This is a genomic window from Pseudactinotalea sp. Z1748, assembly GCF_049725185.1.
Lineage (GTDB): Bacteria > Actinomycetota > Actinomycetes > Actinomycetales > Beutenbergiaceae > CALKWS01.
Genome location: NZ_JBMPQB010000002.1, coordinates 56,252 through 113,575, shown reverse-complemented (window position 1 = coordinate 113,575; position 57,324 = coordinate 56,252). Strand labels below are relative to the sequence as shown.

The following is a 57,324-nucleotide window of genomic DNA, read 5'->3' as shown; positions in this document are numbered from 1 at the left end:
ACCCCCGCGCGACCGCCGGCCATCAGCCCGTACAGGTAGGCCCGGCCCACCATCGTGAAGTCCGCACCCAGGGCGACCGAAGCCACGATGTCGGCCCCGGACATGATCCCGGTGTCCAGGATGATCTCGGCGTCCTGCCCCAGTTCGGCGGCGACCTGGGGCAACAGGTGGAAGGGCACCGGAGCACGGTCGAGCTGACGCCCGCCATGGTTGGACAGCATGATCGCGTCCGCGCCGGCCTCGACCACCTTGTGGGCGTCAGCCAGGGTCTGTACGCCCTTGACCACGGTCTTGCCGGGCCACTGCTGGGCGATCCAGCGTAGGTCCTCGAAGTCGACGGTGGGATCGAACATGGTGTCCAGGAGCTGCGCCACGGTGCCGGACCAGCGGTCCAGCGAGGCGAACGCCAGCGGCTCGGTGGTGAGCAGATCGAACCACCACTGCGGGCGCGGGATCGCGTTCACCACCGTGCGCGCGGTCAGCGAGGGCGGGATGGTCAGACCGTTGCGCACGTCCCGCAGGCGGTTCCCGGCCACCGGTACATCCACGGTGACCAACAACGTGTCGAACCCGGCTGCGGCGGCCCGGTCCACCAGGGCCATCGAACGCTCCCGGTCCTTCCACATGTAGAGTTGGAACCAGTTGCGCCCGGATGGATTGGCCAGTGCGACGTCCTCGATCGAGGTGGTGCCCATCGTGGACAGGGCGAACGGGATCCCCGCCGCCCCAGCGGCACCAGCCCCGGCGATCTCTCCCTCGGTCTGCATCATCCGGGTGAAGCCGGTGGGGGCGATGCCGAACGGCAACGCCGAGTGCCCGCCCAGGATCGTCGTGGCGGTGTTCACCTCGGCCACGTTGCGCAGGATCGAGGGGTGGAACTCCACGTCCTCGAAGGCTTGGCGGGCCCGGGTCAGGGACAGTTCCTGCTCGGCCGCCCCCTCGGTGTAATCGAAAGCCGCGCGCGGGGTGCGGCGCTGGGCGACGGCGCGTAGGTCGGCGATGGTCTGCGCTGCTTCCAACCGACGACGGCGACCGTCCAGTACCGGCGGCTTGAACCGCAGCAGGGGGGCCAGGTCACGAACCCGGGGAACTCGCCGCTTGACCATCGAAGCACTCCTCACGTTGGCGCCGGCCGGGGTACCTGCACCCGCGGCTGGTTGAGGATGAGCCTAACGCCGCTGGCAGGGGGGCGCGGTCCGGTGCGCCGCCGGCAAGGGCGATAATCTGACCCATGCCCTTCGCCCGTGGCGCCGATTCCGATCCGGCACTGTTCGATCTGCCCAGCGGTAGCCGGCGTGCACCCCGCCGGGTGGTGCTGATCACCGGGGCCTCGGGTTCGGGAAAGAGTTCCCTGGTGCGCCGGCTCGGCCTGCCCGCACTGCAACTGGACGACTTCTACCGCGACATCGACCACCCCGGTCTCCCGCAACGCTTCGGCAGCGTGGACTGGGACTCCCCACTGGCCTGGGACGGCGCCGCGGCAGTGCAGTCGCTGGAGGAGTTGTGCCTGAACGGAGAGGCCGAACTGCCGATCTATGACATCCCCACCTCCCGGCGCACCGGCACCACCCGGCTGGTGATCTCGGACCACCCCGTAGTCCTGGCCGAAGGCATCTTCGCCACCGAACTCATCAACGAGTTGCGCTCACGCGATCTGCTCGCCGAGGCGTTGTGCCTGGTGCGCCCGCGGGTGCAGACCTTCTGGTTGCGCTTGCTGCGCGACATCGCCGAAGCCCGCAAGCCCATGCCGACGCTGGTGCGCCGGGGGCTGGCACACACCCGCGCCGAGCCGGCCCTGATCCGCCACTGGACCGGCAAGGGCGCCCGCGCGGTCTCGGTGAGCGAGGCTGAGAGCCTCATCCAAGGGCTCGCGGCACACTAGCGGTACCGGCAGCGCCGAGGCAGACCGGGCGGGGGTGGCCGCATTTGTTCGGCCCGGCCGGACCAACTTGACCTGCGCCGACGCCCGCTCTACGGTCGCCATGTATCGGAGAAATTCCCGAAGCTTTCGAGAGAGTGGTGGCCCGATGGCGGCTGATCCGGTGTTCGACGCTGACCCGTGGGTCCTGAACCGCAACGGCGCCTGGTGCTGGTATCAGGACGAACGTGCCCTGGTGGATCCCGAGTCCAATGTTCTGGTGGTCGGTTCGGTGGCGGCGCCCGAGGGTGAGGATGGCGCGACCCGAGCCGGGAACGTGGAACTGACCGTCACCGACCTGAGCACGGGAGCGTCCACGATCGTGGTGCTGCACGAGAACCTGGAGGCCGATGACCACAACGTCCCCGGCCTGTGGCGCCGGCGCGACGGTCGCTGGCTGGCGGTCTACGCCAAGCACAAGAGCGACAACTACACCCGGTGGCGCGTCAGCGAGCCGGGGGACCCGACCACCTGGGGCCCGGAGCAGACCTTCGACTGGACCGAACTGACCGGGGGCCGCGGCGTCACCTACTCCAACCTGCACGAACTGGACGGGCGCCTGTACTGCTTCGCACGGGCGATCAACGACGACGCCTGTGCCCTGGTCTCCGATGACGAGGGCGACACCTGGACCTTCGCCGGCAAACTCTTCGACCGGCCCAAGGTCGGTTACGTCAACGGATACTGCCGCTACGCCGGCACCGACCGGATCGACGTACTCACCACCGACCACCACCCGCGTGACTACAACAACTCGATCTACCACGGGTACCTGAGCGCAGGTGCGCTGCACGCCTCCGATGGCACCGTCGTCGACCCCCACGCGCTGTCCGGACGGGCCCCGGACCAGGCGAACCTGACCACGGTCTTCGCCGCCGACTCGGTCTGGGACGGGGAGCGGATGACGCGGGGGTGGACGACCGACATCCGCCGCATCGAGGGCACCGTGGTGGCCACCTTCACCGCCCGCGCCAACGACGAGCCGGAGAACTCCAACTTCGCCGATCACCGCTTCTTCTACGGGCGCACCAACGACGACGGAACCTGGGGCGTGTTCCAGGTCGCCAAGGCCGGGCGTGCGCTGTTCGCCCGCGAGGAGGACTACACCGGCCTGATCGCGATCGACCCCTACGACGCGGACTCGGTCTACGCCTCGACCCACATCGACCCGCGCGACGGGTCCGAGTTGGCCCACCACGAGATCTTCCACGGCCGTACCGCTGACGGCGGCGCCACCTGGTCCTGGACCCCGGTGACGCAGGACTCCTCGGTGGACAATCTGCGCCCGATCGTGGCGCCCGGCGATCCCGGCACCCTGGTGTTGTTGTGGTTCCGTGGCGAGATGACCGCCTCGCAGCACTATGACTGCGAGATTGCCGCGCACGTACTCCCCCGCCGTTGAGGGTGTCCACCTGAGCCACTCCTCACGCGGGCACCGCGAGGCGGGACAGTTCCGAAGCGGATCCCCGGTCGCGCAGGCGCCGGCGCCGCCGCCGGTCGTGTCAGTGCGGTTCCGTGCGACAGGAGTGAGGCGGGCCACATCGGAAAAGCGCGGCGCGTGGCATAATCGAGGCAGAACTGAACATGCCACTTCAGCCGTGGCGGGAGAGCCCGCACGAGCGGGCGCCGACGGAGCAACCTCCCCGGGAATCTCTCAGGCACCCAGACCGCCGCCGGCCAGGCTCCTCTGAAAAGTAACCCTGCGGGGTTCACCGATGGTGCAGGCGGGTGTGTGCCCGCGAAATCTCTCAGGTCCGATGACAGAGCGGGGAACCACCCGACCGCTTGGCGTGCCTGCGCCCGTCCCGAGGAGTTCCTTGGCAACGTTCATCGATACACCGGCCCGTTCCGTCCCGGCCGCGGTCACTCCTGCTACGCCGCCTCCGCGCCCGCCCGCTGCCTCGCGCCGTCCGAACCGTGCGCTGGGCCTGATCGCGATCTTCGTCTCGACCACCGCAATGGGTACCGCCGGGGTTTTCGGGCGATTGTCCAGCCCTCCGGGTGCGGTGATGGGTGAGGCACTGACCATGGGCCGGATGCTGGTGGGCGCCCTGGGCATCCTGGTGCTGCTCAGTATCACCGGACGCCGGCACCTGCTGCGGCAGACCAGGTTGTCGCCCGCGGTCGTGCTGGGCGGGGCCTTCCTCGGCCTGTCCTTCGCGCTGATGCTCTCGGCCACGGTGCTGACCGACCTGGCCCTGGCCGTTGCGCTGCTCTATCTGGGCCCGGTGCTCGCAACCGTCCTGGCCAGGGTGATCCTGAAGGAGTCCCCCACCCGCGCCGAGACGTTGACGCTGGCGGCTGCATTCACCGGCATGATGCTGGTGGCCGGGTTGATCGAGGGTCCGACCACCTCCTCGCAGAGCCACCTGCTCGGGATCCTGCTCGGGGTGGCCTCCGGCGTGCTGTACGGAGCCGCGCTCTTGTGCTACCGGTTCCGCACCGACATGCCGGCTGACGTGCGGAGCTTCTGGAACTTCACCTTCGGCACCCTGGCCACCGGGGCCTTGGTGGCCCTCACCCGCCCGGACCTGAGCGCGATGACCCCGGCGAACTGGGCCTGGGCCCTGACGTTCTTCGCCGTTTGCGGCCTGCTGGCCCTGGGCCTGCTGGTGCTGGCCGGTAAGCATCTGCGCACCGCCGAGTTGTCCAGGGCCTCCTACTGGGAGGTGGTGGTGGCCCTGCTGCTGGGCGCGGCACTGTTCGGCGAGGCGATCTCGGCGCTGAACTGGGTGGGTGTGGCGATCATCGTCGCTGCCGCCGGACTGCCGCTGCTGCGCCTGCGCCGGGGAGTACGCTGAGCGCGCCGTTCCGCCCTCCTCAGACCGGGACGGCGATCCGCTCCAGCGCCCGGGCGGCCACCCGGTCCGCGCCCGCCAGGAGCGGCGAGGGGACCCCGGGGGTCGCCCCGATAGCCGAGCCCGGCTGGACCGCCTCGGCCGGGATCCCCAACACCAGCACGTCCGGATCCGCCCGGCCCGCGGCATCGATCAGTGCGAACCCCTCAGGGGTGACATCCACGGAGGTGGTCGCCGCCCATCCACCGGCACTGCTGGCGTCCGGTACCCGGTGCAGCCGGGCTCGGGCGCTGCCCATCAACGCGGACAGCAGCGGGTCGGATGTGCCCGGCAACTGTCCCCGGGACATCCGGGTCTCCAGGAGCGCCCGGGCGACCACCCCCCCGGGGTGAACGCGCGTGCGGGCCCGGAAGCCGTCGTCGTCGGGATCGATGACCAGGCCCTCCCCCAGGAGTTGCACCACTCCGGCGCGCACCAGGGCCAGGAGCTGAGCGGTACGCCGCGGCGGCGGGCCGGATGCCAGGGTCAGGCCCAACGGCACGAACCAGTCCTCGTACTGGACCAGCCGGGCGCGCCCGTCCAGTGCCCCGGCGGCCACATGGCGCCCGAGGAGGACTCGCAAGGTAGCCATCGCCCGGTTCACCGCGTTGCGCGGGGAGGTGAGCGGGTTGGCGATCGAGGCCTGTTCCTGGTCCAACCACGTGCGCACCCAGTCGTCCCACTGCTGCGGGCCCGACACCGGAGCGGGCCGGTCCAGCCGGTCCAGGTCCAGGGCGTAACCGGGTGCGGTAACCAGATCGGCGACGACGGCGGTGGGATTAGCGCCGCGGCTGAGCGCGGCGACGATCGCGGCCTCGTCCACCCCCTCGACCACGGCGTGGCGGTGGTGGGCAGCCAAGGTGATCAGGTGCGCGGCGGCGAACTCGGCGGCCAACAGCGGCCAGACCAGGGCGCGCAGGTCCGCAACGCCGCCCCGGCACGCGTCCGCGAGGGCCCCGGCGGTGGCGATCCGGGGCCGCCACGGCGGGGGCATCCCGGTTGGGTAGGCCCCCTTGCCCCGGTAGGGCAGACCGCGCCGAGATCCCACCAGCAGCCGCGGTTCCGCGCCGGAGGGCTCGTAGTGCAGCGGTGCGCCGGCAGCAGCGCCACCTGCACCGCCGTCAACGGCGGCGAACCCGGCGGCATCAACCTGTGCGCCGGTGTCCGCCAGCGTGAAGCGGCCCCCGCGGCCTGCGGTGAGGATCCCGATGACGTCGAAGAAGTTCGCACCCATGCCCGCCACCAGCACGTCCTGGCCGTCGCCGGGCACCTCGGTCCAGTCCCGCTCAGATGGCATCCCCGGGGGCATGTAGAGCAGGCGCCGCTTGCGCGCCCGGTCGGTGCGGGCGCGGGTCTGATCCGACGGCTCGGCCTGGATCATGCCCTGGGCAAGGACCACCATGGGGGCGCTGATCGCGGCGACCGGCTCGGGGTGCTGGGCGCGGTGTCCGCGGGGTCCATCGACGGCCACCCGGTGGGCGCCAGCGAGCCGGACGAGGCGGCGCCTTTCCACTGTGCCGTTGCCGGTGGGGTCAGCCGTTTCGTGGGCGCGCGTGGCCAGCCCGGTGCCGGCCGCGGCGATGTCGGTCGCGGTGCCCTCGATGTGCCACACCTCGATTCCCCCGCGGCGGGCGGCCTCGGCGAGCTGGTCGCGGTAGTAGACCCCCTGCAGCCGCCGGGTCGGGTAGGACTCCGGGCGCAATGCGGCGAGTTCGGCGCCGAGCCATGCCGGTCGCTCCGGGCCGATACCGAGGTAGCGCTGCGTCGGGGCGTGCGAGCAGGCGGCCGCCCACTGCACCAGGTCCGGCCCCGGCACCAACGGGCCGTCCTGGTCGGTGCTGGCGTCGGCGTGCGCGGTGGTCTGGGCGCTGTAGGTGTTGTTCAGCAGCAGCGGGTGCTGGTCGGTCCGCCAGGTGGCGCCGGCGCCCACCTGGACCGCGTCGATGATCGCGACCCGCAGCGCCGGATCACCGGGGGGCGCGGGAGCGCCGAACGGCTCGTCCGGGCGCAACCGCGCGGCCAGGCGGGCCACGGTGGCCACGGCCCGCGGCCCTCCGCCCACGATCACCAGGTCCACCTCGGGGGTCGGCGGGTCGACCTCGACCGGCAAACCGGGGGCAGCCGAGGTGGCAGCGCCGTGCGAATCCCTCACATCAGGCACGCTAACCAGCCCCTCGGCATCGTTCCAGCGGCAGCGCGGCCATCTCACCATCCGGCCGGCAGCCGCCGGACCGGCGCTCGGTACCACGGAAGGGCGGCTGCGGCGCAGGTGAGGCCGGTCGGTCGCCCGTGCGGCCGATCGATCGCGTGACCGGTCTCAGCGCCCCGACCGGTCTCAGCGGGATTGGGGGTGCGGGGTGCCGCGGGTGGGGCACGCGAACGCCCCGTGCACGGGGTGCACGGGGCGTTCGCCGGTTGTGGCCCAGGGGCGGGCGGGGCTCAGTCCTCGTCGGCGGGGGCGTCCTCAGCGTTGCTGTTGGGCGAACCGGCGCCCACCGCCGCGGCGACCGGCTCTGCGGCCTCGAGTTCCTTGGCGGGCTCGTCGCCGTCCACACCGGTGAACGTGAACTCGGCGAGCAGCCCCTCTCCGGTGGCGTCCACGTAGACCTTCTGGCCCGCGGTGAGTTCACCGTAGAGGATCTTCTCGGAGAGTTGGTCCTCGATCTCGCGCTGCACCGCGCGGCGCAGCGGCCGGGCACCGAGCACCGGGTCGTAGCCACGATCGGCCAGCAGTTCCTTGGCAGCGGGGCTGAGTTCGATCGTCATGTCCTTGTCCGCCAAGCGAGTGGCCAGCGCACCGACCATGTGGTCCACGATCTGGTGGATCTCCTCGCGGGAGAGCTGGGGGAAGACGATCACGTCGTCGACGCGGTTGAGGAACTCAGGACGGAAGTGCTGCTTGAGTTCGTCGTTGACCTTGATCTTCATCCGCTCGTAGTTGGTGGACAGATCCCCTCCGGCCTGGAAGCCGGTGAGCAGGCCCTTGGCGATATCACGGGTACCCAGGTTGGTGGTCATGATGATCACGGTGTTCTTGAAGTCCACCATGCGGCCCTGGGAGTCGGTCAATCGGCCGTCCTCGAGGATCTGCAGCAGCGAGTTGAAGATGTCCGCGTGGGCCTTCTCCACCTCATCGAAGAGGACCACGGAGAACGGCTTGCGCCGCACCTTCTCGGTCAACTGTCCACCCTCTTCGTAACCGACGTACCCGGGCGGAGAACCGAACAGGCGCGAGACGGTGTGCTTCTCGGAGAACTCGCTCATGTCCAACTGGATGAGCGCGTCGTCATCACCGAACAGGAACTCCGCGAGCGCCTTGGCCAGTTCGGTCTTCCCCACACCGGTGGGGCCGGCGAAGATGAACGAACCACCCGGACGCTTGGGGTCCTTCAGTCCGGCTCGGGTGCGCCGGATCGCCTGGGACAGCGCCTTCACGGCGGCGTCCTGGCCCACGATCCGCTTGTGCAGTTCGGCCTCCATGTTCAGCAGGCGCGAGGACTCCTCCTCGGTGAGCTTGAACACCGGGATACCGGTGGACATCGCCAGCACCTCGGCGATGAGCTCCTCGTCCACCTCGGCCACGGTGTCCAGGTCGCCGGACTTCCAGGCCTTCTCCTTGTCCGCGCGGGTGGCGGTGAGGTTCTTCTCCTCATCGCGCAGCCGGGCGGCGCGCTCGAAGTCCTGATCGTCGATCGCCGACTCCTTGCTGCGGCGTGCCTCGGCGATCTGGTCGTCGAGCTCCTTCAGTTCCGGCGGGGCGGTCATCCGGCGGATCCGCAACCGGGCGCCGGCCTCATCGATCAGGTCGATCGCCTTGTCCGGCAGGAACCGGTCGTTGACGTACCGGTCGGCCAGTTGCACGGCGGAGACCAGGGCCGGGTCGGTGATGGTGACCCGGTGGTGTGCCTCGTACCGGTCGCGCAGACCCTTGAGGATCTCGATCGCGTGCGCCAGGGTGGGCTCATCGACCTGGATCGGCTGGAAGCGGCGCTCCAGCGCGGCGTCCTTCTCGATGTGCTTGCGGTACTCCTCCAGGGTGGTGGCCCCGATTGTCTGCAGTTCACCGCGGGCCAGCATCGGCTTGAGGATGGAGGCGGCGTCGATCGCGCCCTCCGCCGCACCGGCGCCGACCAGGGTGTGGATCTCGTCGATGAACAGGATGATGTCGCCGCGGGTACGGATCTCCTTCAGCACCTTCTTCAGGCGTTCCTCGAAGTCCCCGCGGTAACGGCTGCCGGCCACCAGCGCACCCAGGTCAAGGGTGTAGAGCTGCTTGTCCTTCAGGGTCTCGGGCACGTCGCCGCGCACGATGTCCTGGGCCAGGCCCTCCACCACGGCGGTCTTTCCGACGCCGGGCTCACCGATCAGCACGGGGTTGTTCTTGGTGCGGCGAGAGAGCACCTGCATCACCCGCTCGATCTCCTTGCCCCGCCCGATCACCGGGTCGAGCTTGGAGTCGCGGGCGGCCTGGGTGAGGTTCCGGCCGAACTGGTCCAGGACGGCCGAACCGGACGGGGTGCCCTCGCTGGGCCCACCGGTGGAGACGGCTTCCTTGCCCTGGTATCCCGAGAGCAACTGGATCACCTGTTGCCGGACCCGGTTCAGGTCCGCGCCGAGCTTGGTCAGCACCTGGGCGGCCACGCCCTCGCCCTCACGGATGAGGCCGAGCAGGATGTGCTCGGTGCCGATGTAGTTGTGTCCGAGTTGCAGGGCCTCACGCAGGGAGAGCTCCAGCACCTTCTTGGCGCGCGGGGTGAAGGGGATGTGCCCCGAGGGAGCCTGCTGGCCCTCCCCGATGATCTCCTGCACCTGCTGACGCACGGCCTCCAGGGAGATGCTCAGCGACTCCAGGGCCTTGGCGGCGACACCCTCACCCTCGTGGATGAGACCGAGCAGGATGTGCTCGGTACCGATGTAGTTGTGGTTCAGCATCCGCGCCTCTTCTTGGGCGAGGACGACGACGCGACGGGCTCGGTCGGTGAATCTTTCGAACATGTACAGCTCCCAAGGGCCGGGACCAGGGCAAGACTGGTCGTGGCAGATACATTGATGCTAACCGTGGGCACAGGGGTTTCCTGCCCGTGTTCGCCAGCGGCGTGATCGGCGGGTCGGCCCGGACCGGGCCGGTCAGCTCTCCAGCACCAGCGTGACCGGGCCGTCGTTGACCAGCGACACGGCCATGTCCGCGCCGAATACCCCGGTCCGGGTGGTCAGGCCGCGCCCGCGCAGGTCCTCGATCACGGCGCCCACCAAGGGCTCTGCCACCTCACCCGGCGCCGCCTCGGACCAGGTGGGCCGGCGGCCCTTGCGGGCCTGCCCGTACAGCGTGAACTGGCTGATCACCAGCACCCCGGCGTCGGGGTTCTCGGTCAGGGAGGTCTCACCGCGCAGAATCCGCAGGTCGGCGATCTTGCGGGCGATGAACTGCGCGTCCGCCGCGGTGTCGGTGTGGGTCACCCCGATCAGGGCGAGCAGGCCGGTACCGATCTGCCCGACCACCTGCCCCTCCACCTCCACCGCAGCGGAACTGACTCGTTGCAGGACGGCTCGCACCGCTCAGTTCCCCCCGCCGGTGGACCCGAAGGCGGGGACCACCTGCCCCACCGGCCGGCCGTGGCCCAGCACCGCCACCTGCGCCCAGCTCCACCCCTCGGCGGGCGTTTGCTCGCCCAGAACACCCAGCGCCGCCGCGAGCACCGCAGGGCGGGGCCGGGAGCCGCCGTCGGCGATCTTGAAGGCCAGGGCGCGCCCATCGGGCAGGGCGGCGGCGTAGACACCCTCGGCGCCGTCCTTGGCGATCAGACCGGGCACCTGCCGCATCGCCTCGGTGACGTCCCGGCCCTGTCCCCCGACCAGATGCGGGTGTGCCCGCATGGCGGCGGCGACACGACCCTCCGGTGACTCCGGTGGCGCGGTGGCCAGGGTCGCGAAGGCCCGGGCGAGCCCCTCGGTGGTGGTCGAGGGCAATGGCGCTCCGCACCCGTCGACGGCCAGGTGGCCCACCTCGACGCCGGTCAGTTCGGCGATCGTGGCCACGACCGCCTGCTGTAGCGGGTGCGCCGGGTCGAGGTAGGTGTCGGTGGGCCAGCCGTTGTGCACGCAGGTCGCCAGCATCACCGCGTGCTTGCCCGAGCAGTTCTGGGTGAGCGAGGATGGCTCATGGCCCGCCTCGCGCCAGGCGCGCGCCGCCTGGGCCGACAACGGCGGATCCGGGGTGTTGCCCAGATCGGCCTCGCTCAACCCGGCGCCGGCCAGGATCGCTCGGACCACCTCCAGGTGTGCCGCCTCCCCGCTGTGGGAGGCGCATGCCAGGGCGATCTGTTCCGGTTCCAGCACCACCCCGGTACGCAGCGCCACGAGCGCCTGCACCGGCTTCACCGACGAGCGCGGGAACATGGTCTGCGCCGGCGCGCCCACGCTCAGGCCGGTGCTGCCGTCGGCGTGCAGGGTGCTCAGATGGCCGGTGTGCACCGATTCGGTGAGGTCGCCGCGCACCACCCAGGCCAGGGGCGCGCCCGGGTTGATCGGGTGCGGCACGGACGGGGCGGGAACGACGGTGTGGGGCTGACCCGGATTCACCAAGGCGATCCTCCACCGCCACGGTTGTCCCGGTAGTGACGAACCGCCGGGCGCACATCGGCCAGATAGATCCCGGCCGGCACCGCCGCCAGTACCAGGAAGATGATCAGGCCCGAACGGCCCAGTGGCGGCGGGATGCCGAGGAAGGCCAACAGCAGGGCGAGGGCCAGGATGCCGGCCCAGAAGCCTTTGGTGCGCTTCTCCGCGTAGCTGAATGCCTCCCCGGGGCGTCGCAGCGCATCGAACAGCGCGAGTGCGCACATGCCCACCACCACCAGGGACAGCGCGAGGAACAGATAGTTCTGAATGGTGCCGACGACGATCACCCCATGACTCTAGTTCAGCCCACGCGATCAGCCCACGCGCAGGCGGAGCCGGGCCCACCTCCGTCGAGGATTACGGTTGCGGGAGCACGCGCAGGCCCAAGGCGGTGGCCACGCCCGCGAGGCGGGCGTCGGTGAGGGCCACGATCGGGTTGGCCGGGGCGAGCAACTCCACCGAGGCCATCTGAATTCCGTCCCCGGCACGAAGCCCGTGCTCCTCGGCCAGGTCCGCCGCCCGTTCGGCGATCGCCGCGGTGACCTCGATCTTGCGCAGCGCGGGCCACATCCGGTGCCAGCGCTCCAGCGCCTGCCCCGCTACTTCCTTGCTCACCCTGCCACTGCGCTCCCCGGCGCGCAGCACCGCACGCACCTCGGCGTCGGCCAGCCGGGAGGCGAAGACCGCGTCGGCCCGGTCCCACAGAGCGCGCACCAGGACCGAGGTGGTCTCGTGGTGCACCAGCGCCAGCAGCGCACTGGAGTCGAAGTAGACCAGGCTCATCGTCGCAACCGGCGAACCAACTCCGAGACGGAGGAGTGCTTGCCCTCCACCGCGGGTGCGCTGGGCCGGTCCGTCTCAGGGGCGGACAACAGGCCATCGCGTTCCAGGGAGGCGATCAGGTCCGCTCCATCGACGCCGGTGAGCCGGGCCACCGGCACCCCTCGTTCGGTGATGATGAGTTCTTCGCCCGCCCCCACGCGCTCGATCCAGTGCTTGAGTTGGGACCGGAATGTACTGACGGGGACGTCCATGCTGTACACCCTAGCCGCGGCGTACCGGCCGCGGTACCGATATCCGGGCAGGTGGCCTCACTCCCCGAGTGAACCGGGCTCGGCCAGTGCCGCCCGCGACTCCTCCCCGGTCCAGCCGGTGATCCCCAGCAGATCCACCAGCAGGGAGCGCAGCAGCGCCACCTCGGTCTGGGCCCGCCAGCCGGAGAAGGCCTGCGGGTCCAACTGTCCGGCGATCCGCACCAGTTGCGGGCGCACCTTCGCGGGGTCGTCGTTATTGCCCAGTTCGGTGCCCAACGCCTCGGCGGCGGCGGAGGTCTGTTCCAGCAGATCGGCGAGCAGCGCACCGTCGTCGGGATCCATCGCGACCGCGCTGGCCCGCCTGGTCAGCACCCGGGTGTTGCGCATCGCCCGGTCACACAGCATCGCGGCCCGGTCCAGCCGCGTCATCTCGTCATCGTGCCGCAGCCACGGCGGGGTGAACCGGGTAGCGGCCAAGGAGCCGCGTACCACCTCATGCCACTCATCCAGCACCGCCTGGGAACCCCTGGCCTGCACGAGGGCATCACCCACCGCGGTGGGATCCTGGGCGGCCAGGCCCCGCGCCACCCCGCCCAGTGTCCGGGAAACCTCCAGCAGCGCCGCCCTGGCCAGCGAGCGCACCTGCTTGCGCACATCGATCGGCAGCAGCGCCGCCACCGCCAGGGCCACCGCGCCACCGACCACCGCGTCCAACCACCGGTCCATGGCCCCGGTGACCCCGAACAGGTAGCCCGGAAGGGCCACCACCACCACCGACTGCACCCCGGCCTGGATCGCCAGCATCTGCCCGGCATCGATCAGCCGCGCCACGAGCACGGCCAGTACCAGCACCACACCGATCTGGATCGGCCCGGACCCGAACAGGGCGGAGAAGGCCTCCCCGAAGAACACCCCGATCGCCACGCCGAAGGCGAGTTCAGCGACCTTGCGGGGGCGGCGGTCGTGGCTGAACCCCAGGCTGATCCACGCCGCGATGGCGGCGAAGAGCGGGTAGCGGTGCCCGAGCCCGTACAACGCGATGGCGTAGGCGACACCCGCGGCTGCCGCTGCGGTCAGGATCGGCCACAAGTCGCTACGGGTGCGCCGCAGCCCGCGACGGGCCCGGGCCAGTGCCGAGACCCGGACCTGGCGCAGTGTGGGGCGTTCCACCGAGGGCACCGGGGGTGTCCCCCCGGGGTCCGGTTCGGACCGGCCCCACGCCCGTCGCTTCACGGCCCACTCGATCAGGGACGACGACGCAGCGCCGGGTTCGGTCGCGGCCTGTCCTGGGGAGGTGGTCGCCCGGTGCCGAAACCTTCCGGGGTCACAATCGTCTCCTGCCCGGCGGCGAGACCCTCCACGCTCAGCGTGGCCTCCGGATCCACCGACCGCTTCAGCACCGCCAGGGCCACCGGACCCAGTTCGTGGTGGCGGACCACGCTTGTGACCCTGCCGACCTCGCGCTCACCGTGCATGATCGTGGCACCCGGGTCGGGGGTGATGTGCTCGGAGCCATCCAGGTGCAGCATCGTCAGCCGGCGCGGGGGCCGGCCCATGGTGAACACCCGGGCGATCGTCTCTTGGCCCCGGTAACACCCCTTCTCCAGGTGCACGGCGGTGCGGAGCCAGTCCAACTCGTGCGGGATCGTGCGCTCATCGCACTCCCGGGCGTGCCGTGGCCGCCAGGTGGCCACCCGCAATGCCTCCCAGGCCCACACTCCGGCCAGGCGCGCACCTGCCCCCTCGGCCGCGCTCGCCGCGGCCGGCAGATCCTCGCGCTGCACCAGCCACAACGTCCCCTGCCACTGGGCGCCGGGGTGCTCGTGATCGTCCGGCCCGTAGCGCGTCGATCCCGGGGCGGTCACCGGCCACGGGTCGCGCCACTGGATCAGCGCACCGTCGATGGTGGGCCCGTGCGCGCTGGTGCCGAGCACGGCCAGGTCGGTGCGAGTTCCGACCTCCACCCGCATCGCGAACTTCATCGACTCCAGGTACGCCACCAGTCCTGCTGCGGTGCCGGACTCGGTGATCAGCCACGTCGTGGCGCCGTCGTCGATGACGGCGGCGGCGTGCTCGACCCGGCCGTGGGGGTCCAGCACCAGCATCTCGGTGCTCACCCCCGGCTCCAGGGCGTTGAGGTGCTGGGAGGTGATCGAGTGCAGCCAGGTGAGCCGGTCGGCACCGGTCACGGTGACCACACCCCGGTGGGACAGGTCCACTACGGCCCGGCCCTGCTCGAGGGCGCGCTGTTCGTGCATGGGCTCGCCGTAGTGCGCGGCTACACCCTCATCCGGGTCCGCAGCGGCTACGGCGCCCTGCCTGCTCATCAACGCACTGGCACTCATCGCGCTCTCCTTCACTCGTGTCGTTGCAGCCGGCCCGAGGAGTAGGACTGCAACTCGTGGCCGAACGCGGCAAGGTCGGTCGCCCACATGAGTTCCCCCCGCACCAGGCCGTACATCCGGGCCGCGGCCGCGATGTCGGCGCCGGTCGAGGTGCGGGCGATCAGGTCGGTGCTCAATTCCACCCGGGGCCCCTGGACCTGGCCCAGGTAGACGTTCACGTGCCCGCTGGGTTCGGCCAGCAGCACCTCCAGCGCGTGCGCCGGGGCGCCGCCGTCGGGCGTTCCGTTCCCTCCGCCGGCGGTGCCTGCGTCGGTCGGAGCAACCCGCCAGTAGCCGGATTCGGCGCTCCAGACCTGCCCGGCCTGCAGCGCCGCGACGTCGATGTCCCCCTCCAGGGACTCCAGCGGGCTCTCCAGCAGGTGGGTGGTGGAGCGGTAGGTCAGGTACGGGCCGCCGTCGTGACCGAACTCCACGTCGACGAGAATCCCGCGCTGGGGGATGTCGGGGTAGGCCACGAAGCCGGGACCGCGCCAGCGGCCGATCAGCCAGGCGAGCGGGTACGCCTCCGGGGCCAGGTCGTCAGGAAGTTGGAATGCCACACCTGCGATGCTATCGCGCCCTCACAGCAGGAGCAGGATGCGTCCCAGCACGTACACCGGCGCACCGCAGACCAACACCGGGAGCACGGCCGCCGATAACGCCGGCCACGCCCGCACCGACGCGGGGAACTGACCCAGCAGGTGATGCACGGCCGCACTCAGAACGCCGGCCACGAGGCCGACCAGCACCCCGGTGACCGGGCCCACCGCGATGATCACGGTTCCCACCCCCAGGCCCACCCCTGCCGCGACCGCAGTGGTGACCAGCCACCCCCAGGTGGCCGGCAGCGGGATCGCGGTGACGATCGCCGCAGCCGCCAGGGTCACCGCCCCTACCAGCAGCAGCCCAACCGACGTCGGACCGGTGCCCACCGCCAGCCACCCCACGCCGGAGGTCAGCACGGCCGCACCCGTGACCGCCCCGGCGACGGACTCCACCAACCGGGGGCGGCCGTCGCGGCGCAGCAGTTGCAGGACGAAGGCGGCCACGACGACGATCCCGAACCCGAGGGCGGCATAGGCCAGGTCACCGGTGAGCCATTGCAGCGACACCCCTGCGGCCACCGTGGCCAGCAACAGCACCGAGGTGCCCTGACGGGCGGGCAGTCCGAGCAGTCCCGGCCAGCCGAGTGCGTAGATGGCGCCCATCCCGGCCACCGTGGTGATCAGCAGCGGCCGGTCCCCGAATGCCGTCAGCCCCACCCCGGCCGAAGCGGTGGCGGTGACCACGGCGCGGAAGGACTTGCTCAGCACGTGCGCTCACCCCCCTCTCTCCGGTGTGGCTGCTGCCGGGCAGGAGACCGCGGCTCCTGGGGCGAACGCTACCGGCATACCCCGGAGGGGGTGAACACGGGTGCCCGGCATGACCCGATGTCAGGTGCGGCGCACACCGGCTCGGATTCCGCCGTCGTGCGCACCCGGCAGGTGCCTTTACACTGGATGCGACGCCGGGTCGCGCTAGCCCCGGGCTCCAACATCAGCCGCTACGAGCGGCCTTCGCGCCGTCAGGCGCTGGGCGGCCCGGTGTCATCAACCTCACCTCCGGGTGCGACCCCTGCCTGGGATGTGCATCTCTGGCCTACGCTGCTGGGCGAAGACCTGTACAGATCGGAAAAGATGAGTGCGACTCACCCTGACCCCCCGCAGGGTCTACTTCGACCTGCTCACCGAGTTGGGCGACCACCTGGTCACCGGTGCGGACATCCTCGCCCAGTTGATCGGCTCCGAACCGGCTGAGCGTCCGGCACTGGCCAACCGGATGCGCGACGTGGAGCACCTGGCGGATGAGTCCACCCACGCCATCATCCGGCACCTGAACCGCTCCTCGGCCACCCCGTTCGACCGGGACGACCTGTATGACCTCACATCCTCGATGGACGACTGCATGGACTCCATGGAGGAGGCCACCGACGCAGTGGTGCTCTACCGCATCGGCGAACTGCCCGAGGCGGTGACCGATCAGGTCGCCACGCTGCAGCGGGCCGCGGAACTGACCGCTGCGGCGATGCCCCAGTTGCGGAAGATGAACGGGCTGGAGGCGTACTGGATCGAGGTGAACAGGCTGGAGAACCAAGCCGACCGGATCTACCGCGGGCTCACCGCGGACCTGTTCACCGACCCGCAGTACCTGGACAGCCCGGCCGGGGTGGTGCACCTGATCAAGATCCGTACGGTGGTCGACTCCCTGGAAGCCGCCGCCGACCACTTCGAGAAGGTGGCCAACATCGTGGAGTCGATCTACCTCAAGGAGTCCTGATGCGCGCCCGCCGCACGCCACTGGTGCCGGCCCTGGCGACGGTGGCCCTGCTGGCGGGAGCGCTGGCCGGATGCAGCACCGAATCGGTGCAGGTGGGCGCATGCGCCCAATGGGACCAGCTCCAGGAGGCCCCGCGTGCGGGCGTGGAGGTGGTGGACTGCGAGCAGGAGCACAGCGCCCAGTTCGTGGGTACCTTCGAGGTGGACTTCGAGACCTTCCCCGGCCAGGAGGCGATCGACGACGTCGCCGAACCCGGGTGTCTGGAGGCCTTCACCGAGTTCATCGGGATCGACTACGCCGACTCACAGTTGCGTCTGGACTGGTTCCGGCCGACGCAGGAGAGCTGGCAGAACACCGGCGGGCGGGACGTCTGGTGCGTGGCCTACCTCCCCGAGGGCACCACCACCGGCGGCTTCCAGGACAGCGGGCGGTAGGTTCCCCGGGCGAGGACCGACGGTGGGCGCAGGAGGCCTCGTGCTCAGCCGAACCGACCGGAGATGTAGTCCTCGGTGGCCTGGACCGAGGGGGCGGAGAACATCGTGGCGGTGTCATCCATCTCGATCAGCCGGCCCGGCTTGCCGGTTCCGGCGATGTTGAAGAAGCCGGTGCGGTCCGAGACCCGGGCGGCCTGCTGCATGTTGTGGGTCACGATCACGATCGTGTAGTCGTTCTTCAACTCGTGGATCAGGTCCTCGATGGCCAGGGTGGAGATCGGGTCCAGCGCCGAGCACGGCTCATCCATCAGGAGCACCTCCGGTTGGACGGCGATCGCCCGGGCGATGCACAGGCGCTGCTGCTGGCCACCGGACAGGGATGACCCGGGCCGGTCGAGACGGTCCTTGACCTCGTTCCACAGGTTCGCCCCGGTCAGCGCCGACTCGGCAAGGTCGTCGGCGTCGGACTTCTTCATCCGCCGGTTGTTCAGTTTCACCCCGGCCAGCACGTTGTCGTAGATGGACATCGTAGGGAAGGGGTTGGGCCGCTGGAACACCATGCCGACCTGGCGGCGTACCACCACCGGGTCCATCCCCGGTGCGTACAGGTCCTGGCCGTCCATGACGGCCCTCCCGGTGACGTAGGCCCCGGGAATCACCTCGTGCATCCGGTTCATGGTGCGGAGGAAGGTGGACTTGCCACAGCCGGAGGGCCCGATCAGTGCGGTCACCGATCGGGCCTCGATCGCCATCGTGACGTCCTCCACGGCCTTGAAGTCACCGTAGAAGACGTTCAGGTCAGTGACATCGATGCGCTTGGACACCGCTCATACCTCCTGCTGGAACATGCGTGCGCGAGTGGGAACGGGGCGGGTCATGAGATGCCCCTCGGGGAGAAGTAGCGGCTGACCAGCCTGGCGATCAGGTTCAGCAGCATCACGATGGCGATCAGCGTCAGCGCCGCGCCCCAGGCACGATCCACGCTGGCCCCGCCCTGGGCGTACTGGCGGTAGACATACACCGGGAGGGTGGCGATCCGTCCGTCGAACGCGTCGTAGTTGACGTTGTTGGCCAGCCCGACGGTGATCAGCAGCGGGGCAGTCTCCCCGGTGACCCGGGCGATCGCGATCATCACACCGGTCGTGATCCCGGCCACCGCGGTGCGCAACACGACCTTGACGATGGTGAGCCACTTCGGCACCCCGAGCGCGTAGGCAGCCTCGCGCAGTTCGTTGGGCACCAACCGCAGCATCTCCTCCACCGAACGCACCACCACCGGGGTCATCAGCACCGCAAGGGCGATCCCGCCGACCAGCGCCGAGCGGTAGGCGGGCCCGAGGATCAGCAGGAACAGGGAGTAGGCGAACAGCCCCGCCACGATCGAGGGGATTCCGGTCATGACGTCCACCAGCAAGGTGATGGCGCGCTTGATCCGCCCACCGCCGTACTCGACCAGGTAGATCGCGGTGAAGATTCCCAACGGGATCGAGATGGCCGCGGCGATGCCGGTGACGTACAGGGTGCCGATCATGGCGTGGTAGATGCCGCCGCCGCTGTCTTGACCGAAGACCCCGACCATGTCGGTGGTGAAGAACTCCGCCGACAGCGCGCCGATGCCGTTGGCCAGCACCGTCCACACCACCGAGACCAGCGGAACCAGCGCGAGCAGAAAGGCCACGGTCACCAACGTGGTGGCCAGGCGGTCCTTCGCGTACCGCTCACCTTCCACGATCAGGGACGTCGCGGTGAGGGCGACGACGAAGATCAAGGTCCCGACCAGCAGTACCCCGGCGACACTCGGGCCGGTCTCGCCGAGCATCCCCACACCGAGGGAGGCCACCAGGCTGGCCCCCAGCACGGCCCAGGGCGCCCATCCAGGGAGCCTGCGGGAGCCCACGGCGCCACTCGCCTGCGCAGTCGTGGTCATGATCAGTTCGCTCCGGAGAACTCGGCGCGGCGGGCGATCACGGCGCGGGCCGCCATGTTCACCCCGAAGGTGAGCACGAAGAGCATCAGACCGGACGCGATCAGCACGTCCACACCCAACCCGGAGGCCTCGGGGAATTGGCTGGCGATGTTCGCGGCGATCGACTGGTGCTGGCCCGGCTGCAGCAGATAGAAGTTGATCATGAACCCTGGTGAGATGACCATCAGGATGGCCATCGTCTCGCCCAAGGCCCGGCCCAGCCCGAGCATGGCGGCAGAGATAATGCCCGAGCGTCCGAACGGCAGCACCGCCTGACGGATCATTTCCCAACGCGTGGCACCCAGGGCGAGGGAGGCCTCCTCGTGCAACCGGGGTGTCTGCAGGAAGACCTCCCGGATGGTCGCGGTGATGATCGGCAGGATCATCACCGCCAGCACGATGCCGCCGGTCATGATGTTGCGCGCCGGTGCCTGATAGTCGGCGAACAGCGGGATCCAGCCCAGGTTGCTCGTGAGCCAGTCGAACAGTGGATGCAGCACCGGCTGCAGGAACTGGATACCCCAGAGCCCGAAGATGATCGACGGCACCGCGGCCAGCAGGTCCACCAGGTACCCCAGGCCCTGGGCGAGGCGGCGGGGGGCGTAGTGGGAGATGAACAGGGCGATGCCGATGCTCAGCGGCACCGCGATCAGCAGCGCGATCACCGATGACAGGACGGTGCCGAACAGCAACGGTGCGACATAGCCGGCGAGGCTGCGCCCGCGCATGATGTTGACGGTGTCGTAGTCCGCCTGGCTGGCGATCAGCGCCGGCCAGGACCGCCAGAGGAGGAACGCCGCGACGGCCGCGAGGATCACCAGGATCGCGACACCGGCGCCGGTGGAGATCCCGGCGAAGATCCGGTTGCCGAGCCGGCCCGGTGCCCTGCCCGGTCGTACCGCGAGCTCGCGGTCGTTGGCGCCCGTCCGTCGCGGCTTGGTGGGGGTGCTCACGAACGCTCCTTACGGCACACCGGGATGCCACTACGCGCAGGCAGGTTGGTGCCGCAGCAAACCTGCGGCACCAACCTGTGCGCTGTCAACCTGGGCAAATGATCAGGCTACCGAGATCTGGTCGAGGATTTCCTCGACCCGCTCACGCATCTCCGGAGAGATCGGAGCCGAGCCGGCCACGCCGGGATCCGAGGCCCGGTTCTGGCCGTCCTCGCTGGCGACATACCGGAAGAACTCGGCCACGTTCGCCGCGTCCTGCTCGCTGTCGTACACCGAGCACAGGCTGGAGTAGGCGATCTGGACGATCGGGTAGGAACCGGACTCATCGGTGTCGCGCGCCAGGTCCACGGTCAAGCGCCACTCGTTGGCGGTCTCGGCCGCCGGAGAGTTGGCGACCACCTGGGCAGCGGCCTCCGGGGAGAACGGCACGTACTCATCGCCCACACCCACGGCCACGGTGCCCAGGTCACCGGCACGCGAGGCGTCGGCGTAGCCGATCGCGCCCTCGGCTCCGCTGACCACGTCGATCACGCCCTGGGTCTGGGCACCGGACTGGGTGCCGTCGATGGGCCAGACGCCGTCCGGCTCGTGCTGCCAGACGTCCGGGGCAGCTTTGGACAGATAATCGGTGAAGTTGTCCGTGGTGCCGGAGTCGTCCGAACGGTTCACCGGGATGACGTCCAGGTCGGGCAGGTCCACATCGGGGTTGGCCTCAGCGATGGCCGCGTCGGACCAGTTGGTGATATCGCCGTTGAAGAGCCCGGCGATGGTGTCCGCGTCGAGGTTGAGGTGCTCGGCTTCCACGCCGGGCAGGTTATAGATGACCGCGATCGGGCTGATGTACAGCGGCAGTTCGATCACGTCACCACCGAAACAGCGTTCCGCACCGGCGTCGATCTCCTCCTGGGAGAACATCGCGTCGGAACCGGCGAACAGGGTGGCTCCGTTCAGGAACTGCTCCCGCCCCGTGCCCGACCCCACCGAGTCGTAGTTGACGTCCACTCCGGTGAGTTCGGTGAAACCGGCTTGCCAACCCACCATCGCGTTCTCCTGCGAGCTCGCGCCGGCGCCGGCAATACTGCCGGACAGTTCCATGTCGTTGCCGGCGCCGGTGTCGGTGCCGGTGTCGTCCGTGCCGTTGTCGCCCCCACAGGCGGCGAGTACCAGTGCCATCGCACCGATCGAGGCGATGCCCGCCACTCGGCGGCTCAGTCCAGCCTTCACGTTGGTCCCGTTCTGATCGAGGTCTCCGCACGGATCTCCGCGCGGCACAGACGTGACGCTAGGCAGCCCCGGTGACGGACCGGGGCCGCGGAGGTGAACGCAGGATGAACGTACCGTCGCAATGCGTGTGATGTCGACCACGTGGCCCCGGCCGTCGTAGTGCGGCCGCAAAGTCAGGCGCGGGAGCGGCCGGGCGCGGTGACCGGTCAGGCGTTGGCGCTGGCGGGGCGGTGCATTTCCATCGAGACCACCCGGACCTTGCGCTTGCCCGGCCTGGCCAGATGCAGCACCAGCACCTCCCCGGTGCGCAGGTAGGGATCGGCCTCGGGCAGCACCCGCAGCACCCGGTGCGGGCTCTTGCGTTCCACCGCGTCCAGGATCGCCGGCATCACCGGGCGGTGAGTGCAGATCAGCACCGGGGCATCCCTGCGGCCGAGCAACTCCGCCACCAGTTCACGGACGCTGCGTGGGTCCTCCTTCGCGGCGTGCTCGGTGATCTGCGGCGCCAGGAACAACTCGATGCCGGAGGCCTGCGAGTACGGCACCACGGTGTCGTGGCAGCGTGCCCACGGGCTGGTGATGATCTCCTCGGCACCGTAGGCGGCCAGCAACGGCACCAGTGCCCGCGCCTGGGCATGTCCGGGTTTGGTCAACGGCCTGGTGTCCTCACCCTTCTGCCAGGCCGAGCGCTTTTTGGCGCGCCCGTGCCGGGCGATCAGCACCGTCCAGGTGTCCAGGAAACCATCCTCATGCAGATCGATCAGGGCACCCAACGGCTCCCGGTCGGCCTTGCGGGTGAGCTTCTTCCAGGCCTTGGCGGCGTCCACCCAGCGGGCCTCGTCCACCTCACCCTCGGCGGGCTCGATCCGGCCGCGCGCCCGCACGGCCCCACGATTGCCGTCGATCACCCGGGCCGCCCAGTACACGCACACCTTGGTCTTGGTGGAGTTCAACGGGTACTGCACCACCGGCAGAGGCAACCCGAGTTCCACGTGGTACCCGGTCTCCTCCGCCACCTCCCGCGCCGCGCACGCGGGCAGGCACTCCCCCACGTCCACCTTGCCCTTGGGCCAGGACCAGTCGTCATACCGGGGCCGATGGATCAGCAGCACCTGCAGGCTGCGCTTCTTCACCCGCCACACCAGAGCGCCGCCGGCGTAGACGCGCTCGCGCTTCTTGCCCACCTGATCAGCGGTCCGAGCCGGTGCGACGGCGGATCGCCATGAGATGCTCCTGCAGGTCCAGCAACGGTTCGTCGTGCTCGTCCTGGTGGACCCGCCGCCAGTGCGGCTCGCCCTGCTCGCCGGTCTCCAGCCACCACGAGGCGGTGCCGTCGTCGACGGAGAGGTCCAGCAACGAGACCAGGTCGTTGACCTGACCGGGATCGACCACCCGGACCAACACCTCCACCCGTCGGTCCAGGTTGCGGTGCATCAGATCGGCACTGCCGATGTAGACCTCGGGGTCGCCGTCATTGGCGAAAGCATAGATGCGGGAGTGTTCCAGGAAGCGGCCCAGGATGGACCGGACCCGGATGTTCTCGCTCATCCCCGGCACCCCGGCCTTGAGCCCGCAGATGCCACGCACCACCAGGTCCACCGGCACCCCGGCCGCCGAGGCCCGGTAGAGCGCATCGATCGAGGCCTCATCCACGATGGAGTTCATCTTGAACCGGATCCAGGCCGGCTTGCCGGCCTTCTTGTTGGCGATCTCCCGTTCGATCCGCTCCAGCAGGCCGGCGCGGATGGAGCGGGGGGCCACCAGCAGCCGATGGAACTTGGACTTGGGTGCGTACCCGGACAGCTGGTTGAACAGCCGCGTCAGGTCCTGGCCCACGTCGCTGCTGCAGGTGAGCAACCCGTGGTCCTCATAGTGCCGGGCGGTCTTGGGGTTGTAGTTGCCGGTGCCCACGTGGCAGTACCGGCGCAGGCCGTCGGCCTCCTGGCGCACCACCAGGGAGAGTTTGCAGTGCGTCTTCAGGCCCACGATGCCGTACACCACGTGCACCCCGGCCTGCTCCAACTTCCGCGCCCAGGAGATGTTGGCCTGCTCATCGAACCGAGCCTTGATCTCCACGATCGCCAGCACCTGCTTGCCCGCCTCGGCGGCGTCGATGAGGGAGTCCACGATCGGGGAGTCCCCGGAGGTGCGGTACAAGGTCTGCTTGATGGCCAGGACGTTCGGGTCGGCGGCGGCCTGGGACAGGAATTGCTGCACGGAGGTGGAGAAGGAGTCGTAGGGGTGGTGCAGCAGGATGTCGCGGTTGCGGATCGCCTCGAAGAAGTCGGTCGGGTTGGCCGACTCCACCTCGGCCAGCCCACGGGCGGTGGTGGCCACATGCTTGGGGTAGCTCAGTTCGGGCCGGTCCAGGTCCGCCACCAGGTTCATCCCGGTCAGGTCCAGCGGGGCGGGAACGTCGTAGACGTCGGACTCCGAGACCGACAACTCCCGGATCAGCATCTCCCGCAGCCGCGGGGCGAACCCGGCGGCCAGTTCAAGCCGCACCGGCGGACCGAAGCGGCGGCGCAACAACTCCTTCTCCAGCGCCTTGAGCAGGTTCTCCGCGTCGTCCTCCTCCACCTCCAGGTCCTCGTTGCGGGTGACCCGGAAGGCGTGGTGCTCCATCACGTCCATCCCGGGGAAGAGGTAGTAGAGGAAGGAGGAGATCACCTCCTCGATCGGGACCAGCGAGGTCACGCCATGATCGTCCGGGGCATCCTGCACCCGGTGCGGGCGGCCCCGGTGGTCCACTGCGATGAAGCGGGGCAGCAAGGGTGGCACCTTGACGCGGGCGAAGTGTTCCTTGCCGGTGGCCGGGTTGCGCACGATCACGGCCAGGTTCAGCGACAGACCGGAGATGTAGGGGAAGGGATGGGCCGGGTCCACCGCCAGGGGGGTCAGCACCGGGAAGATGTTCTTGCGGAAGTACTTGTGCAGCCGCTCCTGCTCGGCCTCGTGCAGTTCCTCGAAACGCACCGAGGTGATGCCATGCTCATCCAGCGCCGGGCGCAGGACGTCGGCGAACAGGGCGGCATGGCGGGCGGTGAGTTCATGGGCCCTGGCCGAGATCATCTCCAGCACCTGCCTGGGCAGCAGACCGGAGGCGGCGGTGACGGCCATCCCGGTGGCCATCCGCCGTTTCAGTCCAGCCACCCGCACCATGAAGAACTCATCGAGGTTGGAGGCGAAGATCGCCAGGAACCGGACCCGCTCCAGCAGCGGAATATCTGGGTCCTCGGCCAGTTCCAGCACCCGCTCGTTGAACTGCAGCCAACTCAGTTCCCGGTCGGCGAACCGGTCCGGGGGCAGTTCGACTTCGGCCCCGCCGGCGTGCTCCGGGGCACCGTCGGTCGAGACCGGCACCTGCGGTGCCTCCGGTGCTTGTGCCAGGGTGGTGGTCACCGCACCCTCACGGCTGCCTACGGACTCGCTCATGGCCCTATCGTGGCAGGTCGCTCGCGGTCTGGGGAGGTCGTCGCGGTGTATTGCACGTGAAGGGCGTCCCGCTCGAACCCCACGCGCCGGTAGGTACTGATGGCGGCGGCATTGTCACCCTCGACGTACAACTCGAGTCGGTCCGGGCCCGTCCGGGCGAAGTGGTCCATCGCCACCGCGGTCAGCACGGTCCCCACCCCGCGGCCCTGCGCGGCCGGATCGACGCCGAGGGCGTAGATTTCCCCGGTGCGCGCACCGCCGTCGTCGGTGATCTTGACCCACATGCTGCCCAGCAGTTCCCCGCTGCCGGCGTCCTCGGCGAGCCAGAAGGTGGTCGGGTCGAACCAGTCCTGCTGCTGCCGGGCCCGCAGGTCGGCGTGGTCCAGGCGGCCCTGTTCGGGGTGGTCGGCGAACGCCCGGGCGTTCACGTGCAGCCAGGCGTCCTCATCGGCGCCGACCTCGAAGGTGCGGATCCGGAGGTCCTCAGGCACCACCACGGGCTCGATCTGCGCCGGCTGCGGCGACGAACGGCCCATCCGCCAGAGCTCGCGCACCACCACTAGCTCGTGCGCGGCCGCGGTCGCCCTGGCGCCCGGGAGGTTCCCGTGGGCCCAGAGACGCGCCATGGGGTGGTCGGCCAGGACCGTGCGCACCAGCGCACTCCCGTAGCCCCGACGGCGAAACTGCGGATGAACGGCGATCTCGGCCGAGTTCTGACTCACCTGGGCGAAGCCTGCCAGCACACCGTCCGCGTCGTCAGGCTCATCGTCGCGGTCCTGTGCGGCGCCGGCGCCGCCGGGAATCAGGTACCGGGTCCGGCCCGGGCGAGTCAGCGTGAGCAGGGTGTCCTCGTCGAAGGCGGCCACGCCGTCGTCGGTCTCGACGTCCCGGGCCAGGTTCCGCACCGCCTCCACCTGGGCAGGGCTCAACTCCTGCGTGCGCACCGGCTCCATCAGGTGAGCCGCCCGGCTCCGTGCAGCGACGCGGCCTCCTCCAGTTCCGCCGCCGTGTCCAGCAGCGACCCGGCGCGCCGGGTGAGGATCTGGGCGGTGTCGGCGTCGTGGGTCTCCACCCAGTCCGCATCCAGGGCCGAACCTGTGGCCAGCACCCGCAGGAAGGACCCGGCCCGCTCCAGTGCCACACCGAGGTCGCCGCGGTAGACCCCGGACAGCACGGCGTCGAGCATGCGCCGGATCTCCTCGGGTCCCACCGGATCGGCCACACCGGCGACCACGCCGGCCACCTCGGCGCGGTTGGCACCGAGCCGGAACCGCTCAGCGATCGTGTCCGGGTCCCGCCGGCCCCACTCCCGCAGCAGGTACAGCCGCCAGAGTGCCCCGGGCAGCGTGTCCGGGGGGCTCTGGGACCATATCTCGGCCACTGCCTCCAGGCCCTCGGTGTCGACCAGGGCGATCAGGCGCTCCACCAGTTCGGGGTCCTCGGCGCCCTCCCGTCCACCGGAGACCATCGCTTGGGCGGTGGTGTGGGCGATCTCGGAACGCGCGGCCGGATCCTCCTCCCCGACAATCGCCTCAGCCTGCTCGGGGGTGAGCATCGCCGGGCGGCGGAACCGATGCTGCTCCACGGGATCCTCCCAGGGTCACGGTGCGGTTGGTCTGGACGTCACGATACGCCGCAGCGTGATGAGGGCGCAGCCCGGCACCCTCCGGTGGCTTCCGGTGACGGCCCGGCCTACGCTGGCCGCGCCCCCTAACTCGAGAGGTACCTCGCGTGCACCGGACGATCCGCGCCGACATCGCCTTCACCATGTCCCCAGGTCACACCAGGGTGGCCTTCATGGTGGCCGTGGCCAAGGTGCCCGGGCTACAGGTCAGCGATGACTTCACGGTGAGCATGGACGGCAGCCCGGTCGAGGTGACCGAGGCCCCAGCCCCCCACCATGGACGCATCCACCTGCTCGACGTCGATGCCGGCGCGGACGCTCCGGGCAAGGTTCAGATGGCTTACCGCGCCGAGGTGACCGGGGATCCCCGGGCGGGTGCGGAGCAGGCAGAGGAGCCCTGCGCCACCGAGTTGCTCACCTACGTGCGCCCCAGCCGTTACGCCGAGTCCGACCGGCTGCTGCCCACCGCACGCCAGGAGTTCAACGGTCTGCAGGGTCCGGAGTTGCTGGAGGCGGTCGCCGCGTTCGTCCACGAGCGCCTCTCCTACGTGCGCGGATCCTCCCACTTCACCGACGGAGCCGTGGACACCCTGCTGGCCCGGCGCGGGGTGTGCCGGGACTATGCCCACCTGGTGGTGGCATTGCTGCGGGGCCTGGATGTGCCGGCCCGGTGCGCGGCCGTGTACGCCCCGGGGCTGTCCCCGATGGACTTCCACGCCGTGGCCGAGGCGTGGGTGCAGGGGCACTGGCACGTGGTCGATGCCACCCGGCTCGCCCCCCGGCAGTCGCTGGTGCGGATCGCCACCGGACGCGACGCGGCCGATACCGCGTTCATGTCCTCCTACGGCGCCGGGGTGCGGCTCGGCCCACAGTCGGTGATGGCCACCCTGGAGGGGGATCTGCCGATCGATGATCACGCCGCCGCGGTGCGGTTGCCCTGACGCGCAGTGGTATCGGGGGCGTCGCGGGCGCGGCGCCCACCTGTGCCGTCGCCGACGCCTCCGACGCCGCATCCGGCGGGCCGTGTTACGACCGGTGCACCGACGGCGATACCCTGGATCCCACGCACGGTGGGAGCATCGCCTGCGCGGGCCTCTAGCTCAATGGGTAGAGCAACGGACTTTTAATCCGTGGGTTCCGGGTTCGAGCCCCGGGGGGCCTACCCAACACCCCGCTGACCTGCATCAACGCCCAGCGCGCGGTGGCGCGAGCGCCACGTCCATGTGCCGCCGAGATCAGGACCATGTGAGCGGGCACGTTCCGGCGGGCCGGCTGGCCGACGGGCGAACGCATGCTGCGCGCTGGGTCAGGACAACACGTCCTTGGTAGCGAACCGTCCGTAGGCCAGGGCGCCGAACACCGCCATGTAACCCGCCTGCAGCAGTGCACTGTCGGCGAAGGAGCCCCAGGCGATCGGTTGGCGCAGGAGGTCGGCGAAGTCCATCCAGTAGTAGTTCAGCAGCCACGGGTGCAGCCATGCCAACTGGTCGAGCGCGCCGAGCACCTGCATCACGATCGCCACCACGACCGTGGCCGCCATCGCTCCCACTGGCACCACGGTCAGGGTGGAGATGAACAGTCCGACGGCCCCCAGCCCCAGCATCGACACACTCACGAATGCGCCGACGAGAAGTGCTCGCCCTAGCGCCTCCCAGGCGCCGATGGTGTCCCCGGACAGCAACGGCACCGGGCCGACCGGGAAGAGCAGTGCCCCGATCACCGACCCAGCCGCGACGATCACCGCCGTGGCGAGCACGCAGAACATCGCAATGCCCGCGAACTTGATCAGCAGCAGCCGGCCCCGCCGCACCGGCGCCACCAGCAGGTACCGCAAGGTGCCCAGCCCGGCTTCACCGGCGACCGCATCCCCGGCGACCACACCGACGGTCAGCGGCAGGAACAACGGGATCGTCACGACCAGCGCGGTGATCGAGACGAACAGCCCGTTCTGGGTGACCCGGTCCAGGAACGGCGGCCCCTGGCCGGGCTGCACCGGGTCGGCAGAGACCTTGACCACTACGGCGAGGAGCACCGGGATCGCGGCGAGCGCCACGAGCATCGCCCAGGTGCGGCGCCGCCGCAGCAGAAGCGTCAGTTCTGATGCCCACATCGACCGACCGCTCCCGCCCGCTCCGGCCGCGGGACCGGTAGGCCGGGCGTCCTCGGCCTTCGCGGTGATCGGCGCGCTCTGCCCGTCCATCGTCTCACCCGGCAACGTCGAACCCCTCCCCGGTCAGTGCGACGAACCGCTCCTCGAGCGTTTCGCGCACGACGCCGAAGCCCCGGAGCCGCACCCCGCCGGCCACGAGTTCGGCCGCGATGGTCTCCGGTAGGTAACGCTCCTCCGCCAGAACGGCGGTGACGACGGCGACGCGTTCCGGCGTCGAGGAGGCCGGGGGCGTCGCAAGGTCGGTCGCCGGGTCCGTGGCGTTTCCCGTTCCCGGTTGGTCGTCGTCGGAGGTGCGCAGCCCGATCCGGGCTAGCATCGCGCGTGCCCGCTGCGGGTCGGGTGTCACCACCCGTACCCGCGCCTGCCCCAGATCCTGCAATTCGGTCAGGCTGCCCTGGGCGACCAAACGGCCTCGGCTCATCACTCCGACATGGCTGCAGGTCTGCTCCACCTCGGCCAGCAGGTGGCTGGAGACCAGCACGGTCACCCCCTCCCCGGTGAGGGACCGCACCAGCGTGCGCACCTCCCGGGTGCCCTGCGGGTCCAGCCCGTTGGTCGGTTCATCGAGCACGAGCAGTTCCCGTGGCATCAGGAGGGCGCCTGCGATCCCGAGTCGCTGCTTCATGCCCAGGGAGTAGGCGCGCACCCGCTTGGTTCCGGCGTGACTCAGACCGACCTTCTCCAGTGCCGCCGCTACGCGGGTCTGCCGGGTGCGGGGCGGGGCGGCAGGGTTGGCCGCATCCAGGCGGCGCAGGTTCGCCGCACCGGAGAGGTAGGGATAGTGGGCGGGTCCTTCCACAAGGGCGCCGACTCGTGGCAGCACCTCACCCAGGTCCTGCGGCATGTGGTGCCCGAGCACGTGCGCGGTTCCGGCCGTCGCCGAGGCCAGACCGAGCAGCAGTCGGATCGTGGTGGTCTTGCCCGAGCCGTTGGGGCCGAGGAACCCGAACACACTGCCGCGCGGGACCACGAGGTCGAGGTCGTCGACGGCCGTGTGCGTACCGAACGTCTTGGTCAGGCCCTCGGTGCGGACGGCGAGTTCGGTCACGACCCGGCGAGGGACTGCAGGTACTCCGGGGTGACGGCACCGATCAGGGCCCGCCCGTCGTCGGTCACCAGCACGGACAGCAGGTTCGTGGACAGCAGACGCCCGGCGCCGGTGTCCTGGGTGAGTTCGCGCACGAGTGGATCATCCAGTGCGCCGGATTCGTCCACCGCCAGCACCAGGACCGCGTCCCAACCCTGCCCGATCACCTCGTGGCCGTCCGGCTTCTCGGGTGCACCGGTCCCGGCCCCCTCCGGGCACGGCGGGAGTTCCACCTCCTCCACGCTCGCCCCGGCGGGCGGGGTGAAGTCGAAGAGCGTGGCATCGGGGGTCTCGAACGTGATCTCGCTGTACTGGGCCTGAACCGCCGGTTCGTCCTGGCCGCGGGCGAGCACGGTGACGCCCAGCGCGAAGCCGGTCTCTGCGTCGACGGCCAGGACCACCTGCTCCACCAGGGAGTGTTCGCTGCCGGGCGCCAGCACCAGGGTGTAGGCAGAACGCCCGGCCACGCGTTCGTCCGCACCGACGGTAACGTCGGTATCGGTCTCCAGGGCCTGCAGGACGTCGGCGGCGACCTCATCCGGTGTGGGGACCGGCCCGGGGCCAGACGGCTGGCCGCCGTGGTCGAACCAGGAACCGTGTGGCCCCGGGCCGGGGCGGCACACCTCGTCGCCGGGTGCCGGCAATGCCAGGTGGGTGGCGGCATTCTCACGGGAGTCGTAGAACCACACCTCCTCCTCGGTGCGGATCACGTTCCGTTCGGCCAGATCGTCCAGCACCTGGATGCGCGCCTGCTGCCCGTCGGTATAGACCCGTGCGGTGTGCTCGCCGGTCAGCAGCTCCAGGGCCTCGCCCACTCCGGAGCCGCCGCGCCGCCCGGCGTTCTCATCACCGGCGTCCTGGGTCTGCTCCGGAGCGGCATCCTCAGCGAGATCCGGCGCCGGCATGCCACCGCGGTGCCCGTGGCCGAAGGCTCCATCCAGGCCGGACAGATCGGGCAGTCCGAGTTCGGTGCTCGTCTGGAACTCCCCGGAGAATGCCTCCACCGAGTGCTCGGCCATCATGGCCAGGACGTCCTCGGGTGACTTCTCGGGCAGATCGGCCGAGCCGGCCTGCGCCGTGAGCCCGACCCCGCCCGCGATCACGACGCCGACCACTGCGGCCGGTAGCCAGCGGTGCCATCTGCGGGTCATCGTGACCTCCTTGCGTGCTGGTTCGACCATACGCCTCACCACGGCCGTCGACCAGTACTCACCATTCCCGGTGCGATGAGGCGCCCTCGGCGGGTACGGCCCTCGGCTGAGCGCCGGCGGTGCTCAGAGTTTGGAGAACATCGCCTCGAAGGAGGGGACGTCGTCGTACAGGTCGGCCGGGCGGGCCTCGTCCCGGGCCGCCACGAGTTCGGCGAATTCGCGACCCGCCCGGCGGATCCGGGCCGGGAGCGGATTGACGTCGTCGGCCCGACCGGACCAGTCGTCGGTGGCGGCGAATACCGCGGTGGTGACCACATCGGTCCGCAGGTAGGTGAACATCGGCCGGATCGCGTACTCCAGCGCCAGGGAGTGTCGCGCCGTACCACCGGTGGCTCCCAGCAGTACCGGCATCCCGGTCAGGGCGTCCTTCTCGATGATGTCCACGAAGGACTTGAACAACCCGGACGCTCCGGTGGTGTAGATCGGGCTGACGGCGATGACGCCGTCGGCGCCGGCTAGGCGCTCCAGCACTCCCTTGAGGTCACCGGAGGGGAACCCGGACAGCATCGCGTTGACGGTGTCGTGGGCGTGGTCGCGCAGTTCCACGACCTCCACCTGCGCCTGGACGCCGCGGGCCTTGAGTTCACTCACGGCGGCCTCGACCAGCCGGTCCGTGAGCAGCCGGGTCGAGGAGGGCTTGTTCAGGCCACCGGAGACGGCAACGATTGTGCGGGCAGTCATCAGAGATGAGTCCTTTCTTCAGAGTCCGAATGCGGCACCACGCTGGGCGGCGCCGGCGGCGGCAGTAGCGACGTCGTCCTCGGCTCGGCGGCCGGTCCAGTGGTCCTGCCCGGCCACGTGCTGGCCCTGGGACTTGCCGGCCTCGGCGACCTGGGCCACCCGGTCGGCGTGGCTGGGCGGGTTCGAGGGGACATGCGCGGGACGGGCTGCCTCGTTGATCTCGCGCAGCGCCGGCACGATCTCCTCGGCCAGGATGTCGATCTGCTCCAGCACCGTCTTCACCGGCAACCCGGCGTGATCGATGAGGAACAACTGCCGCTGGTAGTCGCCCACGTGCTCGCGCATCGTGGCGTAGCGGTCGATGATCTGCTGCGGTGAACCCACGGTCAGGGGGGTCTCGCGGGTGAAGTCCTCCATCGAGGGTCCGTGACCGTAGACCGGGGCGTTGTCGAAGTAGGGCCGGAACTCGTTCCACGCGTCCTGGGAATTCTTCCGGGCGAAGAACTGTCCGCCCAGGCCAACGATCGCCTGGTCGGCCTTGCCGTGGCCGTAGTGCTCGAAGCGCTTCCGGTAGAAACTGACCATCTTCTTGGTGTGGTCGATCGGCCAGAAGATGTTGTTGTGCAGAAACCCGTCGCCGTAGAAGGCGGCCTGCTCGGCGATCTCGGGGGTACGGATGGAGCCGTGCCACACGAACGGGGGCACCCCGTCCAGCGGGCGGGGTGTGGCGGTGAAGCCCTGCAGCGGAGTGCGGAACTTCCCGTCCCAGTCCACCACGTCCTCGGTCCACAGTCGGCGCAGCAGCGCGTAGTTCTCGATCGCGAGGTTCACGCCCTGGCGGATGTCCTGGCCGAACCAGGGGTAGACCGGGCCGGTGTTACCGCGGCCCATCATCAGGTCCATCCGGCCGTCTGCGAGCACCTGCAGCATGGCGTAGTCCTCGGCGATCTTCACCGGGTCGTTGGTGGTGATCAGGGTGGTCGCGGTGGACAGCGTGATGTTCTTGGTGGTCCCGGCCAGGTAGCCCAGCATCGTGGTCGGCGAGGAGGCCACGAACGGGGGGTTGTGGTGCTCACCGGTGGCGAAGACTTCCAGCCCGGCCTGGTCGGCGTGCTGGGCGATGGTCATCATCGCCCGTACCCGCTCGGTGTCATTCGGCGTGTGACCGGTGGTGGGGTCAGTGGTGACGTCACTGACGCTGAAGATTCCGAACTGCATGGTGCAGGCCCCTCAAGAAACTCGATGCATTTGCATATACACCCTGGCAAACATCACCGCCACCCGTTCTATTCCACCCACCGCCCTTCCCGCACCCCACCCCCTTCCCGCACCCCACCCCCTTTCCCGCACCCCACCCCCGCTTTCCACACACCACCGCCGAGAACGAGGGTTGTGGTCGACGGCGACGTTCCTGCCACTCGTCCTCGACCACCAGGGTCGCTCTCGGCGGGTGTGGGGGGTGGGGGCGGTGGGGGGTGTGGGGGGTGTGGGGGGTGTGGGGGCGACCCGACCTTCTGCGGGGTGGGGTTGTTAGACTCGAAGGCCACGACACGGGGTGCCGCCCACCGCGCGGCTGAGATGACACCCGTCGAACCTGCACTAGTTCGTACTAGCGAAGGGAATGTCCATGACTGATGTTTACGGTCACACCGAATCGGCGGGCCTTCCGGAGGCGGTCCACGTGACAGAGCAGGCCGCACACCTGCTGCGAGCCCTGCGGGAGCACAGCCCGTTGGTGCATAACATCATCAACCACGTGGCCACGAACTTCTCCGCCAACGCGTTATTGGCGATCGGGGCGGCACCGGCCATGGTGGACACGGCCGAGGAGGCGGGGGTGTTCGCCCCGATGGCGTCCGGACTGCTGATCAACCTGGGCACGTTGTCCCATCAGCAGCGCGACGCCGGCCGGGCGGCGGTGAGCGCCGCGAGCGAAGCCGGCACCCCGTGGGTGCTTGACCCGGTGGCGATCGGAGCGCTGCCGTTGCGCACCGGTTTCGCCGCCGAACTACTCGCCGCCGGGCCCACGGCAGTGCGCGGCAACGCCTCGGAGATCATGGCACTGGCAGGCGCCGGGGCTGGTGGGCGCGGGGTGGACTCTGCCGACGACACCGATACAGCCGCCCCGGTCGCCGCAGCCCTGGCCCGCGAGACCTCGATGGTGGTGGCGGTCTCCGGTGCGCGTGACCTCATCACCGACGGGTCAGCGGCCATCAGGGTCGATAACGGCCACGCGTTGCTCACCCGGATCACCGGCGCCGGCTGCGCACTCGGCTCGATCATCGCCGCGATGCTCGGTGCCCGTGGGACCACCAGCGCGCTGACCGCTGTCTCCGCCGCGCACGTGGTCTACGGCATCGCCGCCGAAGTGGCTGCCACCGACGCTCACGGCCCGGGCACGTTCCTGCCCGCGTTCCTGGACGCACTGGCCGGCATCACCCCGGAGCAGGTGATCGAGCAGGCTCGGGTCGAGGTGCTGGCGGCACCTGCGCCGGACCCGCAGGAGGCCTGAATGCAGCCCGGCATCTACCTGGTCACCGACCGCGAGTTGTGCGCACCACGCGGGGTGCCGGCCACGGTGGCAGCCGCGGTGGCCGGCGGGGTGCACACCGTGCAACTGCGGGACAAGGAGGCCGACCTGGACGATCACCTGCGTCAGTTGACGCACCTCACCGAGGTGATCGATGGCCGGGCGCACCTGATCGTCAACGACCGGCTCGACGTCGTCGTCGCCGCGCACAGTCGCGGCCTGCCGGTGCACGGGGTGCACCTGGGGCAACTCGATGACACAGCGGTGGCGGCCCGTGCGGAGTTGGGACCGGAGGCGATCGTCGGTCTCACTGCCAATACGGTCGCGCACCTGCAAGCCGTCGCCGCCCTGCCGGGGGGCACCGTCGACTACCTGGGGGTGGGGGTGATCCGGCCGACGACGACGAAGACCGACCATCCGGACGCGCTCGGTATCGAGGGGTTCGGCCGGTTCGCCGCCCGGACGCCGCTGCCGTGCGTGGCGATCGGCGGCGTGCGGCCCGAGGACGCCGGGCCGCTGCGGCGCGCCGGTGCCGGCGGGGTGGCAGTGGTCTCGGCGTTGTGTGCGGCGCCGGATCCCGAGGCGGTGGCCCGGGGGCTGCGTACCGACTGGGACGCCGCAGGATCCGGCCCGGGCAAGGCCGGCGCATGAGTATTCCGCGCGTCCTGTCCATCGCCGGATCCGACCCCTCCGGGGGCGCGGGGATCCAGGCGGACATCAAGTCGATCGCGGCCAACGGCGGATACGGCATGGCGGCGGTCACTGCGCTGACCGCACAGAACACCCGCGGGGTCCGGGGTGTGCACATCCCCCCGCCGCAGTTCCTGATCGACCAACTCGAGGCGATCAGCGAGGACATCCAGGTCGATGCGGTCAAGATCGGGATGCTGGCCAACACGGCCACCATCGAGGTGGTCACCGGGTGGCTGGAGCGCAGCACGGCAGCCCACGTGGTGCTCGATCCGGTGATGGTGGCCACCAGCGGCGACCGACTGCTGGACGCCGATACCTCCGAGGCGCTGTCCGGACTCATCACTCGCGCCGGGTTGATCACCCCGAACATCCCCGAACTGGCTGTGCTCGCCGGAACAGAGACCGCCGGGGACTGGGAGGAGGCAACGGCGCAGGCGCGCCACGTGGCCAAGGAGTATGGGGTGAGCGTGCTGGCCAAGGGCGGGCACCTGCCCGGCGAACGCGCCACCGATCTGCTGGTCTGGCCCGGCGGTAGCGTCACCCAGGTGTCCTCGGCGTGGATCGACACACCCAACACCCACGGCACCGGATGCTCGCTCTCCTCGGCGATCGCTACCCGGGTGGTCGAGCGCGAGGGCGACTGGGAGTCCGCCGTGCGCGTTGCCAAGACCTGGCTCACCACCGCCCTGGCCGCTGCCGATGACCTTCAGGTCGGCTCCGGCCACGGCCCACTGCACCACTTCGCGGGCCAACCCGGGGCCGGTCGTCGCGCCCGGCGCGCGTGAAACCTCAGGCGGGTCGGAACCCGGTGGTTTCCGGGGGCACCTGGTGCCGGATCATCACGTGCCGCGTCACCGAGTAGTCCAGCAACGGCTCGATGCTCAGGTCCTTGCCGAAGCCCGACCCCTTCACTCCCCCGTGCGGGGCCTCCGAAGCGATCGGCAGGTGGTCGTTGATCCAGGTCACCCCCACCTCCAACCGGTGGCTGACCCGGATCGCCCGGGCCACATCGGACGTCCACACCGAGGAGGCCAGGCCGTAGGCACTGTCATTGGCCAGAGCCACCGCCTGCTCCTCATCGTCGAAGGGCAGCGCCACCAGCACCGGTCCGAACACCTCACCCTGGACCAGTTCGGAGTCCTGCGCGGCACCGACCACCAGTGTGGGCGGGTAGAAGAACCCCGGCCCTTCCAGCGGCTCCCCGCCGGTGAGCACCTCGCCTCCGTGGTTCACCGCACGAGTGACGAAGCCGTGCACCCGTTCCCGGTGGGCAGCGGAGATCAGTGGTCCGATGTGTGTCGCTGGGTCGTGGGGGTCCCCGGCCACCACGGTCTCCATGGTGGCTCGCAGGGCATCGACCCCCTGATCGAAGATCTCCCGCTGCAGGTAGACCCGGGTGGCGGCGGTGCAGTCCTGACCGGTGGAGTAGGTGGCCCCCATCGCCACCGCGTGGGCCATCTGGGCGATGTCGGCGTCGGGGAAGACCACCGCCGGGGCCTTGCCGCCCAGTTCCAGGTGCACCCGTTTGACGCCCTCGACCGCCCCGCGCATCACGGCCTTACCGGTCTGGGTGGACCCGGTCACGCTGACCATGTCCACCCCGGCGTGCCCGGCCAGCGCTGCGCCCACATCACCGTCGCCGGTGACCACCCCGAGCGCCCCCTCGGGCAGCCCGCACTCGGCGGCCAGGTCGGCGATCCGAGCGGTGCTGCTCGGCGTCAACGGGGCCGGTTTGATCACCACCGAGTTGCCCGCAGCCAGTGCGGGCCCGATCTTCCACACCGCCATCACCAGCGGGAAGTTCCACGGGGCGATACTGGCCACCACCCCCACCGGGCGGCGCACCATCATCGAGGTGTACCCATCGGAGAACACCCCGGCCCCGGTGCCGTCGGTGGAACGGGCCGCCCCGGCGAAGAAGCGTAGGTTGTCCGCGGCGAAGGGAATCTCCCCCTCGGCCACCACCGTCCACGGCTTACCGGTCTCGGCCACCTCCAAGGCCGCCAGTTCGTCGGTGTGCGCCTCCAGCGCATCGGCGAGCCGCAACAGCACCCGCGCGCGTTCGGAGGGGGTCCGCCCGGCCCATCCCGGCGCCGCCGCACCCGCTCGCGCCACGGCGGCATCGACGTCGTCGATCGTGGACAGGTGCACCGTGCGGGTGACCTCCCCCGTGGCGGGGTTGATCAGGTCCAGGGGTGTGCCCGCGACGGCCGAGGGCCGTTCGGTGGAGACGGAGTCAGTCATGGGGCCGAGCCTCTCACGAACCCCGTGGCTGGGTTCGCGCACGTCATGAGCCGGCTCGCTCCGCCACACCCTGCCGCCCGATCTCGACCAGCAGGTCCGCCGCCCTGTGCAAGCCGCGCCGGGCCCGGATCCGCTCCCCGATGCGCTCGGCCTCGGCCCGCATCCCGGTGTCGGCCAGCAGGTCGGCGACCGCTTGGCGCAGTTCGGTGGCACTCACCCGGTAGGTGTCCACGCGCCGCCCCAGGCCCTTCTCGTGCACGCGCTGGGCGTTGTCGTACTGGTCCCAGAACAGCGGCATCAGCACCATCGGCTTCCCGAAGTGCAGCGACTCGGTGACAGTGTTGTTGCCGCCGTGGGTGATCACCAGGTCCACCTTCGGGATGATCGTGGTCTGCGGGAGGAACTCCGCGCCCCACATGTTGTCGGCGAGTTCGATCTCGGCGTGCAGCGGGCCCTTGGAGACGATGATGTGATAGTCGGTCTCGGCCAGGGCGGCGATCACGCTGCGCATCAGCCCCACGTCGGCGCCACCGAGGGAGCCGAGGCTGAAGTAGATCAGCGGTTTGGATCCGTCCAGGAAGTGCGCGGGGATGTCCGCCTCGGTCTCGGTCTCGCGCACCGCCGAGTCGATCCGGTACCAGGTCGAATCCAGCGGGCGGGCGTCGGTGTAGTCGATCTCGGCGGGGTACAGGTACAGGTTGCGGTCGCCGGCGTGGCTGAACTCCAAATAGGGCAGCGGCGGAGCCCCTTGTTCCTGCACCCAGGCATTGAAGTCCTCCCACACCTGCCGGTGGGAGCGCTCGTAGGCCTCGCGGAAGGTGGCCCAGCCTTCCCGGTCGTCCTGCCCCAACCCGGAGAGCACCGGGGCGATGTTCTCCCCGGGGACCTCCAGCGGGTTGCAGGAGACGACCCGTACGTACTTCGCCGGTGAGGTCATCAGGGCGGGGAAGGTGAGCACGTTGTCCAGGATCGTCACGTCGGGCTGGTTGCGCTCGACCACCTCTCGCAGCGCCGGCGCGGAGTACTTCACCCCCTCGATCAGCGCCTCCAGGATCGGGCGACTCACGGTGGTCAGTTGCTCCTGGGTGCTCTTGAGGAACTCCGGGGAGATCTCCTGGATGTAGTTCTTCCAGAACGCTCCCGCGTCCTGCTCGGTCTCGTCCTGCGCTGGTGGCTCCAGGTCCACCAGGTCCTCGACGAACCCGTGCGGACTGAGTTGGCCCGCCCAGGAGGATTCCGACGCGAAGACCACCCGGTGCCCGCGGCGCACCAGTTCCTTACCGACCCCGATGCAGTTGTTCGTCGGCCCGTAGGCACTCTCCGGTAGGAACAGGAAGGTCAGGGATTCTCTTGTCACGGCCGTCTCCTCATCGATGTGCGCCTGGCCGCGCAAGCCTAGCCGGAGCGTGAGCATCGGCGCTGCCCCCGCGCGTGTCAACGCCTGCTCGCGTCCGACAGCGGGCGGGACCTGAGAGGCTGTGGCCCATGGACGTGGTGAGGACCCAGCACGGGCGCCTGGCGCTGGACGAGGACGGGCGGGTGCAGGTGCTCAGCGCCCGTGGTGTGCCGGCCCGCGCCGGCGACGGACTGGCTGCCGACCTGGTGAATGCCACCACGACGGGCCCGGCCGACGACGACGCGCCCGCGCCGTATGCAGGCGCCGCCTCCGTAGCACCCACCCCGCCAGCCCAGGCCCGCGCAGCCGGTCTGCGGGCCAGCCCGGGGCATGTGGAGATCACCCGGCCCGGCCGGTACGCGAGCGGACCGTCCGCAGCCGGTCCTGCGTCCTCGGCCGGTCCTGCGCCGCTGCCCGCCGACCGGCCACGGCCTCTCACCGGCGCGGACGAAAGCGACTTCGGTGTGGATATGACCAACTGGTCGGTCGCCGTGGGGCAGTCGGTGGTCAAGGTGATCCACGCCTGGGGCAGCGCCGACCGGGCCGGGGTGATCCTGGACCACCTGGCCTCGATCGGATCGGGCGTCACACCGGCGCTGCTGGGCCGGCTGGACTGGGTGCACCCGAGGGGCCGGGCCACTGTGGCGATGGTCACCGAGCTCATTCCCGGCGCCACCGACGGGTGGACCTGGGCGGTCGATGACGTGCTGGCCCACCTAGACGGCGGACCCGAACCCACCTGGCCACGACAGTTGGGAGCGCTCGCGGCCCGGCTGCATACCGACCTGGCCCGGATGGGTCAGGGGCCACCGGCCCATGGCGGGCGCGTGCGCGCCGATGCATACGACGCGCTCACCGAGGCGTTGACGGTCACCGACGGCGACGCCGGGCGGCGCCTGCGCGATCGCCGCGGCGCCCTGGAGCAGGTGCTGGACACTATCCCCGATCACCTGACCGCGCCCACCATCCACCTGCACGGCGACCTGCACGTCGGACAGGTGCTGCGTGCGAACGAGCGCTACTGGGTGATCGACTTCGACGGTGACCCGCAACAGCCCGCGGCGCAGCAGCACCGTCGCGACCTGGCGGCGCGGGACGTGGCCCACCTACTCACCTCGGTGGAGTTGGTGGCCTCGGTGTGTGCGCGACGGCGCGACGGCGCGGAGCAGACCCTGCGCACCTGGGCCGGCGCCGGGCGCGCACAGGTGTTGGCCGCCTACCGGGCCGAGTTGGCGGCGAGACAGTCCTGCGAACTCCTCGACGCCGCAGCGCTGGAAGGGCTGATCGTGGCGCAACTGCTGCGCGAACTGACCTATGCCGCCACGTACCTGCCCCGCTGGCAGTACGCCGCCGACACCGCGCTGACCTTCCGCTACGGGGGATGATGGGGCCATGGACGTCACCCGCTTTCACGAAGACCTTGCCCTCCTCCCGCACCATCTGGAATCACTTGCCGGGGCACTCGAGGCGGGCCTGCCCGGTGTGGACCTGCTTCCGCCGGCCAGCCGGGTCCTGGTGCTGGGGATGGGATCCAGCGCCTACGCCGCCGGCGTGGTGGCTCAGGCCGCCCGCGCGCAGGGGGTCGCGGTGGAGGTATCCCTGGCCAGCGCCGAGCTGCTCCCACCCCCGGCGCCGGACCTGGTGGTGATCGCGGTCTCGGCCACCGGCGGCAGCGCCGAGGTACTGCACGCCGTCACCCGTTACACCGGGACCGGCCGGCTCGTGGCGGTGACCAACAAGGCCGACTCCCCCCTCGCCGAGGTGGCGGACGTCCTCGTCCCCCTGACCGCAGGGGTGGAGGCCTCCGGCGTTGCCTGCCGCACCTTCCGGCACACGGTCGTGGTGCTCTCGGAGGTGTTGCGAACCTACGGGTTCACCCCGGCCGTGGCGCCGGCGGCGAGCGCTCGCCGGGCAGCCGGCGCCAACGCCGAGTTGCTCGAGGGCGCACCGGCCTGGCTGCCGCAGGTGAGCAGCACGCTGCTGGGACCCCACGGCACGTTCCTGCTGGCCCCGCTGGAGCGGCTGGCCAGTGCCCAGCAGGGCGCGTTGATGATGCGGGAGGTACCACGCCGGCCGGCGTGGGCCAGTGAGACCGGCGACTGGGCACACGTGGACCTGTACCTGGCCCGCACCCTGGACTACCGGGTGCTGCTGTTCGCCGGTTCGCGCTGGGATGGCCAGGCCCTGGACTGGTTGGAGCACCGCGGTGCCACGTTCGTCTCCGTGGGTGCGGACTTGCCCGGCGCCGCGCATGTGGTGCGCTACGCCGGGGATGAGGACCCGCTGGTGGCGGTGCTCAGCGAGGTGCTGGTGGCCGAACTCGTGGCGGCACGGTGGCACGAGGCGGACCCGGACTTCACGTGGAGCGGCCGGTAGGTCAGCGCGCTGACCGCTACGGGTTGGCCCTGCCGGCGAGGTGGTTCAGGAATCGAATCCCACGCCGAAGCGGTCGGCCAGGCGCAGCAGGAAGGTGTCCCGGCCGTCGTGGCGGGCGTCGGACTTGGCCACCGCCCGGCGCATCAGCTGGACCAGCGGATAGGCCAGCGGCTCCGGTGGCACCGGCATCGGTTTGGAGCCCACCATGGCCAGCCGGGTCCGCGGGGTCTCATCGCCCTCGAGCAGGTCGAGCATGGTCTCGGCACCGAACCGGGTGGCGCCCACGCCCAGCCCGGTGAAGCCGGCGCTGTAGGCCACATGCCCGCCCATGGCGGTGCCGTGGAATGCCACCAGGTTCGTGGACATGTCGATCATCCCGCCCCAGGCGTGGGTGAAGGTGATGTCCTGCAGTTGCGGGAAGGTGCTGAGGAAATGATCGGCCAGGCGCAGGAAGGTCTCGGGTCGTTGCTCCTGCGCGCCGCGCACCTTGCCGCCGCGGTGGTAGATCGCGTCGTAGCCGCCGAAGAGGATCCGGTTGTCGGCGCTCTTGCGGTAGTAGTGGAACTCGCGGGAGGAGTCGGTGATCCCGTGCCGGCCGGTCCAGCCGATCGCCTCCAGTTGGGCCTCGGTGAGCGGCTGGGTCATCAACGCGTAGTCGTAGATCGGCACCGAGAACCACTCGTTCCGGGCCAACAGCGCGGGGAAGCCGTTGGTGGCCAGCGTCACCTTCCGCGCCCGGATGGTCCCGCCGTCGGTACGCACCTGAACGTCGCGGCTGGACCGGACCAGGCCCCGCACGGGGGTGTGCTCATAGATCTGCACGCCGAGGTCCAGACAGGCCCGGCGCAACCCCCAGGCCAGTTTGGCCGGATGGACGAAGGAGTACCCATCCTTCTTGAACCGGCCGGCCAGGTACAGCGGTGAGTTGACCTGCTCGCGCACCTGGTCGCGGTCGAAGAATCGCGAGTCCGGGTCCGGCGAGGCCTGAGCGGCGGCGCGCAGCGAGTCCACCTGGTGCTCCTCGGTGGCCACCACCAGGACGCCGGTGTTCTCGTACTCGGCATCGATGCCGTACCGCTCGATGGCCTGTTCCAGGCCGCGGAAGTTCGCCCGGGCCACCTGCTCGATCGCGGGCAGCTCCTCGGCGAAGTGGCGGGCGCCGTTGACCTCGCCATGGGTCAGGCTCATCTCGCAGAAGCCCCCGTTGCGGCCGCTGGCCGCCCAGCCCGCCTGGCGCGCCTCCAGCACGATCACCGACCGGCCGGGGTCACGTTCCTTGGCGATCAGGGCCGCCCACAAACCGCAGTATCCGGCACCGACCACCACCAGGTCCGCGCGGGCGTCACCGCTCAGGGCCGGGCGTGGAGCCGGCCGCGCCGGGGAGTCGAGCCAGAACGGGGTGCGGTTGGCGCCGGTGATCTTGCTCTGCAGCCACGCGGCGTCGTGCTGCAGGTCGTGGCCATACCCGCGCGGCGAAAACCTCCTCACCTGCGCCACCTCCGCCGACCGTGCGGTGCTCACTGAGGCAGCCGCGTCACCTTTACTTTACCTACCGCCCTGGTCAGGATGGCAGCAGCGGTGCGGCCGGTGTACACCGACCCCGCCGGGCCGGCGATCGGCCGGCATCATCAGTCTTCTTCCAGGAGCACTCCATGACGACGTCCCCTGCCTACCGCACCCAGAACCCGGCCACCGGGGAGGTGCTGGCTACCTACGATTTCGCCACCGATGACCAGATCGCCGAGGCGTTGGCCGCCTCGGCGCAGGCATTCGGCGAGTTCGCCGCGAGACCGATCGAGGAGCGGGCCGCGATCGTGGCCCGGATCGGTGATTTGTTCACCGAGCGCGCGGATGAGTTGGCGACCACCATCACCACCGAGATGGGCAAGCCGATCGCCGAGGCCCACGAGGAGGTGGAGTTCTGCCGGGACATCTTCGCCTATTACGCCGCCGAGGGGCCGGGCCTGGCCGCCGACCGCGTGCTCACCGAGGCCGACGGTGCGCGCGCCGTGATCCAGCGCCGCGCACTGGGCCCGTTGCTGGGGATCATGCCGTGGAACTACCCCTACTACCAGGTGGCCCGGTTCGTGGCGCCGAACCTGATGCTCGGAAACACGATCATCCTCAAGCATGCCGAGATCTGCCCGGCCTCGGCCCTGGCGGTACAGCGCCTGTTCCATGACGCCGGGGTGCCGGCGGGGGTGTACCAGAACCTGTTCGCCACCCACGAACAGGTCTCCACCATCATCGCCGACCCGCGGATCCAGGGGATCTCCCTGACCGGCTCCGAGCGAGCCGGAGCGGCCGTGGCCGAGCAGGCCGGACGGCACCTGAAGAAGGTGGTACTCGAACTCGGTGGGTCCGACCCCTACGTGGTGCTGTCCAGCGCGGACCCGCGGGCGGCGGCACGCGAGGCGCTGGCGGTGCGGATGGAGAACACCGGGCAGGCGTGCAACTCCAACAAACGCATGATCGTCATGGCCGATGTGTACGAGGAGTTCGTGGACGAACTGCGCACCCAGGTAGCGGCGTTGACCCCGGCCGATCCGGCTACGGGCGCCGAGGGCACCTACGGACCGCTGTCCTCGCCGTCGGCCGCTGCGTTGTTGCTGGAGCAGGTGCGCGACGCGGTCGACCACGGCGCCACGCTGCACGTGGGCGGGACCCACCTGGACCGGCCGGGCAACTACGTGGCCCCGGCGGTGCTGACCGACATTCCCGACGGCGCCCGCGCCTACCGTGAGGAACTGTTCGGACCCGTCGCGGCCGTGTACAAGGTGACCTCGGAAGAGCAGGCGCTGCGGTTGGCCAATGACTCCCCCTACGGCCTCAGCGGCACCGTGTTCGCCACCGAGCCGGGCCGGGCAGAGGCTTTCGCCGAGCAGATGCAAGTGGGGATGGCCGGGGCGAACGCCCCGGCACCCGAGACCGCGGACATGCCCTTCGGTGGGGTCAAACGCTCCGGCTACGGGCGCGAGCTGGGGCCGCTGGGCATGGATGAGTTCGTGAACAAGCGCCTGTTCTACGTCGAGTCCGCCCAATCCTGACCTCTGCGAGAGGTTGCGGTTCGGGCCTCAGTCGCGGGTGGGGTGCGTCGCCTGAATCGGGTGGGTGCCATTAGGGGCGGGTGGGTGCGCGCGAACCCTGGCCCGGGTGCACCGGGGGCAATCGCACCGCCAGGAAGGGCAGGAAGGTCTGTGTCAGCGGGCCGATCGCCAGGGCGAACAGCACCGTGCCGACCCCGACCACGCCCCCCAGCAACCACCCGGTCAGCACCACGATCACCTCGATGCAGGTACGCACCACGCGCAGGCTCACCGGTAGCAGCCGGGCCAGTGCCGTGCTCAGGCCATCGCGTGGACCCGGCCCCAACTGGGCGCCGATGTACATCGCGGTGGCGATACCGTTCAGGACGATCCCTCCGACCATCATCGGGATCCGTCCGGCCATGGCCTCCACCGCCGGCACCACCACCAGCGCCAGGTCCAGCACGATCCCGACCCAGATCGCGTTGGCGATCGTGCCCACGCCCGGCATCTCCCGGAGCGGGATCCACAGCAACAGCAACAGCAACGACAGGCCGATGAGGATCGCGCCGATACTCAGCGGCAGGTGCCGGGACAGGCCGTAGTGGAGCACGTCCCAGGGCATCATGCCCAGGCCCGCCTGGATCATCACCGCGAGGGAGACACCGAACAGGGTCAGCCCCAGGAGGAGCATCCCCAAACGCAGCGGCAACCGTCCGGCCCGCAACTGCTGAGCCGGGGTCATCCGCCGCAGACCCAGATCCTCCAAGGAACGACGCACGATCGGCCATGCTGCCACACCTCGCCTCCCGGTTGCCGCGGCGTCTCACCGGGCCGGCGACGCGGCCAGGAGCAGCAGCGCAGCCAGTACCCTGGCCGATCATGATCGTGCGTGTGGCTGTGCCGGCCGATGTCACCGCCGCGTCCCGCCGCGAACCTCCCGGCGCCGAGCCTGCCCTCGGGCATGGCGCGCGCCGGCGCGCCGGGGAGGCGACCTACCTGGTGGCCCGCGAGGACGATGAGGTGATCGGTGGTGTGCTGGTGGCCCGCGGCGAGTTACGGCACCTGCGGGTTGATTCCCGCGCCCGGGGGCGCGGGGTGGGCACCGCCTTGATCGCCGCCGCCGAGGACCTGCTTCGCGAACAAGGTCACGACCACGCCACCTTGGGGGTGGATCTGGGCAACCACCGAGCCCGCGCCCTGTACCTGCGCCTGGGCTACGTCGCCACCGGTCGCACCGAAACCGTCAGTTACACCTACGTCGCTGACGACGGCACGCGCCGCCGCGCCACCGAGACCAACGAGGAACTGTGCAAGAACCTGAGGTAGCCAGCGGTTGACGACCCCTCCGGCCGCCCCGACGATGAACTCCTAGGCCGGTATCCGCGTACCCCAGGAGGCACTATGGCCGATGTCGCCGTCGTCGGTGCCGGCATCGTGGGCATGGCCGCCGCCTACGCCGCGCAGCAGCGCGGGGCCGATGTCACTGTGTACGAACCGGCCGCGCCGGGCAGCGGGCAGTCCGCTGGGTGCTCGCGGATCTTCCGCCACGCCCACGACGATCCGCGCATGGTGACCTGGGCGGTGCGCAGCCGCCGCAGCTGGCGCCAGTGGGAACGCGACTTCGGCACCGAACTGCTCTCCGCAGACGGCGCACTGTCGCTAGGTGATGGTGCCCTCGACAAACTCCGCATCCTGGCCGGCGTCGAGGGCGTCGAAGCTGCCCGGGTTGATCCGGATCAGGTGGCTCGAGCCCTCCCGATCCTGGCGCCCTACGACGGCCCGGCCGTCCTCGATCACGGCGGCGGCTCGATCCGCACCGAGACCGCCATCGCGGCACTGGCCGGGGCGCTGCACCAAGCCCTCATCGGAGAGCAGGTCATCACCATCGGCCCGGCTGGTTCCCGGGTGGAGGTACGCACCCTGACCGGTCGGCGCCGGCATGACCATGTGCTGGTCTGCGCAGGCGCCCGCACGGCCGAACTGGTCCCAGACATGGCTATCCCGGTGCGTCTCTGCGCCCATGTCCGTCTGACGTTCGCGGTGACCGGGGAAGCTCCGGAGCGACTGGCGACGCTGCAGGACTCCAGCGGGGCGTTCGGCGCAACCGGGGTCTACGCCGCGGCCCACCCCGGCAACACCCGCTACTCCCTGGGCCTGAGCAGCACCACCGACCTCACCTCCCCCGGAGGCGCGCAGCGCTTGGCCGACCTGGCCGAGCAGGCCCGGGCCTACGTCGCCACGGCCCTGCCCGGCCTGGACCCGGACCCGGTGGGACACGTGCACTGCTGGGTCACCGAATTGCCCTGGGGCTCCGACGGCGTCGGGGTGTGGCAGGGACCCGGGGTGAGCGCCGTCGTCGGGCACAACCTGTTCAAGCAGGCTCCCGCCCTCGGGCAGGCGTTGGCCAAGGTTGCCGTGGGCGAGGATCTGCCCGCCGACCTGGCGCCGGCGGCCCGGTTCGGGGGGCCACCCCGGTAGCCACCGGTGGGTCGTGCCGCCACCGGGTGGTCGCTGCGTAGTCACCGCCCATGAGAACGGAGGAGCATCATGGAACGACCGTCGATGAGTCTCACCTCGATCACGATCGGCGCCCCCGAGCCGGGAGCGCTGGCGGCCTTCTACGCCGACCTCCTCGGACTGCAGGTCACCAGTGAGGAGCCCGACGGCGGCTGGGCCCAGATCCGCGCCCCCGAGGGGTCCGGGCCTACTCTGAACTTCGAGTTCGAACGTCACCACACCCGCCCGGTCTGGCCCGCCCGACCCGGTGCACAGGTGGCCACCCAGCACCTGGACATCTGGGTGCAGGACCTGCACGCGGCGGTGCGATGGGCGCTCCGGTGCGGGGCCGTCGAGGCCGAGGTCCAACCCCAGCCGCAGGTGCGCGTCCTGATCGACCCCGCCGGCCACCCCTTCTGCCTGTTCACCTGAGCCAAACGCGATGACGCGCGTGCCGGCCGGCCGGTCGCGGCTGGGTGCGCCCCGGGCGCGTCGAAGCCCACAACTTCCCGCCCACCGGTAATCCACGATCACGGACAGGTAACGCTTGCACGACGCCCTTGACCATACCCGGAGGCTGGCCCCACTATGTGACATACCACTCACCAAAGACGGAGTTCAGGACTATGAAGTCAACTCGCAGCAAGGCCCTGGGGGCGCTGCTCATCGCCGGCGCGCTGGCGCTCGGGGCCTGTTCGAACGGAGCCGGCAACGGCAACGGCTCGACCGGATCGGGGGACGACTCCGGCAGCGAGTCGGAGGTGACGCTGACCGAAGCCGGTTTCGCCCTGCGCACCTCCGCGGCCAGCCCCGGCGGGACCGTCACCGTCCTCGGCGCGGTGGACTTCTCCCACCTGGACCCGGCGATGGGTAACGACGGCAACGTCAACAACTTCTACCACCTGATCTACCGCCACCTGACCAACTACGTCTACGACCCCGAGACCGAGGAGATGACGCTGGTCGGGGACCTCGCCGAGGACCTGGGCACCCCGAACGAGGACGCCACCGTGTGGACCTTCACCCTGCGGGAGGGCCTGCGGTACGAGGACGGCACCCCGATCACCTCCCACGATCTGAAGTACGCGCTGGAACGGTCCATGGACCCAGGCCTGGCGATCGGTTCGGACCTGCACATGGTGATCGACGGTGCCCGCGAGTACGCGGGCACCTACGACGCCCCGGAGGGCCTGGACTCGATCAGCACGCCCGATGACCGCACGATCGAGTTCACCCTGGAGCGGCCGTTGGCCGACTTCAACGCCGTGGCGGCCAACCCACCGTTCACCCCCTTCCCCGACGGCGAGGTGGACGTGGAGCAGATCGACGTCCAACCCATCGCCTCCGGCCCCTACCGGGTGGAGTCCTACGAGCGCGGCTCGCACGTCTCCCTGGTCCGCAACGAGGAGTGGGACCCCGAGACCGACCCGATCCGCGCCGCGCAGCCCGATGCGTTCGAGTTCGTCTTCGGCCTGGACCCCAACACCATCGACCAACGCGCGCTGACCGGGCAGGGAGATGACCGCAACGCGGTCATCTCCAGCACCAACCCGCTGCTGCCGGCCAGCCTGGGCCGGGTGCTCGATGATGAGTCGCTGCGGGAGCGCACCATCCAGATCCTGCCCACCTGCACCACGTTCCTGACCCTGAACACCACCAAGGACGTGATGTCGGACCTGACCGTGCGGCAGGCCCTCAACTACGCGATCGACCGGCAGAGCGTGATCACCGCCACCGGCGGCCCGGCAGTCGCCGAGGTCGCCACCGAGATGCTGCTGCCAACCGTGCCGGGCCGGGAAGAGTTCGACCTGTACCCGACCGACAACTCCGAGGGTGACCCCGAACTCGCCCGCAGCATGATCGAGGAGGCCGGCTACGACGCGGACGAATTGTCCTTCGTCATGGACGTGCGCGGCATTCCGAAATGGCAGGCACAGGCCGAGGCCGTCCAGCAGTCCCTGCAGGCTGCCGGGATCAGCGTGGAACTGAACGTCATCGACGGCGCCACCTACTACGAGGCGATCGGCACCCCGGCCCAGCAGAACGACATGGCCATCTACGGCTGGTGCGGTAGCTGGCTCTCCGGTACCCCGCTGCTGACGCCGCTGTTCGACGGCACCCGGATCTCCGAATCGGGCAACACCAACATGTCCCAGTTCGACGAACCCGAGATCAACGACCGGTTCCGCGAGATCGAGATGATCACCGACATCGACGAGCAGAACGCTGCCTACGCCGAACTGAACCGGGAGATCATGGAACACGCCCCGGTGGTGCCGCTGGTACGGGAGACCCCCTTGCAGATGGTGGGGGAGAACGTCGGCGACGCCTACGCCCACGCCGCCCGCACCGGGTACATCGACTACGCCTCTGTTGGTCTGATCGACCCAGAGGGCTGAGTCTTCGATGACCCTGAGCACCCAGCTCACGGCGGAGGAACATCTCGGCCCCGAGGAGGACGCGGAGCAACCCGGCAAGCGCAGCAGCGCGATGCGACGGGCCCTGCTCCGCCCCTCCGCGGTGCTGGCGCTGAGTTTCCTGGGGATCGTGGCCCTGATGGCGATCCTCGCGCCGGTGCTCACCTCAATCAGCGGCTCGGGTCCACTGGAGTTCCACCAGGACCAGTTGGACCCGGCCCGCGGGGGCCTCCCGGAGGGGCGCTACGGCGGCATCTCCGCCGACCACTGGTTCGGTGTGGAGCCGTTGAACGGGCGCGACATCTTCGCCCGGATCGTCTACGGCGCGCGGATCTCCCTGACGATCGCGGTGGCCGCGGCCGCCCTGACCACCGCTCTGGGCGTCACCCTGGGGGTGCTCGCCGGGTTCCTGCGCGGGGTGGTCGATCAGGTGATCTCCCGGATCATGGACTTCTTGATGGCCTTCCCCGCGCTGATCTTCATGATCGCGATCCTCTCGGCGATCCCGGGCGGGAACCGGCCCCTGATGCTGGTGCTCGTGCTGGCCATCTTCGGCTGGCCGGCGATCGCCCGAGTCGTACGCGGCCAGGCGATGTCGGTGACAGAACGGGAGTTCGTCGAAGCGGCCCGAGCGGCTGGGGCCAGCAGGCTCCGGATCGTCTTCCAGGAGGTGCTGCCGAACCTGGTGGCCTCGATCATCGTGCTGGCGACCCTGTCGATCCCGAACTTCATCGCCACCGAGGCGGGCCTGTCCTTCCTCGGTGTGGGGGTGCAGCCACCCACGGCGTCCTGGGGGCAGATGGTGGCCGCGGCCGTGCCCTGGTACGCCTCCCACCCGCTGTTCTTCATCTTCCCCGGCATCTTCCTGACCTTGACGGTGCTGTCGTTCATGGTGCTCGGAGACGCCCTGCAGAAGGGTCTGGCAAGGGGGGCACAAGGCTGATGCTGACCTACCTGGTCCGGCGGCTGTTCGCGGCCGCCGTGGTGTTGTTCGCGGTGGTGCTGTTCACCTTCATCATCTTCTTCTGGCTCACCCCGGACCCGGCAGCGAGCATTTGCGGGCAAACCTGTTCGGCCGAACGTATCCACGACATCCGCACCCGACTGGGGCTGCAGGACCCGTTCCTGACCCAGTTCTGGACCTTCCTGTCCGGAATCTTCGTGGGCCGCTCCTACGGCACCGGTGCCTCCGCGGTGTTCTGCGACGCCCCTTGCCTGGGGTACAGTTTCCAAACCCGCCAGTCGGTGCTGACGATGATCGCCGACCGGTTCCCGGTCACCGCGACGGTGGCGATCGGCGCGGCGGTGCTGTGGCTGTTCGCCGGGGTGAGCGCCGGACTGATCAGTGCGGTCAAGGCCGGCAGTTGGTGGGACCGTGCGGCGATGGGCACCGCCCTGGCCGGGATCGCGCTGCCGAACTACTTCGTGGCCCTGATCCTGCAGTACCTGCTGGTGGTACAACTGGGCATCCTGCCCTTCCCCTCTGCCGTGCCCTTCGGCGATGACCCGGTGCGATGGTTCCAGGCCTACCTGATGCCGTGGGTGGTGCTCTCGCTCATGTATGCCGCGATGTACACCCGGCTGACCCGGGCCAACGTGCTGGAGACCCTCTCGGAGAACTTCATGCGCACCGCCCGGGCGAAGGGTCTGTCCCGCGGTCCGTTGCTGACCAGGCACGCCCTGCGGCCCTCACTGACCCCGGTGTCCACCCTGTTCGGGATGGACTTCGCGGCCCTGCTCGGTGGGGCCCTGATCACCGAGACCGTGTTCGGCCTGAACGGGGTGGGCAAACTCGCCTACGACGCGATCAGCACCAATGACCAACCGGTGATCATGGGCGTGACGATCGTGGCGGGTGTGGCCGTGGTGTTGATGAACATCGTGGTGGACCTGCTCTACCCGGTGCTGGACCCGCGCGTGCGGACGGCCGTCTCATGAGCCCGCGCCGCACGACCGCCGAGGCTGGTACCGCTCCCACCACCGCACCCCTGCTGGAAGTGCGGGACCTGACCGTGGAGTTCGGCGAAGCGCGCCGGGCCACCGCGGTGGTGGACGGTGTCTCGTTGAATGTGCACCGCGGCCGCACCCTGGGCGTGGTGGGTGAGTCCGGGTCCGGCAAGTCGATGACCTCCTTGGCCCTGATGGGCCTGCTCCCGGTGGGTGCGCGGGCTAGCGGCAGCGTCGTCTTCGACGGTGAGGCGCTGCTGGGCCGCACCGACGCGCAGATGCGCAGGCTGCGCGGGAACCGGATCTCGATGGTGTTCCAGGACCCGCTGTCCTCCCTGAACCCGTACTACTCCGTGGGCTTCCAGATCGCCGAGGCCTACCGGGCGCACCGCAACGCCTCCCGCAAGCAGGCCCGCGCGGTGGCGGTGGAGGCGATGGAACAGGTGCGTATCCCCTCCCCGGCGGACCGGTACGACCACTACCCGCACCAGTTCTCCGGCGGCATGCGCCAGCGCATCATGATCGCCATGGCGCTGGTGTGCGAGCCGGACCTGCTCATTGCCGATGAGCCCACCACCGCCCTGGACGTGACGGTGCAGGCGCGGATCCTGGAACTGCTCAGCGGACTGCAGGAGCAGACCGGTATCGCGATGATCTTCATCACCCACGACCTCGCGGTGGTCTCCCAGATGGCCGATGACATTCTCGTGATGCGCCACGGCAACCAGGTCGAGGCGGGCCCCGCCGAGTGCATCTTCTCCGCCCCGCAGCACGAGTACACCACCCAATTGCTGCATGCCACGCCACGCATCGATGGGCAGGTGCACTGATGGGTGAGGTATTGCTTGAGGGCCGCAACCTGGTCAAGAGTTACACCACCAGGGCCAAGGGCCGCCGGCCCGAGACGTTACTGGCGGTCGATGACGTGAGCCTGCGGGTGCACCAGGCCCAGACGTTGGCGGTGGTGGGGGAGTCGGGATCGGGTAAGTCCACCAGCGCCCGGCTGCTCTCCCTGCTCATCCCCGCCACGGCTGGGTCGGTCTACCTGGAGGGCACCGACGTCACCCAGGCCACCGACAGCCATCTGCGCACCTTCCGCCGCAACGTGCAACTGGTCTTCCAAGACCCCTATTCCTCCCTCAACCCCCGCCACGACGTGGAACGGATCGTGTCGGCACCCCTGCGCTACCAAGGCATCCGCACCAAGGTCTCCTACCGCACACGGGTGAAGGACCTGATGGCCCGGGTGGGCCTGAACCCCGATCACTCCACCCGCTACCCGCACCAGTTCTCCGGCGGGCAGGCCCAGCGAATCGGGATCGCACGGGCGCTGGCGGTCAACCCCAAGGTCGTGATCTGCGACGAGGCGGTCTCCGCCCTGGACGTGTCGGTGCAGGCCCAGGTGATCGATCTGCTCCAGGACCTCAAACGCGATCTGGGCCTGAGTTACCTCTTCATCGCCCATGACCTGGCCGTGGTGCGCGAGATCGCCGACCGGGTGGCCGTGATGCACAAGGGCAAGGTGGTCGAGGAGGGCTCGTGCGCACAGATCTTCGACGCACCCGGTCAGGCCTACACCCAGGAACTGCTCGCTGCCGTACCGCGCATCCCCACCGAATGGGATGCGGCCCGGATCCGCGCCGAGGCAGCCTCGGCAGACGAGGCAGACAACGCGGCCACCAGTCAGCGACGAAAGGACGACCAGGACCGATGAGCACCTCCGCCGGATCCAGCAGCCCCGCCGAGACCGAGTTCCGGCGTATCTCCGAGGCCGAGTGGACCTGGCGGCTCCAGGAACTCGGCAGCCAGTTCTACTGGGGACAGGAGGTCGATGCGCGCCTGCCGGACGTCTCCGCCCCGGCCTGGCTGGCCCGCGGGGAGCACTGGCGCTCGGTCAAGGAGGAACTGGCCGGCCTGGATACCGCAGCGCTTTCGGCGCGGGCCCGGGTGGACCTGGCGGTCTACCTCACCCAGATCGAGGCCCTGATCGCCCACGTGGAACACCGGGTGTTTGAGCGCCCGATGAACTCCGACACCGCGTTCTGGACCGACCATCAGGGCCTGGCCCGGGTCTCGATGACCTATGAGCAGGCCCAGGCGTTCCTGGAGCAGTTGCGCCAGTTGCCGCGTTGGTTCGACCAGCACATCGAGAACATGCGCACCGGCCTGCGCCGCGGGTTCGCCCCACCGAGGGTGGCTATGGCCGGACGGGAGGGCACCGCCCGCAGTGTGGCCGAGGCCACCAGCGCCGACCACGTCGCCTACCTGCGTCCGTTCACCGACCTGCCGGCCACGGTCGGCGTCGAACGGCGCCGGGACCTGATCTCGGCTGCTACCGCCGTGATCGAGCAGACGGTGATCCCCGCCTACGCCGCCCTGCTGGACTTCCTCCTCACCGAGTATCTGCCCGGCCTACCCGAGGACGTCTCGGTGGCCGCCACCCCCGGCGGCACCGACTTCTACCGCGCCCAGTTGCGCGAGTACACCACCACGGACCTGGACCCGCAGGAGATCCACCGCATCGGGCTGGCCGAGGTCGCCTCGATCCGGGCCGAGATGGCCCAGGTGGCCGAGGAAGCCGGCTTCGATGACGCCGCGACGATGCGGGAGTTCATGCGCACCGACCCCCAGTTCTACGTGGACACCCCCGCCCAACTCCTCAAGGAGGCGGCCTGGCAGTGCAAACTGTTCGACGCCGTCGTCCATCAGTTCTTCGGGTTGGTCCCGCGCGGCCGGTTCGGCATCATCGAACCGCCACCGGACCTGGCGCCCTACTACACCGCCGGCCGCGGCGGCCGGGACCGGTACACGCTGAACACCTACAACCTGCCCGCCCGGCCGCTGTACGCGCTGCCGGCGCTGACTCTGCACGAGGCGGCCCCGGGGCACGCGTTCCAGAGCGCCTTCGCCGCCGAGGCCGAGCAGAACCCCGACTACCGGCGGGAGGTCTACATCTCCGCCTACGGTGAGGGCTGGGCGCTGTACTGCGAGCGCCTGGGGGTGGAGATGGGCATCTACCGCACCCCGTTCGAGATGATGGGGATGCTCAGTTACCAGATGTGGCGGGCCGCCCGGCTGGTGATCGACCCCGGGATCCACGCCCTGGGCTGGAGCCGGGAGCGGGCCCAGGACTTCCTGCGGCAGAACACCGCGTTGTCCGAGCACGAGATCACCACCGAAGTGGACCGCTATATCACCTGGCCCGGCCAGGCCGCCTCCTACTACTTGGGACAACTGGCGATCCTGGAACTGCGCAGGCACGCTGAACGCACCCTCGGTGAGCACTTCGACCTACGGCACTTCCACGACGTGATCCTCGGTCTGGGCAGCGTGCCACTGGAGGTGTTGCGGACCGAGGTGGAGCGGGCTGTGGCCGCACGGGCCACCCGCGTGCACAACGACGGTGCACGATGAGTGGGGCGCTGACGATCACCGATGCCGCCGTCCTTGACGACGGACGGGTCTCGACCGCGTCGATCAGAGCGGTCGATGGACGCATCGAGGCAGTCGGCGCGGTGGATCCCCAGGACGGGGACACGGTGGTGGACGCACATGGTCGCACAGTGGTCCCCGGGCTGATCGACGCCCACTTCCACGCCTACGGCATCGGACTGGACGCCTTCGGGATCGACCAGACACCCATGAGTTATGTCGCGCTGGCCGCAGGTCAGCGCCTGCGCCGGGCTCTGGGCCGGGGGTTCACCACCGTGCGTGACGTGGCCGGCGGGGACATCGGTCTTGCCCGGGCGATCGAGGCCGGGTTGATCGCCGCGCCGCGGTACTTCTACTCCGGCGCGGCCCTGAGCCAGACCGGGGGGCATGGCGATCCTCGTCCGGCCGATGTGGGTTCGTGCGCGTTGTCCGCGCACATCACCGAGGTGGTCGACGGCGTGGACGCGGTGCGCACTGCCGTCCGGGACCGGCTCCGCACCGGGGCACACTGCATCAAGGTGATGGCATCCGGCGGTGTGGTCTCCCCCACCGACCCGATCCGGCTGCCGCAGTACTCCGAGCAGGAACTGGAGGCGATCTGCACCGAGGCCGCCCGACGGCACAGTTACGTGGCCGCACACGCTTACTCCCCCGAGTCGATCGTGCACGCCGTGCGAGCCGGTGTTCGCACGATCGAGCACGGCAACCTGCTCGATGCTGCAGCCGCACAGGAGATGGCCATGCACGGTGCCTTCCTGGTTCCGACGCTGGTCGCGTACGACGCGATGAACCGCCGGGGCGCTGCGGTGGGGCTCTCCGAGGACGGTCAGGAGAAGAACCGGCAGGTCCTCCACGCCGGCCAGGAGGCGATCACGACCGCTCGCGCCGCCGGGGTTGCGATCGGATTCGGCACCGACCTGATGGGTGACCTGGAGGACGACCAGCTCCTCGGGTTGCGCCTGCAGATCGAGGCCGACGGCGTGGACAACGTGCTCCGGTCGGCCACCAGGGTGAATGCGGACATCCTGGGACGGGAGGACCTGGGCCGGATCGCACCTGGCGCCGTGGCGGACATGATCATCCTTGATGCCGATCCACGCACCGATGCTTCGGCGCTGTGGGACGAGGCGCGTCCCCGCACCGTGATCCGAGCGGGCGCCGTGGTGGGCTGAGTCCCCGGACTTCTTTGCCGGTCGCAGTTTGGCGCCGTCGGGTATGTCCGCTCCTCGCGGCGCGATGACCGTGCCATCCTGAGCACACCAGTGCGCGTGGGAGCGGGGAGTCGTCGTGTTGTTCGTGGCCGTAGTGCTGACGGGCTTCGTCGTGGCGGCCACCTTTCGCCGGTTCTCCCCGATGCGCACCTGGCTCAGTCCGGCCGCCACCACCATCCTGTCGGTCTTCGGCTCCTTCACCTCCGGGCTGAGCCTGATGGAAGTGACGCACGCGCCGTGGCGACCGGTGATCAGCCTGGGCGGGGCCGCTGCCGCAGGTCTGCTGCTCTCCCATCTGGGCGCGGCGATCAATCATTACGGACTCGAACCACTGCGCCGGTACCGGGCCGCACGCGCCCCCGAGCGGGACCTGATGACCCGTATCCAGCACCGGGTGGAGAGCCGGGAGGACCGGGAACGCCGGATCAACCTGGTCTCCTTGACCTTCCGTTCGGTGCGCCGGGCCCAAGAGGTGCGGGTCACCGGTCTGGCCGCGGAGATGACCTACTACGGCCTGATCTCCCTGGTGCCGCTGGGACTGGCTCTGGGCTCCAGCCTGGGCTTCCTGGAACGGATCCTCGGCCCGGAGCAGGTGGGGCAGATTGAGGAGAGCCTGATCGAGGCCGTGGCAACGATCTTCGCCTCCGACGTCACCGATGAGGTGCTGGTGCCGTTGATCGAGGGGCTGCTCGCGCAGGAGCGGGCCGGGGTGGCGATCGGATCGGTCCTGGCGGCGCTGTGGCTGGCCAGCAGAATGTTCCGCGCGGCGATCCGCGCACTCGACGATGCCTACGCGGTGCAGGAGCGCCGCGCATTCCTGAGCCTGCAGGCGCTCGGTCTGGTGCTGGCTTTCGGTGCGGTCATCACGCTGTTGGCCCTGGTGGCGATGGTGGTGGTGGGACCGTTGCTCGGCGGCGGCCGGGAGATCGCCGACCAGTTCGGTCTCGGCGCCTTCTTCGAGATCGCGTGGGGCGTGCTGCGCTGGCCGGCGGTCGCGGCCGTGGTCGCGCTCTACCTGACCATGTTGTACCGGTACGGGCCGAACGTGGACACCGTGTGGACCCGGTGCCTGCCCGGTGCAGTGCTGGGCACCATCCTGCTGATCGGGATCTCCCTCGGTTTCGGCCGGTACCTGGCCTACACGGGCACCTCGGTGCTGGACGGGGACCCGATGCAGGACTCGGCGGTCCAGGCCGCTGCGCAGACCGTCGGGTTGGTGCTCGCCGGGGTGCTGTGGATGTGGTTGAGTTCCATCGCCCTACTCACCGGAGGGGTGCTGAACGCCGAACTGGAGCACAAGTCCGGCCGGGACGCCGCCGAGCAGGACGCCGCCGGTGGCGCCGGAGAGCGGGGCAACCCCGCCCCGGATGCGGCCCGCACATGACGGCTGTCACGGCCGGCCCGGGTCGGATGCACGGCGACCCCTGAACCTGCGCACTACTGACGGACCGGTTCGGCGGGAATGCTGGTGTTATCCCAGCAGATACCGCCACCGGTGGTCCGAGCCCCAAGGAGCCAGACATGGACCAGATCGTCAATGACATTCAAGTCTTCGTCGCCGACCTGCCACCGGCTATCTCGGTGCTGGCCGTCGCACTTCTGGGCGTGGTGCCGTTCGTGGAGTCCTACCTGGGCACAGCGATCGGCAGTGTGGCGGGCGT

The 57,324-nt window shown here is 69.9% G+C and carries 53 protein-coding genes, 1 tRNA gene and 2 riboswitches (2 of these 56 only partly in view); of the genes, 25 read left to right on the top strand and 29 right to left on the bottom strand.

The window, feature by feature from the left end; all coding sequences use genetic code 11:
- Positions 1-1,106, bottom strand: the 5' portion of a protein-coding gene (locus ACO0LU_RS04810) for an alpha-hydroxy acid oxidase (RefSeq protein WP_424790292.1). It extends 151 nt beyond the left edge of the window; 1,106 of the gene's 1,257 nt are visible here — the first part of the coding sequence; its start codon is at positions 1,104-1,106; its stop codon lies off the left edge, out of view.
- A 125-nt stretch (positions 1,107-1,231) separates the two neighbouring features.
- Here ACO0LU_RS04810 and ACO0LU_RS04805 point away from each other — a divergent pair, with 125 nt between their 5' ends.
- The 3 genes from ACO0LU_RS04805 to ACO0LU_RS04795 all read left to right on the top strand — a co-directional run bounded on the left by ACO0LU_RS04805 (position 1,232) and on the right by ACO0LU_RS04795 (position 4,719).
- Positions 1,232-1,882 (top strand): uridine kinase family protein, encoded by a 651-nt coding sequence (locus tag ACO0LU_RS04805; protein ID WP_424790291.1) that lies wholly within the window; start codon positions 1,232-1,234, stop codon positions 1,880-1,882.
- Between the two features lie 145 nt (positions 1,883-2,027).
- Positions 2,028-3,320, top strand: coding sequence for a BNR-4 repeat-containing protein (locus ACO0LU_RS04800; RefSeq protein WP_424790290.1), 1,293 nt, complete (start codon positions 2,028-2,030; stop codon positions 3,318-3,320).
- Positions 3,321-3,510: 190 nt separating this feature from the next.
- Positions 3,511-3,598: riboswitch (glycine riboswitch) on the top strand.
- A 137-nt stretch (positions 3,599-3,735) separates the two neighbouring features.
- On the top strand, positions 3,736-4,719 hold the full coding sequence (locus tag ACO0LU_RS04795; protein ID WP_424790289.1) for a DMT family transporter: 984 nt from the start codon (positions 3,736-3,738) through the stop codon (positions 4,717-4,719).
- A gap of 19 nt (positions 4,720-4,738) precedes the next feature.
- Here the strand turns inward: ACO0LU_RS04795 and ACO0LU_RS04790 are convergent, their stop codons facing one another.
- The 11 genes from ACO0LU_RS04790 to ACO0LU_RS04740 all read right to left on the bottom strand — a co-directional run bounded on the left by ACO0LU_RS04790 (position 4,739) and on the right by ACO0LU_RS04740 (position 16,104).
- A complete protein-coding gene (locus ACO0LU_RS04790) occupies positions 4,739-6,907 on the bottom strand; it encodes an FAD/NAD(P)-binding protein (RefSeq protein ID WP_424790288.1) in 2,169 nt (722 codons plus the stop codon).
- A gap of 287 nt (positions 6,908-7,194) precedes the next feature.
- The gene (locus ACO0LU_RS04785) at positions 7,195-9,750 is read right to left on the bottom strand and encodes an ATP-dependent Clp protease ATP-binding subunit (protein WP_424790287.1); all 2,556 of its coding nucleotides are present in this window, start codon (positions 9,748-9,750) and stop codon (positions 7,195-7,197) included.
- Between the two features lie 132 nt (positions 9,751-9,882).
- A complete protein-coding gene (gene dtd, locus ACO0LU_RS04780) occupies positions 9,883-10,308 on the bottom strand; it encodes a D-aminoacyl-tRNA deacylase (RefSeq protein ID WP_424790286.1) in 426 nt (141 codons plus the stop codon).
- A gap of 3 nt (positions 10,309-10,311) precedes the next feature.
- Entirely contained in the window at positions 10,312-11,334 is a 1,023-nt protein-coding gene (locus tag ACO0LU_RS04775) for an asparaginase (RefSeq protein WP_424790285.1), read from the bottom strand.
- Complete coding sequence (locus ACO0LU_RS04770) at positions 11,331-11,660, bottom strand: DUF2516 family protein (RefSeq protein ID WP_424790284.1); 330 nt, start codon at positions 11,658-11,660, stop codon at positions 11,331-11,333. The genes ACO0LU_RS04775 and ACO0LU_RS04770 overlap by 4 nt, the downstream gene beginning before the upstream one ends.
- A gap of 70 nt (positions 11,661-11,730) precedes the next feature.
- The gene (locus ACO0LU_RS04765) at positions 11,731-12,156 is read right to left on the bottom strand and encodes a type II toxin-antitoxin system VapC family toxin (protein ID WP_424790283.1); all 426 of its coding nucleotides are present in this window, start codon (positions 12,154-12,156) and stop codon (positions 11,731-11,733) included.
- The gene (locus ACO0LU_RS04760; protein ID WP_424790282.1) at positions 12,153-12,407 is read right to left on the bottom strand and encodes a type II toxin-antitoxin system Phd/YefM family antitoxin; all 255 of its coding nucleotides are present in this window, start codon (positions 12,405-12,407) and stop codon (positions 12,153-12,155) included. The genes ACO0LU_RS04765 and ACO0LU_RS04760 overlap by 4 nt, the downstream gene beginning before the upstream one ends.
- A gap of 57 nt (positions 12,408-12,464) precedes the next feature.
- On the bottom strand, positions 12,465-13,577 hold the full coding sequence (locus tag ACO0LU_RS04755) for an FUSC family protein (protein WP_424790281.1): 1,113 nt from the start codon (positions 13,575-13,577) through the stop codon (positions 12,465-12,467).
- Positions 13,578-13,651: 74 nt separating this feature from the next.
- Positions 13,652-14,752 (bottom strand): YgfZ/GcvT domain-containing protein, encoded by a 1,101-nt coding sequence (locus ACO0LU_RS04750; RefSeq protein WP_424790280.1) that lies wholly within the window; start codon positions 14,750-14,752, stop codon positions 13,652-13,654.
- 11 nt (positions 14,753-14,763) lie between these two features.
- The gene (locus ACO0LU_RS04745) at positions 14,764-15,351 is read right to left on the bottom strand and encodes an FABP family protein (protein WP_424790279.1); all 588 of its coding nucleotides are present in this window, start codon (positions 15,349-15,351) and stop codon (positions 14,764-14,766) included.
- 21 nt (positions 15,352-15,372) lie between these two features.
- Positions 15,373-16,104 (bottom strand): hypothetical protein, encoded by a 732-nt coding sequence (locus ACO0LU_RS04740; RefSeq protein WP_424790278.1) that lies wholly within the window; start codon positions 16,102-16,104, stop codon positions 15,373-15,375.
- Between the two features lie 367 nt (positions 16,105-16,471).
- Here ACO0LU_RS04740 and ACO0LU_RS04735 point away from each other — a divergent pair, with 367 nt between their 5' ends.
- Together ACO0LU_RS04735 and ACO0LU_RS04730 are read left to right on the top strand one after the other, a co-directional pair.
- A complete protein-coding gene (locus ACO0LU_RS04735) occupies positions 16,472-17,107 on the top strand; it encodes a DUF47 domain-containing protein (protein WP_424790277.1) in 636 nt (211 codons plus the stop codon).
- Positions 17,107-17,541 (top strand): septum formation family protein, encoded by a 435-nt coding sequence (locus ACO0LU_RS04730; protein WP_424790276.1) that lies wholly within the window; start codon positions 17,107-17,109, stop codon positions 17,539-17,541. The genes ACO0LU_RS04735 and ACO0LU_RS04730 overlap by 1 nt, the downstream gene beginning before the upstream one ends.
- Positions 17,542-17,585: 44 nt before the next feature.
- On the opposite strand, the gene pstB is transcribed toward ACO0LU_RS04730, so the two are convergent.
- The 8 genes from pstB to ACO0LU_RS04690 form a co-directional block, all read right to left on the bottom strand.
- Positions 17,586-18,365, bottom strand: a complete 780-nt coding sequence (gene pstB, locus ACO0LU_RS04725) for a phosphate ABC transporter ATP-binding protein PstB (protein ID WP_424790275.1) — start codon at positions 18,363-18,365, stop codon at positions 17,586-17,588.
- A 50-nt stretch (positions 18,366-18,415) separates the two neighbouring features.
- The gene (gene pstA / locus ACO0LU_RS04720; RefSeq protein WP_424790274.1) at positions 18,416-19,468 is read right to left on the bottom strand and encodes a phosphate ABC transporter permease PstA; all 1,053 of its coding nucleotides are present in this window, start codon (positions 19,466-19,468) and stop codon (positions 18,416-18,418) included.
- 2 nt (positions 19,469-19,470) lie between these two features.
- The gene (pstC, locus tag ACO0LU_RS04715) at positions 19,471-20,460 is read right to left on the bottom strand and encodes a phosphate ABC transporter permease subunit PstC (RefSeq protein ID WP_424790273.1); all 990 of its coding nucleotides are present in this window, start codon (positions 20,458-20,460) and stop codon (positions 19,471-19,473) included.
- A gap of 102 nt (positions 20,461-20,562) precedes the next feature.
- Positions 20,563-21,684, bottom strand: a complete 1,122-nt coding sequence (gene pstS / locus ACO0LU_RS04710; protein WP_424790272.1) for a phosphate ABC transporter substrate-binding protein PstS — start codon at positions 21,682-21,684, stop codon at positions 20,563-20,565.
- A 206-nt stretch (positions 21,685-21,890) separates the two neighbouring features.
- Positions 21,891-22,868 (bottom strand): NUDIX hydrolase, encoded by a 978-nt coding sequence (locus ACO0LU_RS04705; RefSeq protein WP_424790271.1) that lies wholly within the window; start codon positions 22,866-22,868, stop codon positions 21,891-21,893.
- 4 nt (positions 22,869-22,872) lie between these two features.
- Complete coding sequence (locus tag ACO0LU_RS04700; RefSeq protein WP_424790270.1) at positions 22,873-25,119, bottom strand: RNA degradosome polyphosphate kinase; 2,247 nt, start codon at positions 25,117-25,119, stop codon at positions 22,873-22,875.
- Positions 25,116-26,063, bottom strand: a complete 948-nt coding sequence (gene mshD / locus ACO0LU_RS04695; RefSeq protein WP_424790269.1) for a mycothiol synthase — start codon at positions 26,061-26,063, stop codon at positions 25,116-25,118. Before mshD ends, ACO0LU_RS04700 begins: the two co-directional genes overlap by 4 nt.
- A gap of 8 nt (positions 26,064-26,071) precedes the next feature.
- The gene (locus ACO0LU_RS04690; RefSeq protein WP_424790268.1) at positions 26,072-26,704 is read right to left on the bottom strand and encodes a hypothetical protein; all 633 of its coding nucleotides are present in this window, start codon (positions 26,702-26,704) and stop codon (positions 26,072-26,074) included.
- 146 nt (positions 26,705-26,850) lie between these two features.
- On the opposite strand from ACO0LU_RS04690, the gene ACO0LU_RS04685 reads away from it, so the two are divergent.
- Positions 26,851-27,684 (top strand): transglutaminase-like domain-containing protein, encoded by an 834-nt coding sequence (locus ACO0LU_RS04685; protein WP_424790267.1) that lies wholly within the window; start codon positions 26,851-26,853, stop codon positions 27,682-27,684.
- Between the two features lie 148 nt (positions 27,685-27,832).
- Positions 27,833-27,905: transfer RNA gene (locus ACO0LU_RS04680), tRNA-Lys, on the top strand.
- A gap of 144 nt (positions 27,906-28,049) precedes the next feature.
- Here the strand turns inward: ACO0LU_RS04680 and ACO0LU_RS04675 are convergent.
- The 5 genes from ACO0LU_RS04675 to ACO0LU_RS04655 form a co-directional block, all read right to left on the bottom strand.
- Positions 28,050-28,943, bottom strand: coding sequence for an ABC transporter permease (locus ACO0LU_RS04675; protein WP_424790266.1), 894 nt, complete (start codon positions 28,941-28,943; stop codon positions 28,050-28,052).
- Between the two features lie 4 nt (positions 28,944-28,947).
- On the bottom strand, positions 28,948-29,961 hold the full coding sequence (locus tag ACO0LU_RS04670) for an ABC transporter ATP-binding protein (RefSeq protein ID WP_424790265.1): 1,014 nt from the start codon (positions 29,959-29,961) through the stop codon (positions 28,948-28,950).
- A complete protein-coding gene (locus ACO0LU_RS04665; RefSeq protein ID WP_424790264.1) occupies positions 29,958-31,151 on the bottom strand; it encodes a LolA family protein in 1,194 nt (397 codons plus the stop codon). Before ACO0LU_RS04665 ends, ACO0LU_RS04670 begins: the two co-directional genes overlap by 4 nt.
- 123 nt (positions 31,152-31,274) lie before the next feature.
- Positions 31,275-31,892 (bottom strand): FMN reductase, encoded by a 618-nt coding sequence (locus tag ACO0LU_RS04660; protein WP_424790263.1) that lies wholly within the window; start codon positions 31,890-31,892, stop codon positions 31,275-31,277.
- An 18-nt stretch (positions 31,893-31,910) separates the two neighbouring features.
- Positions 31,911-33,110: an LLM class flavin-dependent oxidoreductase gene (locus ACO0LU_RS04655; RefSeq protein WP_424790262.1), complete on the bottom strand. Its 1,200-nt coding sequence runs from the start codon at positions 33,108-33,110 to the stop codon at positions 31,911-31,913.
- Between the two features lie 323 nt (positions 33,111-33,433).
- A riboswitch (TPP riboswitch) is annotated at positions 33,434-33,531 on the top strand.
- Between ACO0LU_RS04655 and thiM the strand changes: the two genes are divergently transcribed.
- The 3 genes from thiM (at position 33,520) to thiD (ending at position 35,900) form a co-directional block, all read left to right on the top strand.
- On the top strand, positions 33,520-34,404 hold the full coding sequence (thiM, locus tag ACO0LU_RS04650; protein ID WP_424790261.1) for a hydroxyethylthiazole kinase: 885 nt from the start codon (positions 33,520-33,522) through the stop codon (positions 34,402-34,404). (Overlaps the previous riboswitch by 12 nt.)
- Positions 34,405-35,073 (top strand): thiamine phosphate synthase, encoded by a 669-nt coding sequence (gene thiE / locus ACO0LU_RS04645; RefSeq protein ID WP_424790260.1) that lies wholly within the window; start codon positions 34,405-34,407, stop codon positions 35,071-35,073.
- Positions 35,070-35,900, top strand: a complete 831-nt coding sequence (thiD, locus tag ACO0LU_RS04640) for a bifunctional hydroxymethylpyrimidine kinase/phosphomethylpyrimidine kinase (RefSeq protein ID WP_424790259.1) — start codon at positions 35,070-35,072, stop codon at positions 35,898-35,900. The genes thiE and thiD overlap by 4 nt, the downstream gene beginning before the upstream one ends.
- A gap of 4 nt (positions 35,901-35,904) precedes the next feature.
- Here thiD and ACO0LU_RS04635 read toward each other — a convergent pair whose 3' ends face one another.
- Both ACO0LU_RS04635 and ACO0LU_RS04630 read right to left on the bottom strand, forming a co-directional pair.
- Complete coding sequence (locus ACO0LU_RS04635) at positions 35,905-37,359, bottom strand: aminobutyraldehyde dehydrogenase (protein ID WP_424790258.1); 1,455 nt, start codon at positions 37,357-37,359, stop codon at positions 35,905-35,907.
- 43 nt (positions 37,360-37,402) lie between these two features.
- Positions 37,403-38,716 (bottom strand): nucleotide disphospho-sugar-binding domain-containing protein, encoded by a 1,314-nt coding sequence (locus ACO0LU_RS04630; protein ID WP_424790257.1) that lies wholly within the window; start codon positions 38,714-38,716, stop codon positions 37,403-37,405.
- Between the two features lie 128 nt (positions 38,717-38,844).
- Between ACO0LU_RS04630 and ACO0LU_RS04625 the strand changes: the two genes are divergently transcribed.
- Together ACO0LU_RS04625 and ACO0LU_RS04620 are read left to right on the top strand one after the other, a co-directional pair.
- Complete coding sequence (locus ACO0LU_RS04625; RefSeq protein ID WP_424790256.1) at positions 38,845-40,140, top strand: hypothetical protein; 1,296 nt, start codon at positions 38,845-38,847, stop codon at positions 40,138-40,140.
- Positions 40,141-40,147: 7 nt separating this feature from the next.
- Positions 40,148-41,131, top strand: coding sequence for an SIS domain-containing protein (locus ACO0LU_RS04620; RefSeq protein ID WP_424790255.1), 984 nt, complete (start codon positions 40,148-40,150; stop codon positions 41,129-41,131).
- 45 nt (positions 41,132-41,176) lie between these two features.
- Here the strand turns inward: ACO0LU_RS04620 and ACO0LU_RS04615 are convergent, their stop codons facing one another.
- Positions 41,177-42,619 (bottom strand): NAD(P)/FAD-dependent oxidoreductase, encoded by a 1,443-nt coding sequence (locus tag ACO0LU_RS04615; protein ID WP_424790254.1) that lies wholly within the window; start codon positions 42,617-42,619, stop codon positions 41,177-41,179.
- A 164-nt stretch (positions 42,620-42,783) separates the two neighbouring features.
- Between ACO0LU_RS04615 and ACO0LU_RS04610 the strand changes: the two genes are divergently transcribed.
- Positions 42,784-44,178, top strand: a complete 1,395-nt coding sequence (locus ACO0LU_RS04610; RefSeq protein ID WP_424790253.1) for an NAD-dependent succinate-semialdehyde dehydrogenase — start codon at positions 42,784-42,786, stop codon at positions 44,176-44,178.
- 70 nt (positions 44,179-44,248) lie between these two features.
- Here ACO0LU_RS04610 and ACO0LU_RS04605 read toward each other — a convergent pair whose 3' ends face one another.
- On the bottom strand, positions 44,249-44,956 hold the full coding sequence (locus ACO0LU_RS04605) for a YczE/YyaS/YitT family protein (RefSeq protein ID WP_424790252.1): 708 nt from the start codon (positions 44,954-44,956) through the stop codon (positions 44,249-44,251).
- 83 nt (positions 44,957-45,039) lie between these two features.
- On the opposite strand from ACO0LU_RS04605, the gene ACO0LU_RS04600 reads away from it, so the two are divergent.
- The 12 genes from ACO0LU_RS04600 to ACO0LU_RS04545 form a co-directional block, all read left to right on the top strand.
- Complete coding sequence (locus ACO0LU_RS04600; RefSeq protein WP_424790251.1) at positions 45,040-45,486, top strand: GNAT family N-acetyltransferase; 447 nt, start codon at positions 45,040-45,042, stop codon at positions 45,484-45,486.
- A 75-nt stretch (positions 45,487-45,561) separates the two neighbouring features.
- A complete protein-coding gene (locus ACO0LU_RS04595) occupies positions 45,562-46,638 on the top strand; it encodes an NAD(P)/FAD-dependent oxidoreductase (RefSeq protein ID WP_424790250.1) in 1,077 nt (358 codons plus the stop codon).
- 69 nt (positions 46,639-46,707) lie between these two features.
- Positions 46,708-47,088, top strand: coding sequence for a VOC family protein (locus ACO0LU_RS04590; protein WP_424790249.1), 381 nt, complete (start codon positions 46,708-46,710; stop codon positions 47,086-47,088).
- 194 nt (positions 47,089-47,282) lie between these two features.
- Positions 47,283-49,055, top strand: coding sequence for an ABC transporter substrate-binding protein (locus ACO0LU_RS04585; protein WP_424790248.1), 1,773 nt, complete (start codon positions 47,283-47,285; stop codon positions 49,053-49,055).
- A gap of 7 nt (positions 49,056-49,062) precedes the next feature.
- A complete protein-coding gene (locus tag ACO0LU_RS04580; RefSeq protein WP_424790247.1) occupies positions 49,063-50,016 on the top strand; it encodes an ABC transporter permease in 954 nt (317 codons plus the stop codon).
- Positions 50,016-51,011: an ABC transporter permease gene (locus ACO0LU_RS04575; RefSeq protein ID WP_424790246.1), complete on the top strand. Its 996-nt coding sequence runs from the start codon at positions 50,016-50,018 to the stop codon at positions 51,009-51,011. The genes ACO0LU_RS04580 and ACO0LU_RS04575 overlap by 1 nt, the downstream gene beginning before the upstream one ends.
- A complete protein-coding gene (locus ACO0LU_RS04570) occupies positions 51,008-51,850 on the top strand; it encodes an ABC transporter ATP-binding protein (RefSeq protein WP_424790245.1) in 843 nt (280 codons plus the stop codon). Before ACO0LU_RS04575 ends, ACO0LU_RS04570 begins: the two co-directional genes overlap by 4 nt.
- Complete coding sequence (locus ACO0LU_RS04565; protein WP_424790244.1) at positions 51,850-52,734, top strand: ATP-binding cassette domain-containing protein; 885 nt, start codon at positions 51,850-51,852, stop codon at positions 52,732-52,734. Before ACO0LU_RS04570 ends, ACO0LU_RS04565 begins: the two co-directional genes overlap by 1 nt.
- Positions 52,731-54,434 (top strand): DUF885 domain-containing protein, encoded by a 1,704-nt coding sequence (locus ACO0LU_RS04560; protein ID WP_424790243.1) that lies wholly within the window; start codon positions 52,731-52,733, stop codon positions 54,432-54,434. Before ACO0LU_RS04565 ends, ACO0LU_RS04560 begins: the two co-directional genes overlap by 4 nt.
- On the top strand, positions 54,431-55,624 hold the full coding sequence (locus ACO0LU_RS04555; protein ID WP_424790242.1) for an amidohydrolase family protein: 1,194 nt from the start codon (positions 54,431-54,433) through the stop codon (positions 55,622-55,624). Before ACO0LU_RS04560 ends, ACO0LU_RS04555 begins: the two co-directional genes overlap by 4 nt.
- Positions 55,625-55,739: 115 nt before the next feature.
- The gene (locus tag ACO0LU_RS04550) at positions 55,740-57,047 is read left to right on the top strand and encodes a YihY/virulence factor BrkB family protein (protein WP_424790241.1); all 1,308 of its coding nucleotides are present in this window, start codon (positions 55,740-55,742) and stop codon (positions 57,045-57,047) included.
- A gap of 137 nt (positions 57,048-57,184) precedes the next feature.
- Positions 57,185-57,324, top strand: the start of a protein-coding gene (locus ACO0LU_RS04545; RefSeq protein ID WP_424790240.1) for a hypothetical protein. The gene runs 355 nt beyond the window's last position; only the first 140 of its 495 coding nucleotides appear in the window; the start codon lies at positions 57,185-57,187; its stop codon lies off the right edge, out of view.

Excerpts from the sequence above, each read along its gene's own strand:
- ACO0LU_RS04805 (WP_424790291.1), top strand. The coding sequence starts at position 1,232 with ATGCCCTTCGCCCGTGGCGCCGATTCCGATCCGGCACTGTTCGATCTG.
- ACO0LU_RS04800 (WP_424790290.1), top strand. The coding sequence starts at position 2,028 with ATGGCGGCTGATCCGGTGTTCGACGCTGACCCGTGGGTCCTGAACCGC.
- ACO0LU_RS04785 (WP_424790287.1), bottom strand. The coding sequence starts at position 9,750 with ATGTTCGAAAGATTCACCGACCGAGCCCGTCGCGTCGTCGTCCTCGCC.
- ACO0LU_RS04765 (WP_424790283.1), bottom strand. The coding sequence starts at position 12,156 with ATGAGCCTGGTCTACTTCGACTCCAGTGCGCTGCTGGCGCTGGTGCAC.
- ACO0LU_RS04760 (WP_424790282.1), bottom strand. The coding sequence starts at position 12,407 with ATGGACGTCCCCGTCAGTACATTCCGGTCCCAACTCAAGCACTGGATC.
- ACO0LU_RS04750 (WP_424790280.1), bottom strand. The coding sequence starts at position 14,752 with ATGAGTGCCAGTGCGTTGATGAGCAGGCAGGGCGCCGTAGCCGCTGCG.
- ACO0LU_RS04730 (WP_424790276.1), top strand. The coding sequence starts at position 17,107 with ATGCGCGCCCGCCGCACGCCACTGGTGCCGGCCCTGGCGACGGTGGCC.
- pstA (WP_424790274.1), bottom strand. The coding sequence starts at position 19,468 with ATGACCACGACTGCGCAGGCGAGTGGCGCCGTGGGCTCCCGCAGGCTC.
- ACO0LU_RS04700 (WP_424790270.1), bottom strand. The coding sequence starts at position 25,119 with ATGAGCGAGTCCGTAGGCAGCCGTGAGGGTGCGGTGACCACCACCCTG.
- ACO0LU_RS04675 (WP_424790266.1), bottom strand. The coding sequence starts at position 28,943 with ATGGACGGGCAGAGCGCGCCGATCACCGCGAAGGCCGAGGACGCCCGG.
- ACO0LU_RS04665 (WP_424790264.1), bottom strand. The coding sequence starts at position 31,151 with ATGACCCGCAGATGGCACCGCTGGCTACCGGCCGCAGTGGTCGGCGTC.
- ACO0LU_RS04660 (WP_424790263.1), bottom strand. The coding sequence starts at position 31,892 with ATGACTGCCCGCACAATCGTTGCCGTCTCCGGTGGCCTGAACAAGCCC.
- ACO0LU_RS04655 (WP_424790262.1), bottom strand. The coding sequence starts at position 33,110 with ATGCAGTTCGGAATCTTCAGCGTCAGTGACGTCACCACTGACCCCACC.
- thiM (WP_424790261.1), top strand. The coding sequence starts at position 33,520 with ATGACTGATGTTTACGGTCACACCGAATCGGCGGGCCTTCCGGAGGCG.
- thiE (WP_424790260.1), top strand. The coding sequence starts at position 34,405 with ATGCAGCCCGGCATCTACCTGGTCACCGACCGCGAGTTGTGCGCACCA.
- thiD (WP_424790259.1), top strand. The coding sequence starts at position 35,070 with ATGAGTATTCCGCGCGTCCTGTCCATCGCCGGATCCGACCCCTCCGGG.
- ACO0LU_RS04635 (WP_424790258.1), bottom strand. The coding sequence starts at position 37,359 with ATGACTGACTCCGTCTCCACCGAACGGCCCTCGGCCGTCGCGGGCACA.
- ACO0LU_RS04625 (WP_424790256.1), top strand. The coding sequence starts at position 38,845 with ATGGACGTGGTGAGGACCCAGCACGGGCGCCTGGCGCTGGACGAGGAC.
- ACO0LU_RS04620 (WP_424790255.1), top strand. The coding sequence starts at position 40,148 with ATGGACGTCACCCGCTTTCACGAAGACCTTGCCCTCCTCCCGCACCAT.
- ACO0LU_RS04610 (WP_424790253.1), top strand. The coding sequence starts at position 42,784 with ATGACGACGTCCCCTGCCTACCGCACCCAGAACCCGGCCACCGGGGAG.
- ACO0LU_RS04600 (WP_424790251.1), top strand. The coding sequence starts at position 45,040 with ATGATCGTGCGTGTGGCTGTGCCGGCCGATGTCACCGCCGCGTCCCGC.
- ACO0LU_RS04595 (WP_424790250.1), top strand. The coding sequence starts at position 45,562 with ATGGCCGATGTCGCCGTCGTCGGTGCCGGCATCGTGGGCATGGCCGCC.
- ACO0LU_RS04590 (WP_424790249.1), top strand. The coding sequence starts at position 46,708 with ATGGAACGACCGTCGATGAGTCTCACCTCGATCACGATCGGCGCCCCC.
- ACO0LU_RS04585 (WP_424790248.1), top strand. The coding sequence starts at position 47,283 with ATGAAGTCAACTCGCAGCAAGGCCCTGGGGGCGCTGCTCATCGCCGGC.
- ACO0LU_RS04580 (WP_424790247.1), top strand. The coding sequence starts at position 49,063 with ATGACCCTGAGCACCCAGCTCACGGCGGAGGAACATCTCGGCCCCGAG.
- ACO0LU_RS04575 (WP_424790246.1), top strand. The coding sequence starts at position 50,016 with ATGCTGACCTACCTGGTCCGGCGGCTGTTCGCGGCCGCCGTGGTGTTG.
- ACO0LU_RS04570 (WP_424790245.1), top strand. The coding sequence starts at position 51,008 with ATGAGCCCGCGCCGCACGACCGCCGAGGCTGGTACCGCTCCCACCACC.
- ACO0LU_RS04565 (WP_424790244.1), top strand. The coding sequence starts at position 51,850 with ATGGGTGAGGTATTGCTTGAGGGCCGCAACCTGGTCAAGAGTTACACC.
- ACO0LU_RS04560 (WP_424790243.1), top strand. The coding sequence starts at position 52,731 with ATGAGCACCTCCGCCGGATCCAGCAGCCCCGCCGAGACCGAGTTCCGG.
- ACO0LU_RS04555 (WP_424790242.1), top strand. The coding sequence starts at position 54,431 with ATGAGTGGGGCGCTGACGATCACCGATGCCGCCGTCCTTGACGACGGA.